We start from the raw sequence: 57,671 nt of genomic DNA on the forward strand, positions 1-57,671 counted from the left end.
ATGACCACATTATCGCCTTTTCTTTCCCATGTAAAATCGGTTGATCTTAATCCTAGTTTTTCACGGATATCGACACCTTTTAATTCCTTGCCATTAATATTCACCTTGGAGACTCTTTTTCCTGCTGTTCGTTCTGTTACACTTCCGATTGCTGGACCTTCCGGCAATGACACGCCCAGCTTCGCTTCAAAATCGGGCACTGCTATGACCAGTTGATCTGTAAACTCTGGTGATTTCTGATCCCATGGGCTCTCAACACTTTTTAAGTAGGGAATGGCATTTGTCCATACAGACTCTGAATTTTCGGTAAAGCCATTGCTCGTTGAAAAGAATTGTGCCTGTATAGGATTCCCTTCATAAGTAAGGATCTGACCTGCTGTAGCACGAACAGCTTCAGTCACCTTCTTAATATTAGAGTCATAATCTTCTTTCCACTGCTTCTTTAGCTCTTCTTTATTTTTATATACCTGATGATCGACCGTATCATACACTTGTGCATCTCCAGGAATATTCAGATCTTGATCCTTCATTAGATGCTGAACAATATAGGTTCTTGCTGTCAGCGCCTGTGCTTTTAAAGCTTCATCTTCAAACTCTGCAGGCATCTCAGCTGATACGACTCCAACTAAATAATCTTCCATTGCCAGGTTTTCAACCTTTTTTGTCGCTGTTCGGAACACAGCCACTTCAATGGCAGGTTCAGTGCCTGCTGGTTCAGCCACTGTTTCCTCCAGTTCTTCATCCAGCTTTCCTGTCTCTTCATTATTTGAAAATGGAATAACCAGAAGAGACGGAACAATGATCGTGACGGCAAAGAGAATCGACGCTAGTAGAATGAATGGTTTGATTTTTGTCATATGTAAGCCTCCGTAGTTTCAGTCTCATTCCATTCATATGGGATTGGACAAGCTAATATGACAAGTATTCGAAGAAATTTTGGGTGGCTGTTTCTGCCACTGTTTTAAGAGTTCAGCATAACTATTATAGCTAGAGAGCATTTGGTCACTGACAAGAATGAATTTAGCTGCCCAAATAAGCAACGGTACAATTATACATAAATAAAAAAACCGCATACCGTTCTGTCCTTACAGACAATTCGGTGTTGCGGTTTTTCAATATATTCCAGTTGATTAAGCGTTTAAATCTGTTACAAACTTTTCAGCTTGCTGCTCTTCAACTTCCGTAATACGTTCAATATCTGCACCTAACGCAGCCAGTTTTTCATGGAAGCTTACATATCCGCGATCAAGATGCTTTAGTTCTGTAACGCGTGTAATTCCATCAGCAACAAGACCTGTTAAAATTAACGCAGCAGCAGCACGAAGATCCGTTGCAGCTACTTCTGCTCCCTGCAGATTAGAAGGACCATTCATGATAACCGAGCGGCCTTCAATTTTGATTTCCGCGTTCATGCGGCGGAATTCTTCCACATGCATAAAACGGTTTTCGAACACAGTTTCTGTGATCACACTAGTGCCGTTTGCATGAAGCAATAACGCCATCATTTGTGCTTGCATATCAGTCGGGAATCCAGGATGAGGCATTGTTTTAATATCTACTGCTTTCAGCTTTTCAGGTGCTAATACACGCACACCTTCTGCCTCTTCAATAAATACAACACCCATCTCTTCCATTTTTGCGATTAAGGATGTAGAATGCTCTGGAACTGCTCCTTTAATGAGTACATCTCCACCTGTAATCGCTGCAGCAACCATAAATGTTCCTGCTTCAATGCGATCTGGAATTATGTTGTGGTCTGCTCCGAAAAGCATTTCCACTCCCTCAATGCGGATCGTTCCTGTACCTGCGCCTCTAACTTTTGCTCCCATGCTGTTTAGGAAATTAGCAAGGTCTACAATTTCAGGTTCTTTTGCAACGTTCTCAATAACTGTTGTACCAGTTGCAAGTGTTGCTGCCATCATAATGTTTTCCGTTGCGCCTACGCTTGGGAAATCTAAATATATTTTTGCTCCGCGCAGACGGCCATCTGCTGCTTCTGCTTCAACAAATCCATTTCCAACCTTTACTGTCGCTCCCATTGCTTCGAAGCCCTTTAAATGCTGATCAATTGGGCGAGAGCCGATTGCACAGCCCCCTGGCAATGCCACTCGTGCACGGCCATTTCTAGCAAGAAGCGGTCCCATTACTAATGAAGACGCCCGCATTTTACGAACATATTCAAAAGGTGCTTCTTCTCTTAACTCTCTTGATGCATTAACGATTACTGTATTATTATCAAACTCCACTTCGGCGTTTAAATAGCGTAATACTTCATTAATTGTAAATACATCGGAGAGAGTAGGGACATCACGAATTATGCTTTTTCCATCACTTGCTAACAGTGTAGCAGCGATAACCGGCAAAACAGCATTTTTTGCGCCTTCAACTTTAACAGTTCCGCTTAGCCGATTCCCGCCGCGGACGATGATTTTTTCCAAAGTGTATTCCCCTCCGCGTCCATTATCTCTATATTAATATTCAATCGTAATGATGGGTGTGCCAATAACTATGGTTGTATTAGCGCCCATCCCTTCAGTTCTTAATCCAATTTGTACATTCATTTTCTGTCCGCCAGCTGCAACCGATTCATGGAACATCGGTGAACTAGCAGTTGTCGAAACAAAATTTTCTTCTTCTAACGTTTCAATTTCTTCTGCATCAAATACTTCTAGTAAATGACTTGCAGTATTTGACAAAGACCCATTAATCTTATCATTGAATTCGCCTTTCATACAAGAGAAAATTGTGGTATTTCCGCGAAATAAGTCGGAAAGTCTGCTTTTCAGCTTATTTTCAGCCAACTGCTCTGTATCGCTGTTCCATAAGCTGCCTTTCATCTCATATGTCAAGTAGGATTGGATCTCTCCGCCAGCTTCTGCAGACATCATTTTAATGCTTTCAGCTATGCCTTCATCATCTGTTTTTGAAGCAGTTGCTTCCCATTGATCAGACTCTGACTTTACTGTCCATTCCCAATCAGCATATGCCTTTTTTAGCTGATTTGTGTATCCTTCAGCTTGATCAAGTGTTTCAAAACTTTCCATTTTTTCTCTTGCATGTAAAGACCACTCAGATATGATAATATTCTCGTCTTCCATTACAGAAGCAAACTTTGATAGGTCAAGCTCTTCATATGCTACAATCGTCTTATTCCCAATCGTTAAGCCCATAAAACCAATTACGGTAATAATTGCTAATAAAATCGCTTTTTTATCTTTCATTTTGAATCTCCTCCCCTTAGTATCATTGTTACCAAGGAGAAGCACGACATACTTAAAAACTCTCGTCACTTTTTGACAATCATCCAATATGTACTCATCAAATTCAGAATGTACTCTGTCTTTTGTCCAACTTTGAAAAATGCTTCACAAGAGTATAAAAACGCGTAATATTTTTTCACAACAAGAGAATCATACTGAAAAATTGCATAAAAGAAAACATGCACGAAGACCTATATTTGAGATAAGCCTATTGTTTGTAAGATAAGAGGCAGCTGCTGTGACCATAATAAGTAGTCAAGGAAAAAATTACTAGCAGCAGAACCAATTATGATGGATAAAAGGATATACAGAACTCTTGCCTGTACAACCCGATTTGGCTTTAATAATTGGTCTAGACGAATAGCCTGCAATGCCCACCAGGCAAGGGCAATAAATACAAGATGTGACATGATGCTGATGAGCGCCTGCTGCCCAAAGTCTCCTGTAATCATCCTAACTCCTCCTCCAGTTTAAAGGCATCCATAATAGACACTCCAAATCCATCCTATCATTCGACGTATATTCAAGCTAGTAAGTTACACTTTATTTAAAAAAATTTTACATTCATCAATAACTTTCCTTAATGAATGCTTTTAACTGCATTTAAACTTGTATTATTCTTGCACCGAATTGAGCGGTCTGCTGTAAGCTTGCGCTTTATCTGTTCTTGCACTAGGGATTTGAGGCAAAAGTGGTTGTTATACATTGAGAGGTTTTTATAACGAATGGATACGGAGTAATGAGCTAAATCAGCAGTATACTAAAAAACACCTCACAGTTAGTTCTGTGAGGTGCCTTTAACATTCATTAAAAATGTCTCTCAGATACGTTAATTCGATTCATGGCACGCTGAAGAGCAAGTTCTGCTCTGCGGAAATCAATATTCTCACGCTTCTGTTGGTGAAGACGTTCTTCAGCTCGAAGTTTTGCACTTTTAGCTCGTTCTACATCGATTTCTTCAGACTGCTCAGCTGATTGCGCCAAGATCGTCACCTTTTCAGGCTTTACTTCAATGAATCCGCCACTAACAGCGACTAAATCCGTTTTTCCGCCGTTTTTTAGACGGACAGCTCCAATTTGTAACGGTGCTACCATTGGAATATGGCCAGGCAAGATCCCGAGCTCACCGCTTGCGGCCTTTGTACTCACCATTTCTACGTCTGATTCATACACCGGGCCGTCGGGAGTAACAATATTGACATTGATTGTCTTCATTTTTTACCCTCCTGGTCCAGATTTAGACCTCTACGCCCATTTTCTTTGCACTTTCGATCACTTCTTCAATTCTTCCTACAAGACGGAAAGCATCTTCTGGTAAGTGATCGTATTTGCCTTCAAGAATTTCCTTGAAGCCTTTTACAGTTTCTTTAACAGGTACATATGATCCCGGCTGGCCAGTAAACTGCTCAGCAACGTGGAAGTTTTGTGATAAGAAGAACTGGATACGGCGAGCACGTGCAACGACTAATTTATCATCGTCTGAAAGCTCGTCCATACCAAGAATCGCAATGATATCTTGAAGTTCTCTGTAACGCTGTAATGTTTGCTGTACTTGACGAGCAATAGAGTAATGCTCTTCCCCTACGATTTCAGGTGATAGAGCACGGGAAGTAGATGCCAACGGATCTACCGCTGGGTAAATTCCCATCTCAGAAAGCTTACGCTCAAGGTTTGTTGTTGCATCTAAGTGAGCAAATGTTGTAGCTGGAGCCGGATCCGTATAGTCATCGGCAGGTACGTAAATTGCTTGGATAGATGTAACAGAACCTACGTTAGTAGATGTGATACGCTCTTGTAGTTTACCCATTTCTGTAGCAAGTGTTGGCTGGTAACCTACCGCTGAAGGCATACGGCCTAATAGGGCAGAAACCTCAGAACCTGCTTGTGTGAAACGGAAGATGTTATCCATGAAGAAAAGAACGTCTTGTCCTTGATCATCACGGAAGAATTCAGCCATTGTCAGACCCGTTAGAGCAACACGCATACGTGCTCCAGGCGGCTCGTTCATTTGTCCGAATACCATCGCTGTTTTCTTGATAACACCAGAATCAGTCATTTCATGGTAAAGGTCATTACCTTCACGTGTACGCTCACCAACACCGGCAAATACAGAGATACCACCGTGCTCTTGTGCGATATTATTAATTAATTCCTGAATTAAAACGGTTTTACCTACTCCGGCACCACCGAATAGACCGATCTTACCACCCTTAATATAAGGTGCAAGCAAGTCTACAACTTTAATACCAGTTTCTAAAATTTCTACTTCAGTTGAAAGCTGTTCAAATTTAGGTGCTTCTCTGTGGATTGAGTCACGGCGAATATCGCCAGCAATGACAGGATCCAAGTCAATTGTTTCACCAAGTACGTTAAATACACGCCCAAGTGTAACATCACCTACAGGAACAGAGATTGCTGAACCAGTATCAACAACTTCGCTTCCTCTTGTTAGACCATCAGTTGAAGACATTGCGATTGTACGTACAGTATCGTCACCTAAATGAAGGGCAACTTCAAGGGTTAAGCTGATTCCAGCTCCAGACTCACTCGCTGAATTGGAAATAGTCAAAGCATTATAGATCTCAGGAAGCTGACCGCTTTCGAACTTAACGTCAACAACTGGACCCATAACCTGAAGAACGCGTCCTTTATTCATCTTTTTCCCTCCTACTAGAAAAGCGTAAGCGCCTTTATAGATGCTGAAGCTAATCATTAATTTAAATATACATCTATTTTATAATCTCTTATTCATAAAAAATGACGCGGGCAGCTGTAAAAAACGGCATGCTTTCAAACATAGAAGCCAGAGCAACATCTCCAGCTTCCCCGTTTCATTCGTCATCTCTTTATTCTAATGCAGCTGCTCCGCCAACGATTTCCGTAATTTCCTGGGTAATCGCTGCTTGTCGAGCACGGTTGTATACCAGACTAAGAGAGCTGATCAGATCACTTGCATTATCAGTTGCATTCTTCATAGCTGTCATCCGGGCAGCATGTTCGCTTGCTTTGCTGTCCAGCAGTGAGCCATAGATGAGGCTCTCAGCATATTGAGGAAGAAGCACTTCTAAGATCTCTTCAGCATTTGGTTCGAATTCATATGAAGTCAAAGTGCCAGTAGATGAGATATCTGTAAGCGGAAGAAGTTTTCTCTCCGTTACATCCTGCTGAATCGCGCTGACATAATGACTGTAGTATAAATTAAGTTCATCAAATGTTTCATCTAAGTACATTCCGACTGTTTTGCTGGTAATATCTTTAATTTCCGTAAATGACGGCTGATCAGATACTGCAACAATATCAAGAATCACATTCATGCCACGCTTCTTGAAGAAATCACGGCCAGTTCTGCCGATTGCGATGATCGCATATTCATCAGTTGATTTATGGCGTTTTTGGATTGTTTGATATACAGTTCGGATAATATTGCTATTGTATGCACCAGCTAAGCCACGATCAGATGTTATTACTAAATAACCAGTTTTCTTAACCGGCCGGCTAGTAAGCATCGGATGATTTGCATCCTGGCTGCCAAGTGCGATTGAGGCAGTAACCTCTTGAATCTTTTCCATGTAAGGAACAAATGACTTAGCATTCATTTCTGCACGGTTCATCTTAGCTGCAGATACCATCTGCATGGCTTTTGTTATTTGACTCGTCTTCTTTGTAGAAGTAATACGAGATTTTATATCGCGTAATGATGCCACAGGTTCTCACCACCCTCATTCAAAGTTTGTTGACTAAAATAGGAGCCTGATAGGATTTTAGGAGAGGCTTCCCTCTCCAATACTCGAAAGACTTCTATTATTCAGATACTGCGAACGTTTTCTTGAAATCATTGATCGCAGCAGCCATATCGTCATCAGAAGGAAGCTCTTTCGTTGTTACGATATGATCAAGCAACTCTTTTCGGTTGTGGTCTAACCATGTTAAATATTCATCTTCGAAGCGGAGGATATCATTTACAGGGATATCATCCAGGAAGCCGCGTGTAAGTGCATAAAGAATCGCAACTTGCTTTTCAACCTTTAAAGGTTTGTTCAAGTCTTGCTTCAACACTTCAACCGTACGAGCACCACGATTTAATTTTGCTTGTGTAGCTTTATCAAGATCAGATCCAAACTGAGCAAATGATTCAAGTTCACGGTAAGAAGCAAGGTCAAGACGCAGAGTACCTGCAACCTTTTTCATAGCTTTGATCTGTGCAGATCCACCTACACGTGATACAGAAAGACCTGCGTTAATCGCCGGACGAACACCGGAGAAGAAAAGGTCTGACTGAAGGAAGATTTGTCCATCAGTAATGGAAATAACGTTTGTAGGAATGTAAGCAGATACGTCACCTGCTTGTGTTTCAATAAATGGCAATGCTGTAATAGAACCTGCGCCCTTTGCATCGCTCAATTTAGCTGCACGCTCTAATAGACGGCTATGCAGGTAGAAAACATCCCCTGGATATGCTTCACGGCCCGGAGGACGACGCAATAATAGGGAAAGCTCACGATATGCAGATGCTTGCTTAGTTAAGTCATCATACACAACAAGCACATGCTTGCCGTTATACATGAACTCCTCAGCCATTGATACACCAGCATAAGGTGCTAAATATAGCAATGGTGCAGGCTGTGAAGCAGATGCAGTCACAACAATTGTATATTCTAAAGCACCATTTTTACGCAATGTTTCTACAGCGTTACGAACTGTAGATTCTTTTTGTCCAATCGCAACATAGATACATACCATATTTTGATCCGCCTGGTTCAAAATAGTATCAATTGCAACGGATGTTTTACCTGTTTGACGGTCACCGATAATAAGCTCACGCTGTCCGCGGCCAATTGGCACAAGAGCATCGATTGCTTTAATACCTGTCTGCAATGGTTCATGAACAGATTTACGATCCATAACACCAGGAGCCGGGCTTTCAATTGGACGTGATTTAGTTGTGTTGATTGGACCCATTCCATCAACAGGCTGTCCAAGAGGATTCACTACGCGGCCAATCAGTTCTTCACCAACCGGTACTTCCATGATGCGGCCTGTGCGGCGCACTTCGCCACCTTCACGGATTTCTGTGAATGGTCCTAAAATGATAATACCAACGTTATTTTCTTCCAGGTTTTGTGCCATACCCATAACGCCGTTTGAAAATTCAACAAGTTCTCCAGCCATGACATTGTCGAGGCCATGAACACGGGCAATACCATCTCCAACAGAGATTACAGTACCCACTTCACTTACTTGAATTTCCGACTGATAGTTTTCAATTTGCTTCTTTATCAGTGCACTGATTTCTTCAGCTTTGATGCTCATGAGTTTCACCCCTATCTACGAATCTTATCCTAACAATTGACGCTCAAGACGATCTAACTTACCGCGCAGGCTTCCATCGAAAATAGTATTCCCAATTCGAAGCTTAATACCGCCCAGCAGATTAGTGTCTATAATATTGTCAATACGAAGTGATGTTTTTCCAATCTTTGCTGCAAATGTTGCTGATAAAGCTTGTTTTTCAGCGTCAGTCAATGGTCTTGTTGTATAAACCTTTGCTTCAGCAATTCCTCTAGCTTCATTTGCAAGTCCGATAAATTGATCTGCCACTTCAGCAATAATATCCTCGCGGTGGCGTTCAATTAATATCATTAATGTATTTACAACGAAAGCGTTTAACGAAGCAAAAGCATCCTTTACAATCTCTTTCTTCTTTTGAATAGAAATTTTCGGAGATTGAAATAGCATTTGGAATTCTTCGCTATTTTGAATGACATCTTTTACTACGAGTAACTCTTGCTCCATGCTGTCGATCAGCTGGTGTTCTTTGGCAAGGTCAAAAAGAGCAATTGCATAGCGTTTTGAAACCGCAGCGCTCTTCATCGTTTTTCCCCTGCCTCTTTAATATATTCATCAATTAACTGCTGTTGGTCTTCTGCAGTTAATTCTTTTTCGATAACTTTAGACGCAATTAAAACGGAAAGTGATGCTACTTGATCACGAATTGCCGCTACAGCCTGTTCCTTCTGCTGTTCAATTTCGAGTGCAGCAGATTCTTTCAGGCGCTGTGCTTCTTTTTGTGCCAACTCAGTAATTTCCTGGCCTTGAATGTCTGCTTGTTTCTTTGCATTGTCAATTAATGTTTGTGCTTCTGTACGAGCTTCTGTTAATAACTGACGCTGTTCGTCCAGATACTTTTTCGCCTCAACTCTGCTAGTTTCAGCTGCTGTAATTTCGTTTGCAATGTATTCTTCACGCTGCTGCATCATGCCCATTAATGGACCCCATGCAAACTTTTTTATTAAAAATAGCAATATAATAAATGTGAAGATTGTAAAAATGATATCTCCACCGGTAAATACACCAGAAGATGCCCCTAAGGCAAAACCATTTAATAGCACGGACGAGTTCACTCCCTTCAGAAATCTTCATCTGGAATCTAAGATAGTATCCATATTTCGTTCGATAATTGATTCACTAATCCAAATATTAGGCATAAAGGAATGGCGAAGGTTCTTATCGATCGACTTCGCCATTTCTAATTTTATATACCGATTATTGACCCATTACCATAAACGCGATAACAACCGCCATGATTGGAATCGCCTCTACGAAAGCTACCCCGATGAACATTGTAGATTGAAGCATACCACGAGCTTCTGGCTGACGAGCGATTCCTTCCACTGTACGAGAAACGATCATACCGTTACCTAAACCTGCACCTAATGCTGCTAAACCAATTGCGATTGCTGCTGCTATTGCACCCATTTTGTATTTCCTCCTTGAATTGTATATAGTTTATTTTTGTTTTGTTCAATAAGCTGAACATATAATATATTAATGGTCATGATTTACTTTATGAGACATGTAGACCATTGCTAACAGAGTAAAGATAAATGCTTGGATAGAACCGATAAATACGGAGAATCCTTGCCATACTACCGTTAATGGAATTGCTAGTATGGTTCCCCACCAGGTTGAGTATGCGAGGGAAGTAGAGAGTAGAGAAAGTAAAATTTCACCCGCGTAAATATTTCCATATAAACGAAGACCTAGTGTTAATGTGTTTGAAAATTCTTCTACAAGCTTCAGCGGGAACATAAACGCCTTTGGCCTAAAGAAGTCTTTACCATATTCTTTTAACCCTTTCATTTTCACACCATAGTAGTGTGATAGCGCGATCACCATCGCCGCAAGGGTTAATGTTATGATTGGATCAGCGGTAGGTGATTTCCACCATAGTTCATGGTCGAGGACTACAGCGAATGGCAGACCTAACATATTGGAAACGAATATGAACATAATAAGTGTGATTCCTAACACATGGAATCTTCCACCTGTTTTCCAATCCATTGAACTGTTAATAATGTTTTTAACGAAGTCCATAACCCACTCAATGAAATTCTGCTTGCCCGTTGGTTTCATAGAAAGGTTGCGGGTACAGACGTACGCTATAATAAATACGATAATACTAGCTACAGTTATCATGAGTATATTAGATAAATTAAAATGCAAACCCATGATATCTACAGTAGGAGCACCATGATTCAAATTTTTCACCTCTCTCCCTTGCTGAGTGCTGATTGTAATGTCTGGATGGCAAAATCTATCATAATGACAATATAAGCTGTCATTAATCCTATAATTACACTGATAAAATGCACTTGATCAGGATATCTCGTGGCAATCAGCACTGCTAATGCAGCTACTGCCATTCTAGAGATCATTCCGATTGAATACACTTTTCGGCCAGTGGCAACCGCTTCTCCAAATTGATCTATTTTTCTGACCATTGACCATAAAATATACATACTCAAGGCTGTTCCAATGATTAAACCTAAGTATATATGCTGATGTGACGTGAATCCCCAGCCAAGAACATAGATCGCTAGAAGATAGAACATATACTTTCTTTGCCTAATAAACATTAATTTAAATTCTGGCATATCCCTTTTCTCCTGTCTGCCGTAGAGAACCATTTACCAACGGCCATATTCATCCTCTTATTAATAGTATGTATGGATTTCTTTTTAAAAGAGGGAGAAGTGCCTGCGCCAAAAACAACAAGAAAAGAGCAACAGAAAAAGCGTATTAATTGATCGGATTTATACAGCAGGTTCAAATTCTTCCCTTTCAAAACTACACGATTTTATGTATTAAAAACCAAATGCAAAGGGAGGTTTAAAACCTTAACAACATGCCAATATTGCTTTGTAAACCCTATCAATTATACCCTTTGTAAGCATACAATAGGGGCTTGTCAATGTCAATGCGTTTCAGGTCAAAAAGTTCACAACCTAAACCTGGAAAAATAAGAGTTCACATATTGTTCATATTTTTTCTTTTTTACCTCTTGAAAGCTTTTTACAGCTATGATTCTTATGTAAATTCTGTTTTAAAATGCAGTTTATAAGAGAAGGATTATTGAATAAAACTATTTAAAGAGAGGCTGCTGCTCTTTGGTTTCCAAAAAGAAATCCACTGTCCATTTGCTCTGGATAGTGGATTTCTATAAGATGTTAATTGCACAATGGTCAGTTTAGATTTTTGGACTCAGCCTTCTCGTTCTGCTGTGTTAATTCACCATGCGGGCCAACAACTAAATAGGTTTCAATCCAGTCCTCTTTGCCTGATTTTTTTGCAAATATCTTCGTTAAGTAAAGGCCAGTGGCCGGCAGCTTAGATTCTTCTATTTCCTCTTCCAGCTGTCCTTTCTTCACTTTCCGTTTCCAATCAAGAAAACCAATAAACCGAAGACTTTCCGGATCAAACAGAGCGATTCCGAATTCTTCTGCACCGCCAGGAAGATATGCTTCGTAGCGGTATACACCAGGTTTATCGCCTTTTCCAATTGCAAAGCCCATCACTCGTGGATAATTAGGTTCCTCTAGTACATATAAGTAAGGAATCTTAATCTTCTCTGCTCCGGCGTTTAACGTTAGGCTTCCATCATATATTTTTTCGGTAAGTTTTCTCGGGTCGGCTGACATTTTGATTTCAACTTTCTTTCTTTTACCTGGTGCGATTTGAAATGAAAGCGGCAGTTCCCACTGAATCCCTTCAACTTTGTGCGGAATGTTAAATGAATAGGTTTTTTCTGATCTGCCTGTATTCTCTATTTCAATAGATGTTGTATGCATATGCTGCTGATCGGCAAGCTTAAACTTCCCAAACTGCAGAGAACCCGGCATCACCAGCGACTCTGTTTTTAAGGCTTTTTCCAGCTGAATCCTTCCTGCACCTTGTTCGTAAGTTTTGTACGGAAGTCCCGTTTGATTCACAAGCTGTTTCGCCGTATTCATTAAAGCTGACTTAATCTGTTCAGGTCCCCAATCAGGGTGGGCCTGTTTTAAAAGTGCACATGCTCCTGCTACATGCGGCGCTGCCATACTTGTTCCCTGAAGCGGGAGATAACCGCCTGGGATAGTGCTTTTAATCGCTACTCCCGGAGCAACTACATCCGGCTTAATTTCCCATGTAGAAGTTACAGGGCCGCGCGAACTGAAATCAGCTAATAAATCTTTTTCTTCTATTATATTGGTCTGCGCTAACAAGGGTTTGTTTTTCAATTTTTTAATAAGACGGTTTCCATCTTTTTTTGAAAGCGAAGCTGCAGGAATATGATGTTTGCCTTCAAGATTTCCTTGGAAATGACCATTTGTATTGTTATAAATCACAACTGCTTCAGCGCCTGCTTCATACGCATTTTGACATTTTTCCGAAAAAGTCAGCTCGCCTCGTTCAATAAGCACGATTTTCCCTTTCACATTCTTTAAATCCCTTTTTGTGCCGATCCCACCGTCTGCAAGGGGATATGATTTATCAAGCTTCCATGCAGGAGAACCCTGCAATAGCTGCAGGCGCGTGTTTCTTCCTTCTACTTTTAGATACGGAATCATGAGAGAGGGAGTGGATGCACCTACAGAGATAGCTTTCGCAGCAGTACCTGGCGAACCGACACTCCAAATATTAGGACCCGAATTGCCTGATGATGCGACAGCTGTAATTCCTTCGTCAACCGCCTTATTTAATGCCATGCTAATCGGCAGGTCTGGCCCGTTAACATTGTTGCCTAGTGATAAATTTAATACATCGACCTTATCTTTAATGGCTTCTTCGACCGCTGCAATAACTTGCTCCGTTGTGCCGCTGCCTCCTGGCCCTAATGCACGATAGGCAATAATCGTTGCTTCTGGCGCAACCCCCTTTAATCTGCCGTTCGCAGCGATAATGCCTGCAACATGAGTTCCATGCAGAGTGAATTTTCCTCCAGCAGCCCTTGTTTCCATCGGATCATCATCCTCGTCAACAACATCATGACCGCCTCCATAATTCCTGGCCAGATCCGGATGATGATAATCAACACCTGTATCAATAATACCTACTTTCACTCCTTTCCCAGTTAACCGATGATCTGCTTCATCAAAATAACCACGGATTAAATCCCCGCCAATCAATTCAATATTATTTTCTGAGTGTACAGTATACGTGTTAACAGAAGAGATAAAGGAAACAGCTGCCTCCTCCTTCAATTCTTGAATTGCAGATGAATTCCCTTTAACAGAGATTGCGTTTAAGGCAATATGATAAGTACGGCGGACCTCAAGCCCTGCCTCAATGGCACGCTCTTTCACACTTTGAACATTTTGCCCGTCCTTTAGTACAATGATTGCTACCTCTTCACCGTCCTCCATACCAGGAATCGGCGGTGTCTCCAGTGGGGTGCTATATGCAGATAAGGGGAAAATAAGGATAAAAACAAGAAACAATAAAAGAAAATATCTCATAGCGATGCACCTCTTTTTACTGCTTAGCGTTTTCTTTTTGAGATGGGAGTATGCATCTTTTGCTGAAATGCCTGATTGGGTGGTGGGAACGTGTAAAAACGGTCCTATTAGGCTGCCTTTTTGATATCTTTAATTTAAGCAAATCCTTAAATTTCGTAAGAATTTACAAAAAAGCAGTCCAATTCAATAAGAATCAGACTGCTTCTGCTGCTTTACTAACCGAAGTGATACCACGGTAAGGCAAAGTTTATTTTATTGCGGATTATATTCTTCCGGACGGTTTTCCAGCTGTTTAAAATGATAGCGGATTGCCTCGCAAATACGATAAGAAGCATGTCCATCGCCATACGGATTGACAGCATGAGCCATTTTTTTGTATGCCTCTTCATCTGTCAATAGCTCCGTTGCCATCTCATAGATTGGCTGTTCTTCAATTCCTGCTAACTTTAATGTGCCTGCTTGGATTCCTTCTGGACGTTCTGTTGTATCACGAAGAACAAGAACCGGTACACCAAGAGAAGGAGCCTCCTCTTGAACACCGCCAGAATCTGTCAAAATTAAATAGGCACGGGAAGCAAAATTATGGAAATCAATCACATCAAGCGGTTCAATTAAGTGAATGCGATCATCATTCCCTAAAATTTCCCCGGCAATTTCCCGAACAGCCGGATTCATATGAACAGGATATACAACTTGAATATCTGACTGCTCGTCTACAAGCCGTTTAATCGCTTTAAACATATTGCGCATCGGCTCACCAAGATTTTCACGGCGGTGTGCAGTTAGTAATACAAGGCGATCAGATCCAACCTTGTCGAGCACTTCATGATGATATTCATCTTTAACTGTTGTTTTCAAAGCATCGATTGCGGTATTGCCAGTTACAAAAATGCTTTCTTCCTTTTTATTTTCACGAACTAAATTCTGTGACGACTGCAGAGTTGGAGAGAAATGCAGATCAGCCATCACACCTGTAAGCTGACGATTCATTTCTTCCGGGAATGGCGAGTACTTATTCCATGTCCGCAGTCCTGCTTCAACATGTCCTACAGGAATCTGATTGTAAAATGCAGCAAGTCCTGCAATAAATGTCGTTGTTGTATCACCATGCACCAGAACAATGTCAGGCTTAACTTCCTTCATAATAGCATCCAAGCCTTCCAACCCTCTTGTTGTAACATCAATTAGGGTTTGGCGATTCTTCATAATATTTAAATCATGGTCAGGTGTAATTCCAAAGATCGTCAGCACTTGGTCAAGCATTTCACGGTGCTGAGCCGTAACAGTAACAATAGATTCAAAGTGCTCAGGATATTTTTGCAGTTCAAGTACAAGCGGCGCCATCTTAATCGCTTCTGGTCTTGTTCCAAAAATCGTCATTACTTTTATTGGACTTTTCATGATCATCTTCTCCTCCCTTATTTTGTGCCAAATAAACGGTCGCCGGCATCGCCAAGACCTGGAACAATATAACCATGGTCATTTAACTTTTCATCAAGTGCAGCAATATAGATATCAACATCCGGATGTGCTTCCTTCACCGCTTCTACCCCTTCTGGAGCAGCAATTAAGCACATAAATTTAATATGTTTACCGCCGCGTTTTTTCAGGGAATTAATCGCTTCAATCGCAGATCCTCCTGTTGCAAGCATCGGATCCACAACGATAAAATCTCTTTCTTCCACATCACTTGGAAGCTTTGCATAATATTCAACCGGCATTAATGTTTCAGGATCACGGTAAAGTCCGATATGTCCAACCTTTGCAGCTGGGATCAGCTTCAGAATTCCATCTACCATTCCAATGCCCGCACGCAAAATCGGAATGATCCCCAATTTTTTACCGGAAAGCACTTTTGACTTCGTGGATTTTACTGGTGTTTCAATTTCGATTTCTTCCAAAGGCATGTCTCTCGTTATTTCAAATGCCATTAACGTCGCAACCTCATCAACAAGCTCCCTGAATTCTTTTGTACCCGTATTCTTTTCACGTATGTATGTTAGTTTATGCTGAATTAATGGATGATCAAATACATATACCTTTGCCATCGAAATCTCTCCTTTTTTGTTTAAAATGGTTCTGTTTGCACTTCGTCTAATTTTACAGAAAAATAAATACGAGGGCAACTATCAAAGCAAATTGTTAAGGAAGTGTCATGAAAGTAAGAATATAAGTGAAGGAAGACGCACAACTGATGTCTGTTTCTCAGCAGCAAATAAAATCCCGGCCAGATGAATCTGACCGGGATTTCGATTTATTTTCTATTATCTCTCAGGATAAAGTGTAAATTGGCTTGTTAAAGCTTCTACACGCTGCTTTGCTTCTGAAAGCTTTTCTTCATTTTCATGATTTTTCAGCGTTAATGCAATAATAGAAGCAATTTCATCCATTTCTTTTTCACCAAAACCGCGTGATGTAACAGCAGCCGTTCCAATACGAACACCGCTAGTGACAAACGGGCTTTGCGGATCAAATGGAATTGTGTTTTTATTGACGGTAATACCGATCTCATCCAAGACTTTTTCCGCTACTTTTCCAGTTAAATCTAAAGAGCGCAAATCAATAAGTAAAAGGTGATTATCAGTTCCGCCAGAAACTAGGTTAATTTCTTCTTTCGCAAGTGCCGCCGCAAGACGCTGAGCATTTTGAATAATGCTGCCCGCGTAGTCCTTGAAGCTGTCCTGCAGCGCCTCACCAAAGGCAACTGCTTTAGCAGCAATCACATGCATAAGCGGTCCGCCTTGAAGACCAGGGAAGATGGATTTATCAATCTTTTTAGCAAACTCTTCTTTGCAAAGAATCATGCCGCCGCGCGGTCCGCGTAATGTTTTATGTGTTGTTGTTGTGACAAAGTCAGCATAAGGCACTGGATTTTCGTGAAGGCCCGCAGCAACTAAACCTGCGATATGGGCCATGTCTACCATTAGATAAGCGCCCACTTCATCGGCAATTTCACGGAATCGCTTGAAGTGGATCGCACGAGGATATGCACTTGCACCCGCAACAATCAGCTTCGGCTTATGCTCACGCGCTTTTTCAAGGACATCATCATAGTTAATGTATTGCGTTTGCTCATCAACACCATATTCAACAAAGTTATATTGAATTCCACTGAAGTTTACTGGACTTCCATGTGTTAAATGTCCGCCATGTGAAAGATTCATACCAAGAACGGTATCACCATGCTGAAGTACTGTATAATAAACAGCCATGTTTGCCTGTGCACCAGAATGCGGCTGCACATTGGCATGCTCCGCTCCGAAAATTTGCTTCGCGCGATCACGGGCAAGATCCTCAGCTACATCCACATGCTCACAGCCGCCATAATATCGGCGTCCCGGGTAGCCTTCTGCGTATTTATTAGTCAGTACAGAGCCCTGTGCTTCCATTACGGCTTCGCTGACAAAGTTTTCGGACGCAATTAACTCAATTTTTGTTCTCTGTCTCTTAAGCTCATCTTGAATCGACTGAAAAACCTGCTCATCCTGCTGTGCTAAATGCTTCATTTATAATCCTCCCCTTGTCCAACAGCTTATTATCGCGTTCTTCACAAACAGACTTGTTCCTAAAAAGGCAAGTCATCCCGCCGTGAGGCCATGAAAACCTTGTTCTGCTTGTTAAAACGCGTCCTATGTACCAAAAATCTCTTTCATTTTAACATGTTTTTCTGTTTTAATCTTTAAAAAATACGAATCATTTCTGGGGCTATCGTCTATTCGGGGAGCAACCTGTTTTCCAGGAGGATGTGCCACTTATAAGATGATTGAAGCAATGATTGGGGCTGTTTCAAACATTGCGGCTGATGTGACTGTCTGCCCAAAGGGGCGCAGGCTAGATATTCGCCGTTAAATGGGGTTTTTCGCCGTTATTACGTTTTTTTCGCCGTTAAATGGGGTTTTTCGCCGTTAAATGGGGTTTTTCGCCGTTATTACATTTTTTTCGCTGTAATAGAAATATATTCGCCAACCAATCCTAACATCAACTCATAAAAAAACCTTTGCATACGCAAAGGTTAGCATGATTCATTTTCTGTCTTTTTTTCATAGACAGCTCGTACTCCGCCGATTAATTTAGGCCGTGTTGTTGCCAGTGTGACATGTGCTGCACCAACATTTTTCTGCGTGGTTCGAATAGGGACCGCTACATGTTTTAAATGCATGCCAATGAATGTGTCACCTATGTCAATGCCTGCATCAGCTTTTATATGTTCCACAACTACAGGGTCGTTCATTGAGCCGTAAGCATAGGTCGCCATGGCACCTCCAGCTGTTCGAACGGGAACGACGCTGACTTCTTCCCACCCTTTAAACTCAGCAGCCTGCCTCTCGATCACAAGTGCCCGGTTCAAGTGTTCACAGCATTGAAATGCCAGTGAAGCTCCCGTCTCACTGGTCAATTTCTGCAGTGAATGATAAATCATCTCTGCCACCTGCTCTGTTCCAGCCGTACCGATCCTGCTTCCAGCAACCTCACTTGTGCTGCAGCCGATGACAACCACACTTTTTTCATTTAGAGAAACTGTTTGTAAAAATTGCTCAATAATCTCATCGAGCTCTTTTTTCCATGTCTGCAATTCTTCCGCCATTGTCTTCACACTCCTGAGACAGGTAGATTATTTATTTTCATAAGCCGTAACTTTGCCTACGCGTGTTTCATGACGGCCGCCTTCAAAATCTGTACCAAGCCAGATGCTTGCGATTTCCCGTGCAAGACCAGGTCCGATCACACGCTCGCCCATTGCCAGCATATTACTGTCATTATGTGCCCGCGTCGCTTTTGCACTAAACGTATCGTGTACAAGCGCACAGCGAATGCCTTTCACCTTATTAGCTGCAATACTCATGCCAATGCCTGTCCCGCATATTAAGATGCCGCGGTCAAATTCTCCGCTGGCCACCTTTTCAGCAACTGGCAAAGCATAATCCGGATAGTCAACAGATGTATCACACTCACAGCCAAAATCTTCATACTGTATACCCATTTCATCCATTAAGTTTTTTATTTCTTCTCTAATGTTAATTCCGCCGTGATCTGATGCAATCGCTACCTTCATGTTAACAGCCTCCTCTATTTTCTACTCTTATTTTTACATAAAAGCGCTTAATTATAAAGTTTAGATTCGGGGCGTGGTTCAGGGTGCATATGGGGCGTTTTCGGGGCGTCACAGTGACGCCCCGAAACGCCCCGAAATGTGTCGAATCCCGCACCCAAACTCCCACTCCACAAAAAAAGAGCCCGCAGGCCCTTATGAAGTATGAAATCTGGTAATTGTGTTTTTAAGTTTCTCAGCTTGTGTTTTTAGTTCGTTGGCAAGGACTTCAACGTTTTCAATGACATTCGTTTGCTGTTGAGAAGAAGCCGCCACTTCTTCTGCACCGGCAGAGGTTTCTTCTGCGATGGCTGCAACTTCTTGGGATTGCTGAGATGTGTGATGAATGCTCTCCATCTGTTGGCCAACGAGTCCTGTAATTTCAGAAACAGATTCAGCCATTTCATTGACCGTTTTCGTCATTTCTTCGATCACTGCATTTGTTTCAGTACCTTTTTTCGCTTCCATATTCGCCGATTGAACTTGCTGACTGATTTGACTTACAACATTTTTTACTTCTTGCTGGATGTTTTTAATCAATTCGGAAATGCCCTGCACTGCCGTCGCACTTTCATCCGCAAGCTTGCGCACTTCATCCGCAACAACTGCAAAACCTTTCCCATGCTCGCCCGCACGCGCCGCCTCAATGGAAGCATTTAATGCAAGGAGATTGGTTTGAGCTGCAATATCGCCAACAAGCTTGATAATCTGTTCGACCTTGGAGGCATTGTCTTCTAATCTCTTAACCGTCTCTAATGACTGTTCATTTCCAGCTGCAAGCTTTTCAATTCCAGAGATCAAAGAATGAATCACCTTCTTGGAATCAACAAGGTCATCGATTAACTCCTTTGAAACGCTTTCAGAATCTATCGCTTTTTTCTGTACAATTTGGGCAATCTGTATAACACTCTCCACTGACTCAGCCGTTGACTGAATAGAAACTGCAGAATGATCGGCACCCGCTGAAATTTCTGCAATTGTTCTGGAAATGACCTCTGCCTGCTCTGCTGCTGCTGTTGATTCACGTGAAATAGAGATTACCTTATCATTGGTTTCTTGAAAATTCTCTTCTATTTTCTGAACCATATCCTTCAAGTTGTAGAGCATGTGATTAAAAGCTAATCCTAATGAACGGATTTCATCATCAGACTTAGATAGCTCCACTTCCGCATTGATATCGCCATGTGCTGCTTTTAAAGCCGTTTTTTCCAGCTTTTTCAGCGGGTTAATGAGAAATCCAGCTGCAAAATAAGCCAGAATACCAGACCAGATTGCACCGAGGCTCAGCGTAATAATCGTAAAAATAACTTGTCCAACTGGAACTAGATCTTTAATAAACGGATAAACCACATATAAAAACAAGGCGCTTGTCGTGTATGTAATAATGGCCAGAGTCATTATAAATACAACAAGCTTTTTGCGCAGACCAAACTTATACTTCGTTTTCTCTTCCATAACTTCCCCCTGCAAAGCCGATTTAGTTGCGTTCCTGCTTTTCCCAAGATTTCTCTACCTGATCAATAGCTTCTTTTAAATCATTGAAGGTGGCTCTGTAAATCTCAAGAGATCCTCCGTAAGGGTCAATAATATCTATTGCTGCATCCCCTGCAAATTCCTTCAGCGTAAAAACCTTTCCTTCAACCCCATTAAAACGGTCTAAAATGAGCCGCTTATGATCAGAAGTCATGGTAAACACATAATCGGACCACTGCAGAAGCTCAGCTGTTAATGGTGATGATTCATGGTTAAATGGAATGCCCTGCTCTTGCAGAACTTGCTGCGCATGCAGGGAGGCTTTGTTTCCAGCACCTGCATAAACACCAGCAGATTTCACCTGGAGCCCCGGAATCCCTTTGCATTTTAAAATGGCTTCAGCCATCGGGCTTCTACAAGTATTGCCTGTACAAACAAATAGTATATTCTTCATATTTGCTGCCCCCTCTATTACATTATAAGACAAAACACCTAAATCCCATAGACTAGATTGCAAAAAAAAGAGAGAAAAGTCACACCTTCTCCCCCAACTTTTTCTATATATTTTTACATAAACAGCAATTTAATACCAAAGGCAAGCAAGATCGCTCCACCTAGAGTTACACTGTATGAGCCCAGCCAGCCTTGCACTTTCCGGCCAATAAAAAGTCCGACCCATGTTAAAATAGCTGCTGCAGCGCCGAACATAGTTAAAACTACCGCTGTTTTAGCTCCGAATATTCCCAGCGATAAGCCGACTGAAAAACTATCCAGACTCACACTCACCGCGAATAATAGCAAGCCAAATCCTACAGGTGAAATTAAGCTGTTTTCTTCCTTTTTAAAGCTTGATAACACCATTTGAATTCCGAGTAAAATCAGCAACCCGCCGCCAATATAAGCGGCAATTTCCCCAAACTTGTCCGACAGGAACCTGCCGGTGATCATGCCTAGCATCGGCATGAGGACGTGGAACAGTCCCACGGTCAGTCCAATCTTCACAATTTGCCGCAAACGAAGCTTAAACATTCCCATTCCCAATCCTATTGAGAAGGCATCCATTCCCAGCGCGAATGCCATTAAGCCGATTGTGAGTAATTCGCCAAATATTTCTGTCATGTTGTATATCGCCCCCTTGGACTTGCTAATTCAAGATATGCAAGTCCAAAGTCATTTAGACGATGTTTTTCACAATGATCTTTTTTTCAAGCTACAGGAAACACAAAAACCGCCTCACACCGAGACGGCTAAAGAAATTAAATGGATATAATACGATATCCGGCCGCTTTAACTAGACGATTCATAATCGCCTGTCCAACTCCTTCATCCGGAAACATTTCACTTAGAATAAGGTCGAGATCCGCGCTGTTAAAATTCCTTAACGTATCATATAAGGAGCCAGCAACTGAATCCAGATTTTTTCTGCTTCCGCATGCAATAACCTTGTCTGCCTGATAAAAGTATTCGTTTTCCTCAGTTGTCAGGACACCAACCTTTAGTCCCTCCTGCTGCTTTTCAAATATAAGCCGCTGAATATCCTCCCGTTCTCCTTTAACCAGAACAAGTGCGGCATCTGGAGCATAATGGCGATACTTCATCCCAGGCGACTTTGGTTTTTGCCCGCTATCAAGCAATGCAGGATCTACCGTAATTTTCCCAATAACTTCTTCAATTTGCTGGGCAGTAATCCCGCCTGGACGCAATATGACTGGAATTTCTTCTGTACAATCCAGAACGGTAGATTCCAGCCCTACTCCCGTTGGCCCGCCATCAACAATTCCAGAAATTTTCCCCTGCAGGTCGTCCCACACATGTTCAGCGGTTGTAGGACTTGGCCTTCCGGAAGAATTGGCGCTAGGTGCGGCAATAGGAAGATTTGTTTTCTGTAATAAAGCAAGGGCTACTGGATGATCTGGCATGCGGATTCCCACTGTGGATAACCCAACCGTTGCCTTTTCAGACAGCACCCCCTCTTTCATTTTTAAGATAATTGTAAGCGGTCCTGGCCAATACGCCTTCATCAATTGCTTAGCCTTTTCAGGGATTTCCTCCACAAAGTCCGAAACCACCGCTTCATCCGCAATGTGGATAATAAGTGGATTATCCGCTGGCCTGCCTTTTGCTTCAAAAATTTTCGCTACCGCCTGGTCATTTAAAGCATTTGCGCCCAAGCCATATACCGTTTCTGTCGGGAATGCAACAACTTCATTATTTAATAAAAGATCTGCTGCCTGTGTTATTTGTGGGTAACCAGTTAAATTATCCACATTTTTATCCACTGACCATCTTTTTGTATCCATCTAAATTCACCTTCAATATTTCTTCTTATGAATGCCTATATTACTCACTTTTCTACGAATCACTTTTGAAAGTATAAAAGAAGTTAGAGGATAACTCAAGCTTTTATCCACAAATTGTGTATAAAAATGGCCTTTTTGTGTATAACTTTGTCATTTTATCCACATTTCATATGGAAAACTTCAAGAAATACGAGTTATCCACAGAAAGGATGTGTTTAACATGCTCTGATTCGTATAAGTCCGCAGGCAGCTTCGTGGAATCATGAGGCTGAAAGCCCATTAGCGTAAAGAAGAGGGCAGCACTTTGTTTGTTTGAAGCCATGTACAGCTCCGTTAATCCCTTATCTCTAGCCAACATTAAAATTTGTTCCAGTAATATAAACATATCCTTTTCAGTAGAGTTCGGGCTAAGCACCAGTGAGCGCAGCAAACCAACCTGCCCATGAGGCTCTATCCCTAATGATGCCTGAATCTGGCCCAACTCATTCTCACAAAGTAAAAAATAATCAATGGAATCTTTAATCCCTTCAGAACTTACCTTTGCATTCTGTAAAAATAATGATAACTTTTCAACATCCTCAATACCAGCACAACGAACTTCTGCCTTATTCATTCCTCTCACCCCATCTTCAATTAATGAACTTAATCTATGAATATGATTGATAGGAAGACAAATAGAACAGAAAATGATAGAAAAGATGAATATATATTATAATGACAAGCCTCGCTAGTATTAATGGACAGAAAAACACGGCAGCCACTCGTTGACTGCCGTGCTATGCTGGACGCATATCGATATCCTTTAGGAAATCAAATCTATTAATCGTTAGAGTTTCCGCCTTTGCGGCCGATCTCACGATAAAAGTCTTTATCATGATTTTCACTTGTTGCTTCCCCGCCTTTGCGGCCAATTTCCTGATAGAATTCTTTATCATGATTTTCACTTGTTGCTTCTCCGCCCTTGCTGCCAATTTCCTGATAGAATTCTTTGTCATGATTTTCGCTAGTTGCTTCTCCGCCTTTGCGGCCAATTTCCTGGTAGAAATCTTTATCGTGGTTATTGCTAGTTGCCTCTCCGCCTTTGCGGCCGATTTCTTGGTAGAATTCTTTATCGTGGTTATTGCTAGTTGCCTCTCCGCCTTTACGGCCTCTTTCCTCACGAGACATTTTACCGTTATTGTTGTTGTTGTTGTTAGCCATTGTATCCATCTCCTTTGTTGTTTGATGTTACATTCATATAAATATCCGATTTTGATAGATTGAAACACCTTAAAGAAAGTTACTATAATTTTCCTCTAGACTTTTAAAAGAAAAGACGCAGAGAAAAAAGTCATCACTGCGCCACAAATGCTTATCCAAAAATCTTATTCCAAATTTCCACTAGGAAAAACTTAACCTCTACCTCTTCTTCATCCTGTTCCCCTGCGTATATCGGTTCTTCCTGTTCTTTCTGTTCTTTCTGTTCTTTCTGTTCTTTCTGTTCTTTCTGTTCTTTCTTTTCTTCCTTTTCAACTGTTTGCTCCGTATTCACTTCTTCAGCAGAAGCCTTTTTCCCATCTTCCTCAAAACCTTCACCTACAGCTACTCCATTTGAAAAATCAAGGAAGCACAGGGGAGGAAACAGGACACACCACCAGTTTGCTCCATCGCCATCTCCAAGTGTGATTAAAATAGCCTCATATTCACCGGCTGGATATAAAAACTGACCATATAGCTTGGTAGGGAACTCTACCTTCCCAAACTCTGCTTTGACTGACTGCGGGACATTTTGTTCTTCTACCACACTCTCGGCAATTGCTTGGATCTCCGGCAGACGCGACTGAAGCAGTTTGCGAGATTCTTCAACAGATGTTAAATCAGACACCCATTCTGTAATTTTTTCATTGACCGCATCTCTGACCAATCTTTTCACATTTTGATCTGCTTCTGAATCACTATTAGCTAGAATCCGCAGTCGAATGGCTTCATTAGGAATCACTAATTCTTCATCAGCCGTTACCTCTGTTTGCGGTATATATAAACTAAAAATTGTTCCAATCGATAATAATAAAATGTATAAGTTCACAGTCCATTTTGTTTTCATTTCCGGCACCACCCTTTCGATATCCTCATTGTGGACAGATTCGGAAATTCTTAAACTAGTAAAATGGAAAAAAATTATTTGTTCTTTTTAAATAGAAAAACTGCTTAATAATAAGCAGTTTTAGGGAGTCATCTATTTTTGGTCGTCGTCGCTTTCAACGATGTGTTTTAGGATTGACAGTTTGTTATGCCAGAATTGTTCGTAATAAGAAAGCCATTGCTGGACCTCTGTCAGCGGCTCAGGGTGAAGTGTGTATATTTTTTCTCTTCCAATCCTTTTTCCGGTAACCAATTGTGCCTCTGACAGGATATGAAGATGTTTGGCAACCGCTGTGCGGCTAATCGGAAAGTGATCGGATATCTTTGAAATCGGCAGTTCCTCGTTAGCCAGCAGACGAAGCACTTCTCTTCTCGTAGGGTCTGCAATAGCCTGAAAGACATCATGTTTAACTGCTGACATTTACCCTTCAACAACCTTGCGAAGGTTTTGAACAATGCCAGCCCAGCCATGATCCATTCGATCTCGTATAACAGAACTTTTTTCATTCGGCTTTGGAAGAATTTCATCCGGAGCCTTCCATCCGCCATGGACAAGAGTGAATTCTGTTTGATTCCCTACCTCTTTTAATAGAAAGGTAACTACCCAACCATCTGTATCCCATGAAAAAGAAATTTTGTTAGGCTCATCAATTTCTAAAACTTTGCATGGTGATGGACCGAAAGGAGATTGAACATGAAACTCATAGCCCTCCTCAAGTTTAAAATCATTAGGCATAAACCATAATTCAATTCCTTTTGGAGTTGAAACTTTATCCCACACTTTCTGAATTGGCGCCTCAATCATCACTGTTTGTTTAATATCTTGTAAAGCTTCCATTGAAAGTCCTCCTTATATAGAACCATTTGGTTTCACTTTGTATGATATAACACCTTTTGGTTATATGTCAATGTATGTACCTTTAAGATTATTTCCTTGAATGATTGATTGTATGAGTGGATGTAAGGAGTTGGTTTGATGTGGTTTGGAGGGGTTGGATGGAGAGTGAGTGATTTGGGTTATGTTCATGGGTTTTTTGATCGGTTCCCGGATCATTTCAATAAATTGGATCGGTTTTCGGTCAAGCTCGCATTGGGACCTTGTTTAGGGATCTCTTTTGCATGGAGAAGTGCGGATTTTAGTTATTTCCAATGGTTTTTCGATCATTTCGTTTGGGTTTTCGGTCAAACTCGTATTTTGGTCTTCTTTAGAATGATTTTAGTGCATGGAAAGTGCGAATTTCGATTTTTTCTCTGCGTTTTTCGATCATTCGAACAGGTTTCCGCTCTTTTTATTGTGCTTTCCAATTCATTTTCTGTCTTTCCTATCAAAATTTTTAATTTTCCTATCAAACTAAACGGTTTTCCTATCAAATTTTCTGGTTTTCCTATCAAACTTTTCGTTTTTCCTATCAAAATATCAACTTTTCCTATCAAACTGTCTTTTTCCTCTTGAATTTCCGCATAGCGCGAGGAATCCACCCACACTTTATACAAAAAAACTACCCCCGCCCGGAGATAGTTTTTTACATTTCCGCAAAGACCATACGATCTTTGCCATTGATATCATATACAACTTGAATAGATGCTTTTGGAAAAGTATTCTGCAGCAGCTGCTTGACTGCTTCACTTTGTCCTGCTCCGACTTCGAAGCCCACAATGGCTGATGGATTTAAGACAGCGGGCAGCTGCTTTATGAGATCACGATAGATCGTCAGTCCATCTACGCCTGCAAACAAAGCCCGATGAGGTTCATGTGCTGTAACAACTTCGGACATCCAGCTTTTATCACTATCTGGAATATAAGGAGGGTTCGAAAGAATAACATCAAAGGTTCGGCCTGCCCTAATAAAAGGTTCAAGCAGATTCCCTTCGATGAATTCAATATCAGCATGAAGTTCCCCAGCATTATGTGCAGCCATTTGCAGTGTCGGTGCATATATATCTGTTGCTGTTACTCGAAGTTTGGGCATTTCAAGCTTTAAGGTTACGGCAATAGCTCCGCTGCCTGTGCCAATATCCGCCGCAGCGATCTCAGGCTGATTAAATTTGCGCTCTATCCTTTTAATCGCTTCTAAAACCAGTTCTTCTGTTTCCGGCCTTGGAATAAGTGTATCCTCATTCACTCGAAACATACGGCCATAAAAATACTCATATCCCATAATGTACTGAACCGGTCTTCCTTCACCATGAAGCACCACGGCGTTTTGGAATTGCGCAAGCTTCTCTTCCTCCAGTTCATCCTGAAGGGAAGCAAGCATTTGAGCATAATTCATCTCTAAGAAATGCCTCAGCAAAATGTCTCCCGCATTTTCGTCTCTTCCTTTATCCTTTAAAAAGGAAGAAGCCCAATTAAGGGCTTCAAACACTCGCATGCTATTACTCATTCGAAGCCGCTTCCAGCTTAGCGGATTGCTCTTCCATAATAAGTGTATCAATCACTTCATCAAGCTTTCCTTGCAGGATTTGATCCAGCTTTTGAATCGTTAAGCCGATGCGGTGATCGGTTACGCGGTTTTGCGGGAAATTGTACGTACGGATACGTTCTGAACGATCGCCTGTACCTACCGCAGATTTACGCTGCTGATCGTATTCCGCTTGAGCTTCTTGCTGGAATTTATCATAAACACGCGCGCGAAGAACTTTCATTGCTTTTTCTTTGTTTTTGATTTGTGATTTTTCATCCTGACACGATACAACAACACCAGTCGGCAAGTGAGTCAAACGGACAGCTGACATCGTTGTATTAACACTTTGCCCGCCTGGACCGCTTGATGCGAATGTATCCACACGGATATCCTTATCATGGATGTCGATTTCTACTTCTTCTGCCTCTGGAAGGACAGCAACGGTTGCTGTTGAAGTATGGATACGGCCGCCTGATTCTGTTTCAGGGACACGCTGTACCCGGTGTGCACCGTTTTCAAATTTAAGCTTTGAGAAAGCTCCGTTTCCGTTTATCATAAAAATGATTTCCTTGTAGCCGCCAACACCTGTTGAACTTGCTTCAATGACATCAATTTTCCAGCCTTGCACTTCTGCATAGCGGCTGTACATCCGGTATAGATCTCCAGCAAATAGAGCGGCTTCATCTCCGCCTGCTGCTCCGCGAATTTCCATGATGACGTTTTTATCGTCATTCGGATCCTTCGGTATTAAGAGAATTTTTAAGCGCGCTTGCAGCTCTTCAATGGTTTCTTCGAGCTCAGATAGCTCTTCCTTTACCATTTCACGCATGTCTGCATCCAGCTTTTCTTCCAGCATGGCTTTTGCATCCTGAAGCTGTTCTTTTACACTTTTGTACTCTCTATAAACTTCTACTGTTTCTTGAATGCCTGATTGTTCTTTAGAATATTCACGGAGCTTTTTCGGATCGTTGACGATTTCCGGATCACTTAAAAGCTCATTCAGCCGCTCATAGCGGTCTTCGACTGCTTGAAGACGATCAAACACAGTTCTTCACCTCAATTGTTATTAAGAAAAGTTACGCTTCATAGGAGTTGCTTGACTCCATAGGAAGATAAACTTTATGTAATTTTTTATTAAAAAATGCATGGCTGATATCTAGCTATCTTGAAACATTTACAACCAGCCAGCAGATCAAGCCGTATGGATAACATTCTAATTATAGTATAGCCGTATTCCACAGTCAAAATGAAATCAAAATAAGGTCTTGCTCCCTCTACCTATATCCCTTATAGTAAATGGAAAGAATGGGAAGTTTATTATACTTCATACGTTATACTCACCCTGCTGCTTCGTTAAAACAAGGTTTCCTGCTCTCTTATACTTTATCGCTGTAAATGGTTAAGGAGGTTTTACAATGAAGGCTATCCTGCTCGGAGTCTTGTCTGCTTTTTTCTTTGCTTTTACGTTTGTGCTGAACCGCTCAATGGAGATGTCAGGCGGCAGCTGGCTCTGGAGTGCATCGCTCCGCTACTTTTTTATGATTCCGCTTCTAATTATTATTGTTTCGTTTCGAGGGAAACTAAAACCCGTTTTTACTGAATTGAAGAATGCCCCGGGAAAATGGATGCTCTGGAGCACCATCGGCTTTGGACTGTTTTATGCACCCCTCTGTTTTGCGGCCGCCTACGGTCCTGGCTGGCTCATTGCAAGTACATGGCAAATTACAATTATTTCGGGTTCCCTGCTTGCACCACTATTTTATGAAAAATTCACAACACCCAATGGAACGATACAGGTGCAGGGCAAAATTCCCTATCGCGCCCTATCCATGAGTCTGATCATTTTGGCAGGTGTCGCTATTATGCAGTGGGATCACGCTTCAAGTATTTCTATTCAAGAAATGCTGCTATGCATAATTCCCATTGTAATAGCGTCGTTTGCATATCCGCTCGGAAATCGCAAAATGATGGAGGTCAGTGCGGACAGATTGAACGCCTATCAGCGCGTGCTTGGCATGACGATCGCAAGTTTACCGCTTTGGATCATTCTGGCGATTGTCGGCTTTGTCACATCTGGTGTGCCAAGCACTGCTCAATTAACGCAATCAGGTCTTGTCGCTCTTTTATCAGGAGTATTCGCAACGGTGTTATTTTTTGCAGCAACTGATCTTGTGAAAAATGATATGCAGAAGCTCGGTGCCGTTGAAGCCACGCAGTCAATGGAGGTCCTTTTCGCCCTTGCAGGTGAAATCCTCTTTTTATCTGCCGCCTTCCCAACACCGATTTCGCTTACCGGCCTGTTACTTGTTATGATTGGAATGGCTTTGCAAAGCTATGTATCTGTTTCAAAACCCTCTCTAAAAAAGAAAGCCGCTTGATCGGGCTATAAAGAAACGGCAGCTGCTGCTGCCGTTTTGTTTTTACCGCTCTTCATTTACTCGTACTTCTATGTCATAACGAGGCAGCGCCTTCACAAGTGCTTTATGCAATATTGCTTCCGCATCAATTTTTTCTTCCTGGTTCATCCTGTCATTGTGAAAAGCAGTTACCCACAGCTTTTCCCCATTAATCCACACCTGGTCCGTTTCAAAGCCAGCTATACGCACCGTTTCTTTCGCATGATTGATATCATCAGATTGATCAACTGCATTGCCGTCTAAATTTAAGAAGTTGGGATTTTGTTCGTCCATCGTATGCTCCCGTGTACGTTGGATTTGCTCGTCCCGCTCACTATTGGAATTCGAAAGAAACGTGGTTCCATTTGAAGTCTCGTTTTGACCATAAAGACTACGCGTATTTTGAACTTCGTTTTGGGTTCCATTTTGCGCACATCCTGCCATAAAAAATGCCGCAGAAAGCATAATAAAGAACAATCTCATGCTAACACCTCCTGTTATTAGGATATCCGCTGAGACGAACGTTTCTCAGTCCAAATATAGGAAGTAAAAAAAAGCTGTCTGGTAAAATCCAGACAGCTTAGCTTAAGATAATGTTTCTGTTTCAGTTGTATTCTTTAATGTATTAGGCGATTTCGGTACCTGATGGTGATGTCTGCAGCGAGGCTCGTACGCTTCAGATGCGCCAACAAGGATGATTGGGTCATCATATGAAGCTGGTTCACCGTTGATTAGCCGCTGTGTTCTGCTGGCTGGTGACCCGCAAACAGCACAGACAGCTTGAAGCTTCGTCACTAGCTCAGCAATAGCCATCAAGCGCGGCATAACTCCAAAAGGCTCGCCGCGGAAATCCTGGTCTAAACCTGCTGCAACCACACGATGTCCGCTATCAGCCAGATGCTGAATAACATTCACAATCTCATCATCAAAAAATTGAACTTCATCTATAGCAATCACTTCAATGTCAGAAGTGATATTTTGAAAAATTTCAGTGGAATGAGCAATCGGTTTTGCCATAACGGATGAGCCGTCATGTGACACAACAGCTTCCTCGCTATATCTGTTATCTATTTGCGGTTTGAAAACAGCAATCTTTTGCTTTGCAAACTGAGATCGTCTGACACGACTGATTAATTCCTCAGATTTACCAGAAAACATACTGCCGCAAATTACTTCCACCCACCCATGATGTTTCATTACATACACAAACGGCATCTCCTTCCTACAGCCTCATCTGCATGCAAAATGCTGCGATGACAAGGGGAAAATCAGGTTTATAAGTAGTATTATTGCAATAAAAAACAGGCAAGAGAGAAAACTTGCCTGTTTTTGTGTTGTTTATGTTTATTATTTCTTAATGCCGTATTTTTTATTGAAACGATCAACACGTCCGCCAGCTTCAGCGAATTTTTGACGTCCAGTATAGAATGGGTGGCACTCAGAGCAAGTTTCTACGCGGATTTCTTCTAATACAGAACCCGTTTCGAATTCATTACCGCATGCACATTTCACCATTGCTTTTTTGTAGTTAGGATGAATTCCTGATTTCATTCTTTTCATCTCCTTCCGCCCTGAATCATGCTGAGACAGAGTTATATGTTACGGATAAACCGTAAATTAAAAACGCACTGGAATTATTATAACAAGTACAAACATTTTTTGCAAATATCATTTTTCATCTATTGTCGAAACTTATATGATTTTAACATTTACATATAAAACAAATTTTATGACTGCGAACGCTTAGCCTTCATTTCTTCAGCAAGATTAGCATAAAATTCTTCATTTGATTTTGTCTGCTTTAGCTTGCGCAAGAATTTATCGGCAAAATCTGGTGAATCTGACATGGACTTGCGAATCGCCCAAAGCATATCAAGATGTTCCTTCTTAATAAGAAGCTCTTCTTTCCTTGTGCCTGAACGGCGAATATCAATTGCAGGGAAGATTCTTCTTTCAGCAAGAGCACGATCAAGATGCAGTTCCATATTTCCTGTACCTTTGAACTCCTCATAAATTACATCATCCATACGTGAGCCTGTGTCTACTAGCGCAGTTGCCAAGATCGTTAAGCTGCCGCCTTCTTCAATATTACGGGCAGCACCGAAAAAGCGTTTTGGACGATGGAAAGCAGCCGGATCAATACCGCCTGATAAGGTTCTTCCGCTTGGCGGAATAACCAGGTTATAAGCACGGGCAAGCCTTGTAATACTGTCCATAAGGATAACTACATCACGCTTATGCTCAACAAGACGCATTGCTCGCTCAAGCACCAGCTCCGCCACTTTGATATGATTTTCAGGAACTTCATCGAAGGTTGAGCTGACAACGTCACCTGCGACAGAACGTTCAATATCGGTTACCTCTTCCGGACGCTCGTCTATTAAAAGAACAATTAATTCTGCTTCCGGGTGGTTTGTTGTAATGCTATTGGCAATTTCCTTTAAAAGCATCGTTTTCCCAGCCTTAGGAGGGGCTACGATTAAGCCACGCTGTCCAAAACCGACTGGCGCCAAAAGGTCCATTATCCGTGTAGAAATATGCCTTGTTGTCGTTTCAAGGTTCATCAGACGATTTGGATATAATGGCGTCAAACCAGGAAAGTGAACACGTTCCTTAGCCGTTTCTGGATCATCATCATTAACAGCCTCAACTTGCAGTAAGCCAAAATAGCGTTCATTTTCTTTTGGAGGACGCACTTTTCCTGAAACTTTATCTCCGTTTCTTAAGTCAAATCGGCGGATTTGCGATGCAGAAATGTAGATATCCTCTGAGCTCGGGGAGTAATTAATTGGTCTTAAGAATCCAAAACCTTCCGATTGGATAATTTCCAGGATTCCTTCCATAAAGAAATAGCCTTCCTGCTCTGCTCTTGCTTTCAGAATGGCAAAAATAAGTTCTTTCTTTGATAATTTGCTATAATAAGAAACTTTATATTCGCGTGCAAGCTCATAAAGCTCCTTTAATTTCATATTTTCTAAACTCGATATATTTAATCCCATATCAAACAACACCACTCTTTTGAATTTTCAATCAATATCCCTATACGGTTTTATAAACTGAATCAATTTAAATAAGGAAAGATAAATAAGCATGAGGTTTCTAGAAGTTATTGAAGAATCCTTGATTTATGTTTGAGAGATCACCGCAGCACGGATTGTATTGAGGGGTCCCGTAAAACAATCTCTATTTTACCCTTTACGTTCAGTGTTAATCAACTGTATTTTTTTGTAATTATTATTGAAGGAATGGAAGGATTGGAGCTAAGCAGCGATCCAGCTAATGTTTAAAAACAGAGGCTACGCTTCTTTTTAAACTGTTCAGGTTTATTAGGTTAGAAAAAGCAGGGGAAACTGCATCTTTCCCAGTTCCCCAATATTGTGATATATGCAATTATCTCATAACAAGATTTGGTTTCTTTTTCAAGCTATGACGGCCTTCAATGAAGCGGACTGTTCCTGACTTTGCTCTCATAACAACAGAATGGGTAGAACCATATGAGCCTTTAAATTGAACCCCTCTAAGCAATTCGCCATCTGTTACACCTGTAGCAGCAAAAATGGCGTCATCTCCTTTTACGAGGTCTTCCATTAAAAGTACATTATTCACATCGAGACCCATTTTTAAACAGCGTGCTAATTCTGCATCATTTTGAGGAAGCAATTTCCCTTGAATCTCTCCGCCTAAGCTTTTCAGAGCCACTGCTGCTAAAACACCTTCTGGCGCTCCGCCTGATCCGAATAAAATATCAACACCTGTATGATCAAACGCAGTATTAATGGCTCCTGCCACATCTCCATCATTGATTAGCTTTATTCTTGCACCAGCTTCGCGAAGCTCGTTAATAATATGAGCATGACGCTCTCTGTTTAAAACGGTTGCCACAACATCCTCGATATCTTTATTTTTTGCCTTGGCAACAGCCTTTAAGTTATCTAAAACAGATGCATTTATATCAATTTGGCCAACCGCTTCAGGGCCAACTGCAATTTTATCCATATACATATCAGGTGCATGAAGCAAATTCCCATGATCTGCTACTGCTAAAACTGCAAGGGCATTCCAGCCACCAGAAGCGACAATATTTGTTCCTTCCAACGGATCGACTGCAACATCTACACGCGGACCATAGCCAGTTCCAAGCTTCTCACCAATATAAAGCATTGGGGCTTCATCCATTTCGCCCTCTCCAATGACAACCGTCCCCTTCATAGGTACAGTGTCAAAAACGTCTCTCATTGCAGATGTAGCAGCATCATCGGCTTCATCCTTTTTACCTCTGCCCATCCAGCGTGCTGAAGCAAGCGCAGCTCCTTCAGTTACTCGGACAAGTTCCATTGATAAGCTTCTTTCCATCCGTTGTTCCTCCCCAGATAACGACATTTCTCTCTATTATTTACGCATTATTTAATTGCTCAATCTCTTCTTTCGTCAGCTTCTCGCGCCAGATGGTCGCACCAAGTCCGCAAAGCTTGTCCACAAGATGACTATAACCGCGGTCAATATGCTCTAATCCGGTTACCTCTGTAACACCTTCAGCCATAAGTCCGGCTATGACAAGAGATGCACCCGCTCTAAGGTCACTTGCCTTCACTTTTGCTCCCTGCAGCTTAACTGTGCCATTTATGATGGCTGAACGTCCTTCTACCTTTATATTGGCATTCATTCTTCTTAGTTCATCAATATGCTTAAAACGAGCACCATAAATCGTATCTGTCACCATGCTTGTTCCTTCAGCAGCTGTTAAAAGTGATGTAAATGGCTGCTGGAGATCTGTTGGAAAACCGGGATATACAAGCGTTTTTATATCAACCGCTTTCATTTTCTCTGCCGGTCCCACAAAAACCTGATCATCATTTGCTTCAATCTGAACGCCCATTTCTCTGAGTTTTGCGATCAAAGATTCTAAGTGATGAGGAATCACATTGTCGATCAGCACACCATCTCCAGCTGCTGCACCCAGAATCATATAGGTACCTGCTTCAATACGGTCAGGAATAATAGTATGTCTGCAGCCATCAAGGCTATCAACACCATCGATGCGAATAACATCTGTTCCTGCTCCCTTAATTTTAGCACCCATATTGGTTAAAAGTGTGGCTACATCAATAATTTCAGGCTCTTTTGCTGCGTTTTCAATAATCGTTCTTCCCTTTGCACGAACGGCAGCAAGCATAATATTAATAGTCGCTCCTACACTTACTACGTCCAAATAGATTCTTGCACCGCGCAGTTCATCTGCCCGTAAATAGATCGCACCTTGCTCGTTGGTCACATGTGCACCTAATGCTTCAAATCCTTTGATATGCTGATCAATTGGGCGAGGACCGAGATGGCATCCTCCGGGCAAACCAATTACAGCCTTTTTAAAACGGCCGAGCATCGCACCCATTAAATAATAGGAAGCCCGTAATTTTTTTACCTTTCCATTTGGCAAAGGCATGGAAATCATTGAAGATGGATCAACAGTCATATCATTATTCTCGAAACTGACTACCCCGCCAATTTCTTCAAGAAGTCCTTTTAAAATCTGAACATCAGAAATATCCGGCAAACCTTCAATCGTCACAGGCGACTCTGCTAATATCGTTGCGGGTATTAAGGCGACGGCGCTGTTTTTTGCACCGCTGATTCTGACCGTCCCTTTTAATGGACTGCCGCCTGCAATCATAAGCTTTTCCATTATGATCTCCCTTCTTTTGCCTGGTATGTCAATGCAAGAGTTGCAATTGCAGTCTTTCCTGCGGACAGGCATGTCCTCGTCTAAACCATAATTTTGATAACACCATACTGAATCCGGTCTATCCTTACACTACAGTGTACACGAAAATTTACCAGTCATATACTGATATAAAAAAAGTGGTTATATTTTGAATAGTGAGTTAATTGTTATCTATTATTAAAAATTTTCTATGTCATCAAAATCAGCATTTTTAAGCTTTTGAGAAGGTTTTGTCCTTCCACTCAGAGTACTCACTTTCAGCAAAGCAAATGCTGACAACAACGATGAAAATATGAAAATCTTTTAAGACCGAGAATTCCAGTCTGCTAGAAAGGCTTCAATGCCTTTGTCTGTTAATGGATGTTTGAAAAGCTGCTGAATGACTTTGTATGGAATCGTGGCAATATGCGCTCCCCGCAAAGCCGCGTCCGTTACATGCTGAGGATGTCTAATAGAAGCTGCTATAATTTCAGTGTCAATATCATGGATGGCAAAAATCTCAGCAATGGTTGAAACTATATCAAGACCATTATGACCGATATCATCTAATCTTCCAAGGAATGGGGAAACATATGTAGCACCTGCTCTGGCAGCAAGCAATGCTTGATTAGCACTGAAAATAAGCGTAACGTTTGTTTTAATGCCTTCTTTTGTAAAAACATGGACTGCTTTTAGTCCTTCTGGTGTCATTGGTACTTTAATTGTAATATTTGGAGCAATGGCGGCAAGCTCTTTTCCTTCTCTAATCATTCCTTCTGCATCAAGAGCGATAACTTCGGCACTTACTGACCCGTCTACCAGTTCTGTAATTTCCTTTAAGCGATCATGAAAGGATACGTCTTTTTCTTTTGCAACCAGTGATGGGTTTGTTGTTACCCCTGCGATAATTCCTAGAGCGTGTGCTTCTTTAATTTCTTCCATATTAGCTGTATCAATGAAAAATTTCATTTTAATTCCTCCCTATTTTCGAACCGTACATTTTTATGAACAAAGATCGTTGAATGTCAAAAATCCAGTTTATCTCTTATGTATGTCAATGAAAGAAAACAATAATGATCCAAGAGGCTAAGAAAAAAGAACCAGGGGAATATATCTGTTCTAAACTAGTAAACATTAAGGAAGATTACCTTTTTATAATGAAGGGAAACCGCCTTTTGGTAAAGGCGGTTCCTTTTCACGTTCAATTATGCTTTTGCAGATGAACCAAATTCACGCATTTTGCCGATAACTGTTTCTTTAATCGCCTCACGTGCAGGTCCTAAGTATTTGCGTGGATCATATACTTCACTATCCGCTGCAAGTACTTCGCGAACGCGTTTTGCAGATGCAATTTGGTTTTCTGTATTTACGTTGATTTTTGCAGTACCTAGAGAAATTGATTTTTTGATATCGTTAGTTGGAATTCCAGTTCCGCCATGAAGTACAAGTGGCACACCAGTTAGGTTCCCAATCTCTTCCATCTCTACAAATCCTAGGTTTGGTTCACCCTTGTAAGGACCGTGAACAGAGCCTAATGCTGGAGCAAGGCAATCAATGCCTGTGCGTTTTACAAGCTCGTCACATTCTTTAGCGTCCGCATAGATAACGCCATCAGCAATGACATCATCTTCCTGTCCGCCTACAGTTCCAAGCTCAGCTTCTACAGAAACACCTTTTGAGTGAGCATATTCAACAACTTTAGTAGTTGTTTCGATGTTTTCCTCAAATGGGTGGTGAGAAGCATCAATCATAACAGATGTGAAACCAGCATCAATTGCTTCTTTACATTTGTCGAAGCTTGAACCGTGATCTAAATGAATGGCAACTGGGACAGTGATTTTATAATCTTCAAGAAGTCCTTCTACCATTTTTACAACTGTTTTGAAGCCGCCCATATAACGAGCTGCACCTTCTGATACCCCTAAGATAACAGGAGATTTTTCTTCTTCTGCTGCTTGAAGAATCGCTTGAGTAAACTCAAGGTTGTTTAAATTAAATTGACCTACTGCATAACCTTCTGCTTTTGCTTTATTCAGCATGTCAGTCATAGAAACTAAAGGCATTATACTTCCTCCTTAATAATGATCGCTTGTTGATACAGGTTGTCTGCATTTAAGTTTACCCTATCATGCTGCTGATTATGTAGCAGAGAACCTGAAGCGACCTATGGAATTCATTTGTATCATACCAAAATGGACAAGGAATTGCTATTAATCCATTGCAATTTTATAAACTGTCATAAAGCAAGCGCTACCATTGGAAAATCATGCTTATTGTGGGACAGGCAAGTGTTTTTTAACGGCTGCTCTAATGTCGTCAATATCAAATGGTTTGGCAAAATGTGTTAGTGCTCCTAGATCTTTTGCTTCTTGAATCATATCCAATTCGCCATATGCTGTCATAATAATGACGCGGATTTCTTTGTTATCGACGCGCATTCTTTTTAAAATTTCAATCCCATCCATCCCAGGGATCTTCATATCTAATAGGACCAGGTCCGGTGTATGCTTTGCGACAATATCAAGAGCTTGAACTCCATTGGCAGCCTGAAATGTTTCGTAGCCTTCTTTCTGCAATACTTCGTTCAGCAATATGCGGATGCCAAACTGGTCATCGACAATTAATATCTTCCCTTTCAAAATAGCCACCTCATTGATTATATTTTTTCGAAGAGCTTGTAAATACTATGTAAAAATGTAGCTTTTGCCCAGTCTCATCTTGTAAAATTCTCCTTACCCGATGATAATTCCTGCCTTATTCTTAATTTCGCGTTTTTAATTTCACCTTTTCCACTTGTTTTACTATAATTAAAATTCATACATGCTTAAGAAGGAGGAAATTCTTTTGTTAAAAATGTTTTCTACGCAGCTGACAGGTGTCTTTAACCGCCTGCAGGAAAAAGAATCTGAGACCATTGAAGACGGTGCACGGCTGCTGGCTCAAGCGGCTGCAGGAGCAGGTACCATCTATATATATAGCACAAACGAAATGAAGGCCATTGCTTATGAGGCGACAGAAGGGGCAGAGCCTTTGCAGAACGCAAAAATCTGGAATGAGGAGATGCCGCTTAGCGAGATTCATGATACTGATCGTTTCTTAATCGCAGCGCGCAGCGGAAATGATAAAGAAGCTCTAGAGCTTGGACGGGCGTTATCCGATCGGTATATTCCTTTTGTTGCGATTTGTGCTAATAGCCAAGATGATGCAGGAGAAACGCTTGAGGCTCTGGCAGATGTACACATATCGCTAAAGCTCACAAAAGGACTTCTGCCGGACGATGTTGGAAACCGTTTTGGTTATCCATCAGCTATTGCTGCTTTATTTGCCTATCATGGCATTAAATTTACTTTAGATGAAATCATGGCAGATTATTAATTTATTCATCCTATTAGAGAAAAAAGCGGAGAAAACACAATGTTTTCTCCGCTTTTTTAATATTATTCACCTTGTTTAAGTGACGCACCTATAAAGTCGCGGAAAAGCGGCTGCGGGCGTGTTGGTCTTGAGATGAATTCAGGGTGGAATTGTGAAGCAACAAACCAAGGGTGATCTTTTACTTCAATGATTTCTACAAGTCTTCCATCTGGACTAGTACCAGAGAAGACAAATCCTGCCTTTTCCATCTCTTGGCGATAATGATTGTTAAATTCATAACGGTGGCGATGACGTTCATAAACAACTTCATCCTGATATGCATCAAAAGCAAGCGTATCTTCCACAAGCTTACATGCCTGCAGACCTAGACGCAGTGTACCGCCAAGATCTTCAATATCCTTCTGTTCCGGCAATAAATCAATAATTGCGTGTTTTGTATCCGGGTTAATCTCAGCAGAGTGAGCTCCATCAAGTCCTAATACGTTACGGGCAAACTCAATGGATGCCAGCTGCATGCCAAGACAAATGCCTAAGAATGGCTTCTTTTGTTCACGGGCATATTGAATCGCAAGAATCTTCCCTTCAATTCCCCGATCTCCAAAACCGCCTGGCACCAAAATACCGTCAGCATCACTTAAAAGCTCAGAAACATTTTCAGGTGTTACATTCTCTGAGTTAATCCACTTTACATCAATATCTGCATCATGAGCATAACCTGCATGCTTTAATGCTTCAACAACGGAAATATACGCATCCTGCAGTTCAACATATTTTCCAACAAGTGCAATCTTTGTTTTCTTCGATAAATGCAGAACTTTATCAACCAATTGCTTCCATTCCGTCATATCTGCTTCCTTGCAATCAAGCTTAAGGTGCTGACAGACGATTTGATCAAGATTCTGTTCCTGCAATGCCAGTGGTACTGAATATAATGTTTCCGCATCCTGGCACTCAATAACTGCCTCTTTATCAATATCACAGAATAAAGCAAGCTTGTCCTTCATTTCTTGGGAAATTGGCATTTCTGTTCTGACAACTACTACATTCGGCTGAATACCAAGGCTTCTTAGTTCCTTAACACTATGCTGTGTAGGCTTTGTTTTCATTTCACCAGCAGCTTTAATATAAGGAACAAGCGTACAATGAATATACATCACGTTATCACGGCCGATATCGCTCTTAATTTGGCGAATCGCTTCAAGGAAAGGAAGAGACTCAATATCTCCTACCGTTCCGCCGATTTCAGTGATCACTACATCAGAATTTGTTTCATGACCAGCGCGGAACACCTTATCCTTAATTTCATTTGTAATATGCGGAATTACCTGTACAGTGCCGCCATTATAATCTCCACGTCTCTCTTTTCTGATTACAGTGGAATAAATTTTCCCTGTAGTAACAGAGCTGTACTTTGTTAAATTGATATCTACAAAACGCTCATAGTGTCCTAAATCCAGATCTGTTTCTGCTCCATCACCTGTTACATATACTTCGCCGTGCTGATACGGACTCATCGTTCCCGGGTCAACGTTAATGTATGGATCAAACTTTTGAATGGTAACGCTCATGCCTCTATTTTTTAATAAACGGCCAAGTGAAGCAGCTACAATTCCCTTTCCTAATGACGATACAACACCGCCTGTAACAAAAATATATTTTGTCATTTACTATTCCCCCTTCAATACAGTTTGTGCAATTTTTTCTTTCTTTAAGGCTGTTTTTGTAAACTTTGTTGCTTTTAGAGGGAGATGACTTTTATAGATTTTACTGCCCCGATCTGCATGTGTTTACGCGTGGTCATGTACCGCACTCATCTCCAGCCATACCTCAAAAATGAATTGGACACTTCCGCAGAAAAAACAAAAAGCGCTCCACTTACTATTTTTCAAGTAAGGGAGCGCTATAAGCGTATCATTTATCGTTCCTTTTTTAAGGAGCCCAAAAATGATTCTACAAGCCTTATATAAAAAAGTCAAGATTATAAATCCTCTTCGTCCTCATCTTCATCCAGGTCTTCGTCGAGGTCATCTTCATCGTCATCTTCATCAATTTCTTCAATTAGATCGTCGTCTTCTTCTTCAAATTCATCAAGATCATCATCAAGAAGATCATCGTCTTCATCGTCATCTTCATCAATATCATCGTAATCCTCAATGTCGTCATAATCGATTTCTTCTTCATCAAGCTCATCGTAATCTTCCAGTTCAAGATCATCATCAGCCGTTTTCTTCGCCTTTTTCTTCTTAGGCTTAATGACTGTAACAACTTCTTCTTCATACTGATCAACAGGATACCATGTACGAAGTCCCCAGCGATTATCCCCAAGGCCAATAAAGCGGCCATCAATATTCATATCAGTATAAAATTGTGAGATTTTCGCTCTCACTTGCTCATCCGTCATGTCTAAAAGATTCTTCACTTCATTCATAATATCATTGAATGCAGCAGGTTCTTTCTTTCCTTTTAAAATTTCATATGCGATTTCAATTAAAGACATTTCCTGCAAATCTTCTTTTGTGAATCCCTGTAAAGCCATCTTCGCACGTCCTTTCACTATGTAAGGCTTTATGCAAGCCGATTAATCATATCAGTAAACCCTTTTATCCACTGCATTTATAGGCAGTGAAGGCATATTCTTCATTATAAACAAATTTTAAGGGTTTATGCTAGTTATATCTTTTAGGATTATTCTTTTTTAGACGACAAAAAAACACAAATCAGCCAAAAGCAGTTACTTTAGCAGCGGCCAATTTGCATATGAAAAACAGATTCTGCAATAAGAGTACTTTCAAGTTTTGGCCTGCTGACCATTCGGCAGATTTACAGCGCATGAAAACACAAGACAGGGCAGGATAGGATTCATCTATTTCCGCCTGTCTCTTTCATTTGTTTATAGGCAAGCCGGCTAAAGTAGATCGCTAACATAAAAAATGGAATGGCGCCAAGCTGCCATCGATATAATAGATAAAAAAATATGATAAAACATGAAATCGCGCTAAACCAAATAATCCGTCTCAATTACTCACATCCTGAATATCAATATCTGTGAAGTTCAAGCCAGAATACAATCAAATTTATTATAAAGGATTTTGTATGCCATTGTATAATATTAATGTCAGAAAAGTCACTACTAAGTAGAAAAGGTCTGCGTTAGACTAGCGCAGACCTTTTGAATTTTTATAATATTTAAGCTAGTATGATACTGCCATTACTTGTGTGACTCAGGTATCTGGCTGAAACTCCACAGCCGCGGCACTTCCTTGGATCCCCTGAAAAAGCAGATCGGTCTGCAGCTGTATATATTGTTCTAAGCTATACATTTTTTGCAGTGTCCAACGGCGGAAAGCCCACATTTGTCCTTGAACGAAAATATTATGAGCGATCATTTTTACTTCTTCCATGGACAGCTCCAGTTCCCCATTCTCCACACAGAGCGTAACCACATGCTCAAACATAGCAACCATCTCAAGCTCTTTTTTCAAAACATATGGCAAGGCATCTTTAGATAAGGACTTCACTTCCTGATACATGACAAGTACTTCATCCTGCATTTCATCTACCACTTTGAAATAATCAGAAATTCCCTGCTTTAAACTTTCAATTGTCCCTTTTTTGGTATCCAGTCCTTCATACAGCCTCTCTCGCACTTGATCATATATGCTGTCGCAGACAAGATAGAGGACATCCTCTTTTGTGCGGATGTATTCATATAAAGTACCAATGCTAAACCCAGCCGCTTTCGCAATTTCCCGTGTTGTTGTCCGATGAAATCCTTTCTGGATAAAAAGAGTAACCGCCCCTTTAATCATCTGATCACGCCGTTTTTTAACGAGACGCTCATCTTTAACGGAAGCCTGCACTTGTCTTTTTTTCATTTTATCAACACCTTTTATTTCATCCATTGCTAATTAATTGTGCAGGATAAAATCTTGGCTGTACCACTACTTTTGTTAAATCTTAATAAATCCTGTTTCATAATTTTATCAGGATTGGGTGAGCATTCTTGAGATGACGAGGCGCTGGATTTCTTGAGTACCTTCGTAGATTTGGGTGATTTTGGCGTCGCGCATGTAGCGTTCTGCTGGATAGTCTTTGGTGTAGCCGTAGCCACCGAAGATTTGGACAGCATCTGTTGTCACTTTCATGGCCGTGTCTCCTGCAAACAGTTTGGACATCGCAGATTCTTTGCCATATGGAAGACCAGCGGATTCTAGCCATGCCGCCTGGTAGGTCAGCAGTCTAGCTGCCTCAATGCCTGTTGCCATGTCAGCCAGCTTAAAGCCGATGCCTTGCTGGGCCGCAATTGGCTTCCCGAATTGCTGGCGTTCCTTGGCGTAATCACTAGCCGCATCGAGCGCACCTTGAGCAATGCCAACCGCTTGTGCTGCTATGCCATTTCTTCCTCCGTCGAGGGTTTTCATCGCAATCTTAAAGCCTTCTCCCACATTTCCTAACACATTTTCAATAGGCACTTTGCAGTCCTCAAACATAATTTCAGTTGTCGGTGATGAGCGTATGCCTAATTTCTTCTCTTTTTTGCCCACAGAAAACCCTTCAAAGCCAGCTTCTACAATGAATGCGGTTGTTCCTCTTTGTTTTTCCTCAGGGCTGGTTAGTGCAAACACCACATAAATATCAGCAATTCCGCCATTCGTAATAAAGATCTTTGAACCATTTAGAACATAATGATCGCCTTCTAAACGGGCCGTCGTTTTCATGCCGCCTGCATCTGATCCGCTGCCAGGCTCTGTTAATCCGTAGGCGCCGATTTTTTCCCCAAGCGCCATAGGCTTTAAGTACTTTTGCTTTTGTTCTTCATTTCCAAATGTATAAATAGGCCAGCCTGCAAGCGACGTGTGCGCGGACAGTGTCACGCCAGTAGAGGCACATACTCGAGATAATTCCTCGACTGCAATACAGTAGGCTAAATAATCACTGCCAATGCCGCCATACTCTTCAGGCCAAGGAATTCCTGTTAATCCAAGCTCAGCCATCTTATCGAACAGCTCGCGATCAAAGCGCTCCTCTTCATCACGCTCAGCAGCGGTAGGAGCCACTTCATTGCGGGCAAAATCACGGACCATTTTCCGAATCATCTCATGCTCTTCTGATAATTTGAAATTCATTTTCTCCCCTGCCTTCTCCACTAAAGGTTTTTGCTGATCACAATCCGCTGAATCTCACTAGTACCTTCATATATTTCTGTTATTTTGGCATCCCGGAAATAACGCTCGACAGGATAGTCCTCTGTATAGCCATAGCCTCCAAAAACTTGGATGGCCTCTGTCGTCACTTCCATCGCTGTTTTTGATGAAAACAGCTTTGCCATGGACGCTTCTTTCCCGCATCTCTCTCCATGCTGGCGCATCTGTGCAGCACGATAGATTAATAGTTTAGATGCTTCAACACTCGTTGACATATCGGCGAGCTTGAAACCAATTCCCTGCTGTGCAGCAATGGTTTTGCCGAATTGCTGGCGTTCAGCGGCATATGCTATGGCAGCTTCCAAAGCTGCTTCTGCAATACCAAGCGATTGCGCAGCAATTCCAATACGGCCAGCATCGAGGTTGGCAAGAGCGATCTTAAATCCTTCTCCTTCTTGGCCGAGCAGGTTTTCCACTGGCACTTTCATATCTTCAAAGCTTATTTGAACAGTCCTTGAACCATGAAGCCCCATCTTTTTCTCATCTTTGCCAATCACAAAGCCAGGAGTATTTTTTTCAACAATAAAAGCCGAAATGCCCTTACTGCCGAGTGCAGGGTTAGTAGAAGCAAAAACAATATAAACATCCGCTTCGCCGCCGTTTGTTATAAAAACTTTCGAACCATTTACGATATAATGATCTCCGTTTCTAATGGCTTTTGATTTCAATGCCGCAGCATCAGAGCCTGCGTTTGGCTCTGTTAGGCAGAACGCACCTAAATATTGCCCGGATGCAAGCTTGGTGACATATTTCTGCTTTTGCTCTTCTGTTCCAAAATAAAGGATCGGGTTCGTTCCTACGGAAGTGTGCACAGATAAAATCACTCCTACCGTTGCGCTCACCTTAGAAATTTCATGAATCGCAGTAATGTATGAAACAAAATCCATTCCTGAACCGCCGTATTCTTCAGGAATAGGAATGCCCATTAGGCCTAACTCACCCATTTTATTAAGGATATCGCGAGGAAAGAAACCGCTCTCCATTTGCTCAACAAAAGGGGCAATTTCCTTTTGCGCAAAGTCACGTACCATCACCCTCATCATTTCCTGCTCTTCAGAGAATCTTAAATCCATCATTCGTTCCTCCCAGATGCTTACATTGAATTAATTGTATTCATAAAAGCCGCGTCCCGTTTTTTTGCCGAGCCAGCCTGCCTTCACGTATTTCCTCAGAAGTGGACACGGCCTGTATTTATCGTCACCAAAGCCTTCATGAAGCGTTTCCATAATATACAGGCACGTATCTAAGCCGATAAAGTCAGCAAGTGTGAGCGGTCCCATCGGATGATTCATGCCGAGCTTCATCACCTCATCAATGGCTTCTTTTTCAGCGACTCCCTCATACAGTGTAAAAATGGCTTCATTAATCATCGGCATAAGCACACGATTTGAAACGAACCCAGGAAAGTCATTGACTTCAACCGGCACTTTCTTCAGCCTGTGTGTTACGGCTTCAATCTCTTCATATACTTCGTCAGCTGTCGCCAATCCGCGGATAATTTCAACCAGTTTCATGACCGGAACCGGATTCATAAAATGCATGCCAATGACCTTTTCTGGGCGATTTGTACTGGCTGCGATTTCTGTAATCGGCAAAGAAGATGTATTGCTCGCTAATATGGCATGTGGTGGTGCCCATTCGTCCAGCTGTTTAAAAATTCGCGATTTAATCTCCATATTTTCAACAGCCGCTTCAATAATCAGGTCACATTCCTTGGCATCTGCAATATCCGTAGATACGGTAAGTTTGTTTAAAATGGTGTTCAATTCTTCTTCGGCCAGTTTTCCTTTGCTGACCTGACGAGATAAGTTCTTTTGTATTCCTGTCATGCCGCGGTCAAGGTGATCGTCGGTTAAATCATTTAAAATGACCTCGTAGCCAGCTGCAGCGCACACCTGTGCAATACCTGAGCCCATTTGCCCTGCACCAATGATCATAATTTTTTCAATCTTCATCATTACTCCCCCTTCTTTACGATTTTGGAACTTCAATCATGATGGCATCTCCTTGGCCGCCGCCGCTGCAAATGGCTGCGATTCCGATGCCGCCGCCCCTTCTCTGCAGTTCATGCAAAAGTGTTAAAATAATTCTCGTCCCGCTCGCACCAATCGGATGTCCAAGTGCAACTGCTCCGCCGTTAACATTGACTTTATTTTCATCCAAACCTGCGATCTTCTTGCTCGCCAAGGCTACAGCTGCAAAGGCTTCGTTAATTTCAAACAGATCAATATCTTCCAGACTATGACCTGTCTTTTGAAGCAATTGATTGATTACAAGACCTGGTGTTTGCGGAAAATCCTTTGCTTCAACAGCCAATGCTGTATGTCCAAGAATGTATGCGCCGATTTTTTTTCCTTCTTTTTGTGCTCTTTCCTCGCTCATGAGCACTAAAGCGGCTGCTCCGTCATTGACTCCCGGTGCATTTCCAGCAGTAATCGTGCCTCCGTGACCAAACGCAGATCCAAGCTTAGACAGCCGTTCAAGCGAAGTATCCTTTCGCGGCGATTCATCCTCTGACATCATAACTGGTTCGCCTTTACGCTGCGGAACCTCGACCGATATGATTTCCTCGCCAAGTTTTCCGGAAGCTATGGCTTCAATTGCCCGTTCGTGGCTTCTTAATGCCCACTGATCCTGCTCTTCACGGCTGATTTCCAATTCTTCCGCTGTACTATTTCCATACGTGCCCATATGTGCACCTGTAAAACTGCAGCTAAGTCCATCACTGATCATCGAATCCTGAACAGTTCCATCCCCCATTCGTAAACCCCATCTCGCTTTTGGCAGGAGATATGGCGCATTGCTCATGGACTCCATTCCGCCAGCTACAATGACCTCTTCATCTCCAGCACGAATGATCTGGTCGCCGAGTGTCACACTTCTCATACCTGATGCACACACCTTGTTAATCGTTTCCGTCTTTACATCCCAAGGCAATCCGGCTTTTCTGGCAGCCTGGCGGGAAGGAATCTGCCCCTGTCCTCCTTGAAGCACCGTTCCAAGAATCACCTCACCGACATCCGCTGGACTCACATCTGCCCTTATCAAAGCCTCCCTGATCGCAACGCCCCCTAAATCTGATGCTGTTAAACTGCTTAAACCTCCAGCAAACTTTCCAAAAGGTGTTCTGACTCCTGCTAAAATAACGGTTTTCCCCATGTTTGTTCGCTCCTTTTTTTATTTGATTTTGGCTGATTCATCGGAATCCACATAATGACTGAACGCTCACTCAATTTATAGCTGTAAAAAGGCTTCTGATAAAAAGGATGTTTATTGCCTTTTTGGGATGTTGATAGTTCATATTTTGAAAGCGCTTTATTTTTATTCTATTTTACCTTAAAAGTTATTAGAATTGAAATACTTGACTTAATATTCTTAAAATATTTATTTCATTAATTTCCAACTTAATAAAAAATGTAGCTAGACGTCTATGTCTAGCTACATTTTTTATTATTCACTCACACTAAGAAGCAAGCTCCTCTTTTTCACCGATCACAGCCTTCTCCAAAATCTCTGCTACATCATATGTGTGTACCTGTTCTTCTACTTCCTTCGCTTTTGTGCCGTCAGACAGCATCGTTAAGCAATAAGGACACCCTGAGCTAATGACTGAAGGGTTCACGGCTAGTGCTTGTTCGGTACGAGCAACGTTGACGCGATGGCCTGTTTCTTCTTCCATCCACATCAAACCTCCTCCGGCACCGCAGCACATGCCAGTATCACGATTTCTTTCCATTTCAATGAGCTTCACGCCAGGAATTGCCTTTAAGATCTCACGCGGCGGATCGTATACCTCGTTATAACGTCCTAAGTAGCAGGAATCATGGAAGGTAATGGTCTCATTCACCTCAAAGATTGGCTGCAGCCTTCCCTCTTCCACAAGTTTCGCCAGCAGTTCTGTATGGTGATAAACCTCTGCCTCTAAACCGAAATCCGGATATTCATTTTTAAAAATGTTATAGGCATGCGGATCAATTGTAACTATTTTTTTCACTTCGTTTTTCTCAAATTCCTCTATATTTTTCACTGCCATCTCTTGGAATAGAAACTCATTTCCAAGTCTTCTTGGTGTATCTCCAGAGTTCTTTTCCTTGTTGCCGAGAATGGCAAATTTGACGCCTGCTTCGTTTAAAAGCTTCGCAAATGATAGAGCAATCTTTTGACTGCGGTTATCATAAGACCCCATGGAGCCAACCCAGAATAAGTACTCAAACTCTTCGCCTGCTTTTTTCATTTCCTTGACTGTTGGCACATGTACATCCTCACGCGCTTCTCTCCAGTCTTCTTTTTCCTTGCGGTTTAACCCCCAAGGATTGCCCTGACGTTCAATATTCGTCATAGCCCGCTGTGCATCTGCGTCCATTTTTCCTTCAGTTAATACTAAATAACGTCTTAAATCGATGATCTTATCCACGTGCTCGTTCATTACCGGACATTGATCCTCACAGTTACGGCATGTAGTACATGCCCAGATTTCTTCCTCTGTAATCACCTCGCCAATTAAGCTCGGACTATATGCTAGGCCGGCAGCTGCTTCTTCTGCTCCTTGTCCTGCAGCAGCAAGTGCAAGCTGATTTCCTTTCGTATTCGAAAATGCAAATGTCGGCACCCATGGCTGCTTTTGAGTAACCGCTGCACCGTGATTTGTCAGATGATCACGCAGCTTCAGAATGAGATCCATCGGCGACAGCATTTTCCCTGTTCCAGTGGCCGGACACATATTGGTACAGCGTCCGCATTCTACACATGCATAGAAGTCAATCATCTGATGCTGTGTAAAATCTTCAATTTTCCCAACACCAAAGCTCTCTTGCGATTCATCTTCAAAATCAATTTTCTGCAGCTTCCCAGGATTTTCAATACGATTAAAATAAACATTGGCAGGACCAGCAATTAAATGCGCATGCTTTGATTGCGGCACATACACAAGGAATGCGAGCAAGAATAACAAGTGCACCCACCAGGCAGCATAGAAAACAGCAATGGAAGCTGTCTCACCTATCCATGAGAATGCGATGGCAAATAGTGATGCGATTGGTTCTGTCCAGACTGGATCATGTCCATGCCAGATTAAACTCATCCCATTGCCTAACAGCACTGAAAGCATTAATCCGCCAATAAAAATTAATACTAAGCCAGCTTTAAATCCTCTTTTTAAACGAACAAGTTTTTCAATGTATCTGCGGTAGAAAGCCCATACAACCGCAATTAGGATCATGAATGTCACGATCTCCTGGAAAAACGTAAAACCTGGATAAAGCGGACCAAGCGGCAAATGTGCACCAGGTTTAATTCCTTTTATAATGAAATCAATGGCTCCAAATTGGACAAGAATAAATCCATAAAAAAACATAACATGGATGATGCCGCTTTTCTTATCCTTCAGTAATTTCTTCTGACCAAACACATTGACCCAAACTTTGTTCATTCGCTCCTTAATATTGTTGTCAAACTCTACCTTCTTCCCAAGCTTGATATACTGTATCCTTGTTCTAATCACATACACAAACAACCCTATTGCGTAAGCGGTTACAAAAACAAATGCAATCAGATTGAGCCAAAGCAAACCGTTCATGATAATCTCCTTCCTATTTTCAGTTAAATATATAATTTTCTGAATTTATACTTAGTCCTATCATATATAATGAATGATCATTCAGTCAATGAATAAATGCAATTTTCTCGATAAAAATTCCTCTATGATATAAATGTCATTTGCGGAGATACTAAAGAGAAACGCTTAAGGAGCTGATGCTATTGACTATACTTCAAACGATTTTATTAGTTTGCCTCGTTTTAATCGTCTGGATCGTTATTGATTTTCAGCTCGGTAAAAAAGCACATAAAAAAAAGACGGAGATGTTCGATCCAATAACACGTGAAAGTGAAATTCAATTATTCACATCAGGGCTTGAACTCTACACTGATCTTTTTACAGGAATGCGAACAGCGAAACAACATATTCATGTGATGTTTTATATTGTAAAAGATGATGAAATCAGCAAGGAGTTTTTTAGCATTTTATGTGACAAAGCGAAAGAAGGAGTAGAGGTCAGAGTGTTGCTCGATTGGGTCGGCAGCTATCCTCTTCGCAAGAACATTATTCCAATGCTAAAAAGCCAAGGAATACAATTTTCATATGCTAACGCGCCAAAGCCTCCTTTCTTATTTTACTCTTCGCAATCCCGCAACCATCGTAAGATTACCGTTATCGATGGAAAGACAGGCTATATCGGCGGGTTTAATATTGGCAAGGAATACATGAACAACGATCCAAAGCTCTCACCTTGGCGTGATTATCATTTAAAAATCACAAATGAAGGTGTACAGGATCTGCAGCAAGGCTTTCTAAAGGATTGGCATAAAGCAACGAAAACAAATTTATTAAGTAATTCGATCTATTATCCGCAATTGTCTAAGGGACCAATCCGTCATCAGATCCTGCCGACAGATGGCGTTTATTTAGAAGGAAGTTTTTCGGCTTTAATCAGAAAGGCTCAATCTTCAATCATCATCGGCACACCTTATTTTATTCCAAGCAAAAGACTGATTGATGATCTTTGCCATGCTTTGAAGAGGGGCGTAGATATTCACATACTTGTGCCTAAAAAAACAGACCATCTGCTTGTTAAGGAAGCTTCTTTTCAGCACCTGCGAAAACTGATTAAAGAAGGTGCATATGTTTACGAGTATTTACATGGTTTTTACCATGCAAAAGTCATGGTCGTTGACGAGAGCATATGCGATATTGGAACAGCCAACCTGGACAAAAGAAGCTTATTTTTAAACGAAGAAATCAATTGCTATATTTTTGATGAAGCTTTTATTAAAATGGTTAAGGATGTTTTGAAGAAGGATATCTCGAACTCAAAACGGGTAACGTTAAAAGAACTAAATACGCTCAATCCAGCTACCCTATTTAAAGAAACAATCGCACGCAGTGTTGCCAGTTTCCTTTAAAGGAAGCGGAAGCCATGGTACACATGGCATAAGGTGTATAGAAAAAGCAGGTGTTTTACATGAAAATTAGATTTGGCTATGTATCAACAGCGATTAGCCTATGGGACTCCTCCCCTTCAAAGGCATTAACCTTTGCGCGCTATTCACAGCTCGGCAAGGAAGAACGAAAGGAAAAATTACTTTCCGTTACGGCAGCCAATTTAGCCAATACGAAACGGATGCTGCATTATAATATTGCTCATCAGCTGGAAATATACCGAATGTCCAGTTCGATTGTTCCGCTGGCTACACATCCTGAGGTAATGTGGGATTTTACCACGCCTTTTCGGGACAGCTGGTTAGAAATCGGACAGCTTGTCAAGGATCATCAATTGCGGGTCAGCTTTCACCCCAATCAGTTTACGCTTTTTACTTCTCCGCGCGAAGAAGTAACAGCCAATGCGGTCAAGGACATGGAATATCATTATCGGATGTTTGAAGCAATGGGACTGGCACAGCAGAGCTATATCAATATTCATATTGGCGGTTCTTATGGTGACAAAGAAAAAACGATTGATCGCTTTTATGAAAATCTGAAAGAGCTGCCGCTGCACATTAAGAAGCAGATGACGCTGGAAAACGATGATAAAACGTATAATACGGACGAAACTTTGCTAACCTGTGAAAGAGAAAGCGTTCCGTTTGTCTTTGATTATCATCATCACATGGCCAACCTTGGAGAATTGACGCTAGAAGAGTTCCTGCCGCGCACCTTTGCAACTTGGGAACATACCGGACAGCCTCCCAAAATCCATATTTCCTCCCCTAAAAATGAAAAAGCCTTCCGCTCCCATGCGGACTTTGTTGATGTTGAATTTTTAAAACCGCTGCTGAACGTTCTTCATAATTTGAATGTGGATGTTGATTTTATGATTGAAGCGAAAGCAAAAGATCAGGCTGTATTAAAGCTGATTGAGGATATCAGTAAAATTAGAGGGGTAAAAAGAATATCTGGCGGAGCAGTAGAATGGAAATAAAAGCGGCCCCCGGCCGCTTTTTCTATTTCATTAATTCCTGAAACCATGGCGCAATCACTTCAAACGCTTTAAAGCCTAAATAAATGCCCACAATCCCCATAATCCCCGGTAAAGCCGGCGGTGCTGGAATCGGCAGCTTTAATAGCGCAAAAAGAAATCCTACTAAAAAACCGGTAAGTGTAGCTAAAATGACAATTTTCATCGTAATCCTCCTCTAGTAACATCCATTTTTGATAGTATTTCCCTTAATGAAAATAATATATGGGGAGAATTTAGACAAGAGGAGTTGAAGGTGATTTGCGTAGTCACACGGTTGTAAAGAATTAAAACTAATTGCCAACCTTAGATATCAGTTGGGATTTCGGCGATTTTATTCTGGACTTTTTGTTTCTCGACATTAAGTGGGCTGTTACCGCTCAAATCTGCTGCCTTATTCATTAATTGGGCATGCTTTCGATCATTTCCCAGAGGTTTTCGATCATTCCCCAAAGTTATTCGGCCAATTTGGTTTGCTTTTCGGTCTTTTTGAACCAGTTTTCAGTCATTTACGCCGTTTTTTCGATCAATCCCCGGATTTTAGTGATTACAGAAGTTACTCCCTTTTGGTCTAGATCGTGTTCCTATCAAATATATGTGCTTTCCTATCAAATTTGAGCAATTTACCATCAAATTCTCCAGCTTTCCTATCAAAAATTATGATTTTCCTATCAAACAGAACGGTTTTCCTATCAAATCGCACATAAAAAAAGCCCCCTGCTCTCTCACAGGGGGACAAACTGTACTTACATTTTTTCCGGTGCAGAAACACCGATTAATGCAAGTGCATTTTTTAATGTGGTTTGGACTGCTTTAATAAGAGCCAGTCTAGCTTTTGTTCTTTCCGGCTGTTCAGCATCCAGTACTTTTTCAGCATTATAGAAGCTGTGGAACGTAGAAGCTAGGTCAAAAATATAGTTGGTGATTCTGTGCGGTGTGCGTCTTAACGCTGCCTCGGAAACGGCTTGCGGGAATTCACCGATCTTTTTCAATACGTCCATTTCTTTTTCCGCTTCAATTAATGAAAAGTCAGCTTGGTGATCGAATTCGAAACCTTGCTCACTGCCTTGACGCAGAATGCTTGAAATCCGTGCGTGAGCATATTGCGCATAGTACACTGGATTTTCATTTGATTGTGAAACAGCAAGATCCAAATCAAAATCAAGGTGCGTATCAGCACTTCTCATCGCAAAGAAGTAACGAGTTGCATCTAATCCAACTTCTTCTACCAGATCACGCATTGTAACAGCTTTACCTGTACGTTTGCTCATTTTCATTTTTTCGCCGTTTTTGTATAAATGAACAAGCTGAATGATTTCTACTTCCAGAGCATCTTTATCATAGCCTAATGCCTGGATCGCTGCTTTCATACGAGGGATATAGCCATGGTGGTCTGCTCCCCAAATATTAATCAGCTTTTCAAAACCGCGCTCGAGCTTGTCTTTGTGATAAGCAATATCTGGTGTTAAATACGTATAAGAGCCGTCATTTTTAATTAAAACGCGGTCTTTATCATCACCAAAAGTGGTAGAGCGGAACCATGTCGCACCGTCTTCTTCATAAATATGACCGTTCTGTTTTAGCGCATCAAGAGCAACATCAATTTTCCCATTATGGTATAAGGATGTTTCTGAATACCAGACATCAAATGGAACACGGAAATCTTCCAGGTCATTTTTCAACTTTTCCATTTCATATTTCAAGCCGTATGTGCGGAAGAAGTCAAAACGCTCTTTCTCATCTGCCTCAACATATTTGTGGCCATATTCTTCAGCAAGCTTTTTCCCAATGCCAACGATGTCTTCGCCGTGATATCCATCCGCAGGCATTTCTTTTTCTAAGCCTAGAGCCTGGAAATAACGTGCTTCAACAGATAGTGCCAGGTTGTTGATTTGGTTGCCGGCATCATTAATATAATACTCTCTTGATACTTCATAGCCTGCTTTTTGCAGGATGTTGCTTAGAGAGTCACCTACTGCTGCACCACGGGCATGTCCAAGATGCAGATCTCCTGTCGGGTTTGCAGAAACGAACTCGACTTGAACCTTCTGGCCATTGCCTGTTGCTGTTTCCCCATAGCTGCTTCCAGCTTCTAAAACGGTTGGAATGAGATTCGTTAGATAACTATTGTCCATGTAAAAGTTGATAAAACCAGGACCGGCAATCTCCATTTTTTTAATAGAAGCCTTCGATTGATCAAAGCTTTTGATTAGTTCTTCAGCGATCACACGCGGTGCTTTTTTGGCCACACGCGCAAGCTGCATTGCCATATTCGTGGAGTAATCCCCATGAGCTTTTTCCTTTGGTATTTCTAAAACAACAGCGGGAATCTGCTCTTTTTCTGCCAGACCTGCTTTCACAACCGCCGCTTCAATTTCTTCTTTTAGCTTGCTTTGAACTTGTTCGACTATATTCACTTTGCATCCTCCTCAAACGTAATCTTTAGATGATAAGTGCCTGTATTTGCACCTTGTGTTTTCAACTCATATAGAAGCTCAATCGAGCCTTGTTTTGTTGTTTCATTGTATGTATGGTCAAATCTCTTCGTTGTGGTTAACATCTCAAGAGTGCCATATGGCAGTTCATAACTGCCTCTCATTTTCTTGTTAAGCCGAAATGGCAAGCGCATTTTGACAGCACCGCTTCTTAAAATGACCCCATCTTGATCGCCCATTTTAATAATCGTTTTTGCCGTGCCAGCTTCAATGCTTTCATCGTATTGAAGAAAGTTCGCTTCTCCTTTTTGATGAAAACGACCAAAGGCTGTCAGATCAAAGGTTTGCTTCTCGCCACGGTCACGGATAACCGTCTTAACGTTTATTTTTACCGGCATTTGTTCTGCAGGAAGATTCGCCATTCTTGCACTTCCTTTGCTTATATTTCTTGGATAACCTTTTTAGTATAGTACAAAAAAGGCTCGTTCACCACCTTGAATTGCTACTAATAAAGCATTTTACCCTATTTTAATCCTTTTCATGAGAAATAAACTTGGGTCTTTAAAAAAAGAGCACAAAAAGAAATGTGACAAACTCCTCTAGTGTATATCCAAAACAAATTATTGGTTTAGCTGTAAAATCAAGTCCGTTCCACCTGCGCTGCGGACCCTCGCTTTCCGTGGGGAGGAAGCTGAGCCTCCTCGTCGCGATGCTCCTGCGGGGTCTCACCTTTTCCTCTATTGCCCACAGGAGTCGAGTGTCCTCCGCTCCATTTCACTCAAGTTTTTATAAAATGTATTCTAAAAGCAATAATAAAAAAACCGAATGATTAGAAAGGTTTCTTCTAATCATTCGGAAGTATTAATGGGTTGAACCCTTATGTCCCATTTTCATTTCTTATTTCTGAATCCACCCAAGAATCATCTCACGCAGGAGTTTGCTTGCTGTGTTTGCTGTTTGTTCTGAGTGGTCGTAAATTGGAGCTACTTCTACGAGGTCAGCACCGACAACGTTTACTTCAGAACGGGCAATTGCATGAATGGATGCGAGCAGTTCACGAGAGGTGATGCCGCCTGCATCAACTGTTCCTGTTCCAGGTGCGTGAGCTGGATCGAGCACGTCAATATCGATTGTTACGTATACCGGACGGCCAGCCAGCTTAGGCAGAATTTCTTTTAAAGGCTGTAGCACTTCGAATTTTGAAATGTGCATGCCAGCTTCTTTTGCCCATTGAAATTCCTCTTTCATGCCGGAACGGATGCCAAAGGAGTATACATTTGGAGGGCCGATTAACTGTGCTGCCTTTTTGATCGGTGTTGAGTGAGATAAAGGCTCGCCTTCATAATCATCGCGAAGGTCAGTATGAGCGTCCATGTGAATAATCGCCAGGTCAGGATATTTTTTATACATCGCTTTAATAACCGGCCATGAAACGAGATGCTCACCGCCGATTCCAAGTGGAAACTTGCCGTCTTTTAAAAGTCCATCGACATATTCCTCGATCATCTCAATGCTTTTTTGCGGATTTCCGAATGGAAGCGGAATATCGCCTGCATCAAAGTATTTTACTTCCTCTAGTTCACGGTCAAGGTATGCACTATATTCTTCAAGTCCAATTGATACCTCGCGTATGCGCGCTGGGCCAAAGCGTGAACCTGGGCGATAGCTTACTGTCCAATCCATCGGCATTCCGTATAATACGGCTTCGCTTTCCTCGTAATTCGGGTGACTTTTAATAAACACATTACCAGAATAAGCTTCATCAAAACGCATGTCTTTAATCCCTCGCTTTATGTATAAAAGCAGGCATGAGCCTGCTTCCTTCTATTATTTCACTAGATCTTGTACAAATTTAGGCAATACGAATGCAGCTTTATGAAGCTCCTTCGTGTAATATTTCGTTTCAATCTCATGGAAGCGCTCTTCGCTTACTTCTAATGGATCATGCTTTTTAGAACCGACTGTAAATGCCCACATTCCGCTTGGATATGTTGGAATGTTTGCTGTGTAAAGGCGTGTGATCGGGAAAATTTCTTTAACATCCTTTTGAACGTCGCGAATTAAATCTGCTTTGAACCAAGGATTATCTGATTGTGCAACAAAGATTCCGTCTTCTTTTAATGCCTTTGAAATACCTGCATAGAAGCCTTTTGTAAATAAGTTAACAGCTGGGCCAACAGGCTCAGTTGAATCAACCATGATGACATCATACTCATTTTCGCTATTGGCAATATGCATAAAGCCATCATCGACTTGAACATCCACACGAGGATCATCAAGCATGCCTGCAATTTCCGGCAGATACTTTTTAGAGTATTCGATTACTTTTCCATCGATATCAACAAGTGTAGCTTTTTTCACGCTTGGATGCTTAAGCACTTCACGAATTACGCCGCCGTCACCGCCGCCTACTACAAGAATGTTTTCAGGATTTGGATGTGTGAATAATGGAACATGCGCAACCATCTCATGGTAAACGAATTCATCTTTCACAGAAGTCATGACCATATCATCAAGTAAAAGCATGTTGCCCCATTCTTCTGTCTCTACCATATCTAGCTTTTGAAAATCTGTCTGTTCTGTATGTAAAGTGCGCTTAACTTTCATTGTAATACCAAAATGATCTGTTTGTTTCTCAGTAAACCAAAGACCCATTTTATTCAACCCTTTCTTATTAAAAAAGTATTTTCCTTCTAGTAGAAAACAAAGATTCAACCTTTATAGTTCCCTAAAGGCATAAATACAAACATCAGAAAAAGTATAGTTGATTCTAGCGAAAATGCAAGAGAAAAAAATCTTATGAGTGACTGTTTTGTCCTGTTTTACAAAACTATGCTTATTGATTGGAACGGAAGGGTGCGAGACTCCTGAGGGATAATTGGATAGGTTGAGTCCCGACAGGCGTGGGAGCGCGATGAGGCTAAGGCTTCCACCCGAAAAAAGCGAGTACCCTGGAGCGGAAATCTACCAACTCTTTTTCCTTTTCTTATAAACCTGAAAACAAACACTTTTATTTTAATGGTTAACCAGGAATAAGCATTATTTTTAACACATTCATGTTTAAAATAACAAAGTTATTTAAATACTAGTAGAAGTGGAAATTTATACAAAGATGAAAGCGGGGTGGC

The 57,671-nt window shown here is 41.4% G+C and carries 57 protein-coding genes (1 of these 57 only partly in view); 4 read left to right on the top strand and 53 right to left on the bottom strand.

Annotation, left to right across the window (positions count from 1 at the left end; translation table 11 throughout):
* The 30 genes from spoIID to prfA all read right to left on the bottom strand — a co-directional run.
* Positions 1–857, bottom strand: the 5' portion of a protein-coding gene (gene spoIID, locus J1899_RS20850) for a stage II sporulation protein D (RefSeq protein ID WP_214476476.1). It extends 163 nt beyond the left edge of the window; the window shows 857 of its 1,020 coding nt (coding positions 1–857); it begins with the start codon at positions 855–857; its stop codon lies off the left edge, out of view.
* A gap of 273 nt (positions 858–1,130) precedes the next feature.
* Positions 1,131–2,438 (bottom strand): UDP-N-acetylglucosamine 1-carboxyvinyltransferase, encoded by a 1,308-nt coding sequence (gene murA / locus J1899_RS20855; protein ID WP_066442362.1) that lies wholly within the window; start codon positions 2,436–2,438, stop codon positions 1,131–1,133.
* A 33-nt stretch (positions 2,439–2,471) separates the two neighbouring features.
* Complete coding sequence (locus tag J1899_RS20860; protein ID WP_214476478.1) at positions 2,472–3,221, bottom strand: YwmB family TATA-box binding protein; 750 nt, start codon at positions 3,219–3,221, stop codon at positions 2,472–2,474.
* Positions 3,222–3,451: 230 nt separating this feature from the next.
* Positions 3,452–3,712: a DUF1146 family protein gene (locus tag J1899_RS20865; protein WP_151573822.1), complete on the bottom strand. Its 261-nt coding sequence runs from the start codon at positions 3,710–3,712 to the stop codon at positions 3,452–3,454.
* Positions 3,713–4,067: 355 nt separating this feature from the next.
* Positions 4,068–4,475, bottom strand: a complete 408-nt coding sequence (locus J1899_RS20870; protein ID WP_066442359.1) for a F0F1 ATP synthase subunit epsilon — start codon at positions 4,473–4,475, stop codon at positions 4,068–4,070.
* Between the two features lie 22 nt (positions 4,476–4,497).
* On the bottom strand, positions 4,498–5,916 hold the full coding sequence (atpD, locus tag J1899_RS20875; RefSeq protein ID WP_066442358.1) for a F0F1 ATP synthase subunit beta: 1,419 nt from the start codon (positions 5,914–5,916) through the stop codon (positions 4,498–4,500).
* Positions 5,917–6,106: 190 nt separating this feature from the next.
* A complete protein-coding gene (locus J1899_RS20880; RefSeq protein ID WP_151573820.1) occupies positions 6,107–6,964 on the bottom strand; it encodes a F0F1 ATP synthase subunit gamma in 858 nt (285 codons plus the stop codon).
* Between the two features lie 97 nt (positions 6,965–7,061).
* Complete coding sequence (atpA, locus tag J1899_RS20885; RefSeq protein WP_214476480.1) at positions 7,062–8,570, bottom strand: F0F1 ATP synthase subunit alpha; 1,509 nt, start codon at positions 8,568–8,570, stop codon at positions 7,062–7,064.
* 24 nt (positions 8,571–8,594) lie between these two features.
* Positions 8,595–9,131: a F0F1 ATP synthase subunit delta gene (locus tag J1899_RS20890; protein ID WP_214476482.1), complete on the bottom strand. Its 537-nt coding sequence runs from the start codon at positions 9,129–9,131 to the stop codon at positions 8,595–8,597.
* Positions 9,128–9,649, bottom strand: coding sequence for a F0F1 ATP synthase subunit B (atpF, locus tag J1899_RS20895; protein ID WP_214476484.1), 522 nt, complete (start codon positions 9,647–9,649; stop codon positions 9,128–9,130). The genes J1899_RS20890 and atpF overlap by 4 nt, the downstream gene beginning before the upstream one ends.
* Before the next feature lie 154 nt (positions 9,650–9,803).
* Complete coding sequence (gene atpE, locus J1899_RS20900; RefSeq protein ID WP_066442353.1) at positions 9,804–10,016, bottom strand: F0F1 ATP synthase subunit C; 213 nt, start codon at positions 10,014–10,016, stop codon at positions 9,804–9,806.
* 69 nt (positions 10,017–10,085) lie between these two features.
* Positions 10,086–10,799, bottom strand: a complete 714-nt coding sequence (gene atpB, locus J1899_RS20905) for a F0F1 ATP synthase subunit A (RefSeq protein ID WP_066442352.1) — start codon at positions 10,797–10,799, stop codon at positions 10,086–10,088.
* Positions 10,800–10,804: 5 nt separating this feature from the next.
* Positions 10,805–11,194, bottom strand: a complete 390-nt coding sequence (locus tag J1899_RS20910) for an ATP synthase subunit I (RefSeq protein ID WP_066442351.1) — start codon at positions 11,192–11,194, stop codon at positions 10,805–10,807.
* Between the two features lie 588 nt (positions 11,195–11,782).
* Positions 11,783–14,035, bottom strand: coding sequence for a S8 family serine peptidase (locus tag J1899_RS20915; RefSeq protein ID WP_214476485.1), 2,253 nt, complete (start codon positions 14,033–14,035; stop codon positions 11,783–11,785).
* Between the two features lie 252 nt (positions 14,036–14,287).
* A complete protein-coding gene (gene wecB / locus J1899_RS20920; protein WP_214476487.1) occupies positions 14,288–15,436 on the bottom strand; it encodes a non-hydrolyzing UDP-N-acetylglucosamine 2-epimerase in 1,149 nt (382 codons plus the stop codon).
* Between the two features lie 17 nt (positions 15,437–15,453).
* Positions 15,454–16,083 (bottom strand): uracil phosphoribosyltransferase, encoded by a 630-nt coding sequence (gene upp / locus J1899_RS20925; RefSeq protein ID WP_066442348.1) that lies wholly within the window; start codon positions 16,081–16,083, stop codon positions 15,454–15,456.
* A 216-nt stretch (positions 16,084–16,299) separates the two neighbouring features.
* Entirely contained in the window at positions 16,300–17,541 is a 1,242-nt protein-coding gene (gene glyA, locus J1899_RS20930; protein ID WP_214476489.1) for a serine hydroxymethyltransferase, read from the bottom strand.
* 506 nt (positions 17,542–18,047) lie between these two features.
* Positions 18,048–18,620, bottom strand: a complete 573-nt coding sequence (locus tag J1899_RS20935; RefSeq protein ID WP_214476492.1) for a TIGR01440 family protein — start codon at positions 18,618–18,620, stop codon at positions 18,048–18,050.
* A gap of 27 nt (positions 18,621–18,647) precedes the next feature.
* The gene (rpiB, locus tag J1899_RS20940; RefSeq protein WP_066442345.1) at positions 18,648–19,088 is read right to left on the bottom strand and encodes a ribose 5-phosphate isomerase B; all 441 of its coding nucleotides are present in this window, start codon (positions 19,086–19,088) and stop codon (positions 18,648–18,650) included.
* Between the two features lie 192 nt (positions 19,089–19,280).
* Positions 19,281–20,579 (bottom strand): methyl-accepting chemotaxis protein, encoded by a 1,299-nt coding sequence (locus tag J1899_RS20945; protein ID WP_066442344.1) that lies wholly within the window; start codon positions 20,577–20,579, stop codon positions 19,281–19,283.
* A gap of 22 nt (positions 20,580–20,601) precedes the next feature.
* The gene (locus J1899_RS20950) at positions 20,602–21,051 is read right to left on the bottom strand and encodes a low molecular weight protein arginine phosphatase (protein WP_214476494.1); all 450 of its coding nucleotides are present in this window, start codon (positions 21,049–21,051) and stop codon (positions 20,602–20,604) included.
* 113 nt (positions 21,052–21,164) lie between these two features.
* Positions 21,165–21,716 carry a manganese efflux pump MntP gene (locus J1899_RS20955; protein ID WP_214476496.1) on the bottom strand — a complete coding sequence of 184 codons (552 nt, stop codon included), beginning with the start codon at positions 21,714–21,716 and terminating at the stop codon, positions 21,165–21,167.
* A 137-nt stretch (positions 21,717–21,853) separates the two neighbouring features.
* On the bottom strand, positions 21,854–22,897 hold the full coding sequence (locus J1899_RS20960) for an L-threonylcarbamoyladenylate synthase (protein ID WP_214476498.1): 1,044 nt from the start codon (positions 22,895–22,897) through the stop codon (positions 21,854–21,856).
* A 166-nt stretch (positions 22,898–23,063) separates the two neighbouring features.
* Positions 23,064–23,510: a GNAT family N-acetyltransferase gene (locus J1899_RS20965; RefSeq protein ID WP_214476500.1), complete on the bottom strand. Its 447-nt coding sequence runs from the start codon at positions 23,508–23,510 to the stop codon at positions 23,064–23,066.
* A gap of 206 nt (positions 23,511–23,716) precedes the next feature.
* Positions 23,717–24,097 (bottom strand): glucose starvation-inducible protein GsiB, encoded by a 381-nt coding sequence (gene gsiB, locus J1899_RS20970; protein WP_214476503.1) that lies wholly within the window; start codon positions 24,095–24,097, stop codon positions 23,717–23,719.
* A gap of 151 nt (positions 24,098–24,248) precedes the next feature.
* The gene (gene spoIIR / locus J1899_RS20975; RefSeq protein WP_214476505.1) at positions 24,249–24,980 is read right to left on the bottom strand and encodes a stage II sporulation protein R; all 732 of its coding nucleotides are present in this window, start codon (positions 24,978–24,980) and stop codon (positions 24,249–24,251) included.
* 132 nt (positions 24,981–25,112) lie between these two features.
* On the bottom strand, positions 25,113–25,439 hold the full coding sequence (locus tag J1899_RS20980) for an ArsR/SmtB family transcription factor (RefSeq protein WP_214476507.1): 327 nt from the start codon (positions 25,437–25,439) through the stop codon (positions 25,113–25,115).
* Complete coding sequence (locus J1899_RS20985) at positions 25,440–25,856, bottom strand: SRPBCC family protein (protein ID WP_066442322.1); 417 nt, start codon at positions 25,854–25,856, stop codon at positions 25,440–25,442.
* A gap of 685 nt (positions 25,857–26,541) precedes the next feature.
* Entirely contained in the window at positions 26,542–27,390 is an 849-nt protein-coding gene (gene prmC / locus J1899_RS20990; RefSeq protein ID WP_214478960.1) for a peptide chain release factor N(5)-glutamine methyltransferase, read from the bottom strand.
* 4 nt (positions 27,391–27,394) lie between these two features.
* Positions 27,395–28,468 carry a peptide chain release factor 1 gene (gene prfA, locus J1899_RS20995; RefSeq protein WP_066442319.1) on the bottom strand — a complete coding sequence of 358 codons (1,074 nt, stop codon included), beginning with the start codon at positions 28,466–28,468 and terminating at the stop codon, positions 27,395–27,397.
* A gap of 370 nt (positions 28,469–28,838) precedes the next feature.
* Between prfA and J1899_RS21000 the strand changes: the two genes are divergently transcribed.
* Entirely contained in the window at positions 28,839–29,801 is a 963-nt protein-coding gene (locus J1899_RS21000) for a DMT family transporter (RefSeq protein WP_214476509.1), read from the top strand.
* A 42-nt stretch (positions 29,802–29,843) separates the two neighbouring features.
* Here the strand turns inward: J1899_RS21000 and J1899_RS21005 are convergent, their stop codons facing one another.
* The 9 genes from J1899_RS21005 to J1899_RS21045 form a co-directional block, all read right to left on the bottom strand.
* A complete protein-coding gene (locus J1899_RS21005; protein WP_214476511.1) occupies positions 29,844–30,302 on the bottom strand; it encodes a hypothetical protein in 459 nt (152 codons plus the stop codon).
* Positions 30,303–30,404: 102 nt separating this feature from the next.
* Positions 30,405–31,025, bottom strand: coding sequence for a thymidine kinase (locus tag J1899_RS21010; RefSeq protein ID WP_066442313.1), 621 nt, complete (start codon positions 31,023–31,025; stop codon positions 30,405–30,407).
* A 141-nt stretch (positions 31,026–31,166) separates the two neighbouring features.
* Positions 31,167–31,370: a 50S ribosomal protein L31 gene (gene rpmE / locus J1899_RS21015; protein WP_214476514.1), complete on the bottom strand. Its 204-nt coding sequence runs from the start codon at positions 31,368–31,370 to the stop codon at positions 31,167–31,169.
* A gap of 176 nt (positions 31,371–31,546) precedes the next feature.
* Positions 31,547–32,818 carry a transcription termination factor Rho gene (rho, locus tag J1899_RS21020; protein ID WP_214476515.1) on the bottom strand — a complete coding sequence of 424 codons (1,272 nt, stop codon included), beginning with the start codon at positions 32,816–32,818 and terminating at the stop codon, positions 31,547–31,549.
* 391 nt (positions 32,819–33,209) lie between these two features.
* Positions 33,210–34,172: a class II fructose-bisphosphatase gene (glpX, locus tag J1899_RS21025; RefSeq protein ID WP_214476517.1), complete on the bottom strand. Its 963-nt coding sequence runs from the start codon at positions 34,170–34,172 to the stop codon at positions 33,210–33,212.
* Positions 34,173–34,212: 40 nt separating this feature from the next.
* Positions 34,213–35,499, bottom strand: a complete 1,287-nt coding sequence (locus J1899_RS21030) for a UDP-N-acetylglucosamine 1-carboxyvinyltransferase (RefSeq protein ID WP_214476519.1) — start codon at positions 35,497–35,499, stop codon at positions 34,213–34,215.
* Between the two features lie 342 nt (positions 35,500–35,841).
* Positions 35,842–36,486 (bottom strand): fructose-6-phosphate aldolase, encoded by a 645-nt coding sequence (gene fsa / locus J1899_RS21035; RefSeq protein WP_066442301.1) that lies wholly within the window; start codon positions 36,484–36,486, stop codon positions 35,842–35,844.
* A 236-nt stretch (positions 36,487–36,722) separates the two neighbouring features.
* Entirely contained in the window at positions 36,723–37,580 is an 858-nt protein-coding gene (locus J1899_RS21040) for a class II fructose-bisphosphate aldolase (protein ID WP_066442299.1), read from the bottom strand.
* Positions 37,581–37,787: 207 nt separating this feature from the next.
* Positions 37,788–38,156, bottom strand: a complete 369-nt coding sequence (locus J1899_RS21045) for a response regulator (RefSeq protein ID WP_214476521.1) — start codon at positions 38,154–38,156, stop codon at positions 37,788–37,790.
* Positions 38,157–38,370: 214 nt separating this feature from the next.
* On the opposite strand from J1899_RS21045, the gene J1899_RS21050 reads away from it, so the two are divergent.
* Positions 38,371–38,892 carry a DUF2529 family protein gene (locus J1899_RS21050; protein ID WP_343216749.1) on the top strand — a complete coding sequence of 174 codons (522 nt, stop codon included), beginning with the start codon at positions 38,371–38,373 and terminating at the stop codon, positions 38,890–38,892.
* Between the two features lie 62 nt (positions 38,893–38,954).
* Here J1899_RS21050 and pyrG read toward each other — a convergent pair whose 3' ends face one another.
* The 9 genes from pyrG to J1899_RS21095 form a co-directional block, all read right to left on the bottom strand.
* Positions 38,955–40,556, bottom strand: coding sequence for a CTP synthase (pyrG, locus tag J1899_RS21055; RefSeq protein WP_214476525.1), 1,602 nt, complete (start codon positions 40,554–40,556; stop codon positions 38,955–38,957).
* A gap of 314 nt (positions 40,557–40,870) precedes the next feature.
* Positions 40,871–41,428 (bottom strand): DNA-directed RNA polymerase subunit delta, encoded by a 558-nt coding sequence (gene rpoE / locus J1899_RS21060; protein WP_214476527.1) that lies wholly within the window; start codon positions 41,426–41,428, stop codon positions 40,871–40,873.
* A 323-nt stretch (positions 41,429–41,751) separates the two neighbouring features.
* Positions 41,752–41,910 (bottom strand): hypothetical protein, encoded by a 159-nt coding sequence (locus J1899_RS21065; RefSeq protein WP_156495665.1) that lies wholly within the window; start codon positions 41,908–41,910, stop codon positions 41,752–41,754.
* A 203-nt stretch (positions 41,911–42,113) separates the two neighbouring features.
* The gene (locus J1899_RS21070; RefSeq protein WP_066442287.1) at positions 42,114–42,767 is read right to left on the bottom strand and encodes a TetR/AcrR family transcriptional regulator; all 654 of its coding nucleotides are present in this window, start codon (positions 42,765–42,767) and stop codon (positions 42,114–42,116) included.
* Between the two features lie 108 nt (positions 42,768–42,875).
* Complete coding sequence (locus tag J1899_RS21075; protein ID WP_214476529.1) at positions 42,876–44,018, bottom strand: acyl-CoA dehydrogenase; 1,143 nt, start codon at positions 44,016–44,018, stop codon at positions 42,876–42,878.
* A gap of 20 nt (positions 44,019–44,038) precedes the next feature.
* On the bottom strand, positions 44,039–45,169 hold the full coding sequence (locus tag J1899_RS21080) for an acyl-CoA dehydrogenase (RefSeq protein ID WP_214478962.1): 1,131 nt from the start codon (positions 45,167–45,169) through the stop codon (positions 44,039–44,041).
* 30 nt (positions 45,170–45,199) lie between these two features.
* A complete protein-coding gene (locus tag J1899_RS21085) occupies positions 45,200–46,051 on the bottom strand; it encodes a 3-hydroxybutyryl-CoA dehydrogenase (RefSeq protein ID WP_214478964.1) in 852 nt (283 codons plus the stop codon).
* Positions 46,052–46,067: 16 nt separating this feature from the next.
* Positions 46,068–47,255, bottom strand: coding sequence for an acetyl-CoA C-acetyltransferase (locus J1899_RS21090; RefSeq protein ID WP_066442280.1), 1,188 nt, complete (start codon positions 47,253–47,255; stop codon positions 46,068–46,070).
* Between the two features lie 304 nt (positions 47,256–47,559).
* Positions 47,560–49,671 (bottom strand): 4Fe-4S dicluster domain-containing protein, encoded by a 2,112-nt coding sequence (locus tag J1899_RS21095; RefSeq protein ID WP_214476531.1) that lies wholly within the window; start codon positions 49,669–49,671, stop codon positions 47,560–47,562.
* A 176-nt stretch (positions 49,672–49,847) separates the two neighbouring features.
* Here J1899_RS21095 and cls point away from each other — a divergent pair, with 176 nt between their 5' ends.
* Together cls and uvsE are read left to right on the top strand one after the other, a co-directional pair.
* Positions 49,848–51,056 carry a cardiolipin synthase gene (gene cls / locus J1899_RS21100; RefSeq protein ID WP_214476533.1) on the top strand — a complete coding sequence of 403 codons (1,209 nt, stop codon included), beginning with the start codon at positions 49,848–49,850 and terminating at the stop codon, positions 51,054–51,056.
* Positions 51,057–51,115: 59 nt separating this feature from the next.
* Positions 51,116–52,072: a UV DNA damage repair endonuclease UvsE gene (gene uvsE / locus J1899_RS21105; RefSeq protein ID WP_214476535.1), complete on the top strand. Its 957-nt coding sequence runs from the start codon at positions 51,116–51,118 to the stop codon at positions 52,070–52,072.
* A gap of 22 nt (positions 52,073–52,094) precedes the next feature.
* Here the strand turns inward: uvsE and J1899_RS21110 are convergent, their stop codons facing one another.
* From J1899_RS21110 to speE, 5 genes are all read right to left on the bottom strand, one after another.
* On the bottom strand, positions 52,095–52,274 hold the full coding sequence (locus J1899_RS21110) for a XapX domain-containing protein (RefSeq protein WP_151573782.1): 180 nt from the start codon (positions 52,272–52,274) through the stop codon (positions 52,095–52,097).
* A gap of 580 nt (positions 52,275–52,854) precedes the next feature.
* Complete coding sequence (argS, locus tag J1899_RS21115) at positions 52,855–54,525, bottom strand: arginine--tRNA ligase (RefSeq protein WP_214476537.1); 1,671 nt, start codon at positions 54,523–54,525, stop codon at positions 52,855–52,857.
* Positions 54,522–54,965: a YwiB family protein gene (locus J1899_RS21120; RefSeq protein WP_214476538.1), complete on the bottom strand. Its 444-nt coding sequence runs from the start codon at positions 54,963–54,965 to the stop codon at positions 54,522–54,524. The genes argS and J1899_RS21120 overlap by 4 nt, the downstream gene beginning before the upstream one ends.
* A 475-nt stretch (positions 54,966–55,440) precedes the next feature.
* Positions 55,441–56,316 (bottom strand): agmatinase, encoded by an 876-nt coding sequence (gene speB / locus J1899_RS21125; RefSeq protein ID WP_214476540.1) that lies wholly within the window; start codon positions 56,314–56,316, stop codon positions 55,441–55,443.
* Between the two features lie 54 nt (positions 56,317–56,370).
* Complete coding sequence (speE, locus tag J1899_RS21130; protein WP_066442262.1) at positions 56,371–57,198, bottom strand: spermidine synthase; 828 nt, start codon at positions 57,196–57,198, stop codon at positions 56,371–56,373.
* Positions 57,199–57,671 lie beyond the last annotated feature (473 nt).

Origin of the sequence: Cytobacillus gottheilii, assembly GCF_018582665.1 — a bacterium.
GTDB classification, from domain to species: Bacteria; Bacillota; Bacilli; order Bacillales; family Cytobacillaceae; genus Cytobacillus; species Cytobacillus gottheilii.

Coding starts and splice junctions, on each gene's coding strand:
- rho (WP_214476515.1), bottom strand. CDS start 32,818: ATGGGATTAAATATATCGAGTTTAGAAAATATGAAATTAAAGGAGCTT.
- J1899_RS21005 (WP_214476511.1), bottom strand. CDS start 30,302: ATGAGATTGTTCTTTATTATGCTTTCTGCGGCATTTTTTATGGCAGGA.
- J1899_RS20910 (WP_066442351.1), bottom strand. CDS start 11,194: ATGCCAGAATTTAAATTAATGTTTATTAGGCAAAGAAAGTATATGTTC.
- atpE (WP_066442353.1), bottom strand. CDS start 10,016: ATGGGTGCAATAGCAGCAGCAATCGCAATTGGTTTAGCAGCATTAGGT.
- J1899_RS21040 (WP_066442299.1), bottom strand. CDS start 37,580: ATGCCTTTAGTTTCTATGACTGACATGCTGAATAAAGCAAAAGCAGAA.
- J1899_RS20950 (WP_214476494.1), bottom strand. CDS start 21,051: ATGAAGAATATACTATTTGTTTGTACAGGCAATACTTGTAGAAGCCCG.
- J1899_RS20860 (WP_214476478.1), bottom strand. CDS start 3,221: ATGAAAGATAAAAAAGCGATTTTATTAGCAATTATTACCGTAATTGGT.
- J1899_RS20945 (WP_066442344.1), bottom strand. CDS start 20,579: ATGGAAGAGAAAACGAAGTATAAGTTTGGTCTGCGCAAAAAGCTTGTT.
- J1899_RS21095 (WP_214476531.1), bottom strand. CDS start 49,671: ATGAACGGTTTGCTTTGGCTCAATCTGATTGCATTTGTTTTTGTAACC.
- rpiB (WP_066442345.1), bottom strand. CDS start 19,088: ATGAAGGTAGCGATTGCATCAGATCACGGCGGAATTAACATTAGAGAA.
- J1899_RS20890 (WP_214476482.1), bottom strand. CDS start 9,131: ATGAAGAGCGCTGCGGTTTCAAAACGCTATGCAATTGCTCTTTTTGAC.
- upp (WP_066442348.1), bottom strand. CDS start 16,083: ATGGCAAAGGTATATGTATTTGATCATCCATTAATTCAGCATAAACTA.
- atpD (WP_066442358.1), bottom strand. CDS start 5,916: ATGAATAAAGGACGCGTTCTTCAGGTTATGGGTCCAGTTGTTGACGTT.
- J1899_RS21080 (WP_214478962.1), bottom strand. CDS start 45,169: ATGGATTTAAGATTCTCTGAAGAGCAGGAAATGATGAGGGTGATGGTA.
- J1899_RS20865 (WP_151573822.1), bottom strand. CDS start 3,712: ATGATTACAGGAGACTTTGGGCAGCAGGCGCTCATCAGCATCATGTCA.
- spoIIR (WP_214476505.1), bottom strand. CDS start 24,980: ATGAAAACAAAATGGACTGTGAACTTATACATTTTATTATTATCGATT.
- speB (WP_214476540.1), bottom strand. CDS start 56,316: ATGCGTTTTGATGAAGCTTATTCTGGTAATGTGTTTATTAAAAGTCAC.
- J1899_RS21070 (WP_066442287.1), bottom strand. CDS start 42,767: ATGAAAAAAAGACAAGTGCAGGCTTCCGTTAAAGATGAGCGTCTCGTT.
- fsa (WP_066442301.1), bottom strand. CDS start 36,486: ATGAAATTTTTCATTGATACAGCTAATATGGAAGAAATTAAAGAAGCA.
- J1899_RS21110 (WP_151573782.1), bottom strand. CDS start 52,274: ATGAAAATTGTCATTTTAGCTACACTTACCGGTTTTTTAGTAGGATTT.
- J1899_RS21075 (WP_214476529.1), bottom strand. CDS start 44,018: ATGAATTTCAAATTATCAGAAGAGCATGAGATGATTCGGAAAATGGTC.
- J1899_RS20965 (WP_214476500.1), bottom strand. CDS start 23,510: ATGAATAAGGCAGAAGTTCGTTGTGCTGGTATTGAGGATGTTGAAAAG.
- J1899_RS20955 (WP_214476496.1), bottom strand. CDS start 21,716: ATGACAGAAATATTTGGCGAATTACTCACAATCGGCTTAATGGCATTC.
- J1899_RS21120 (WP_214476538.1), bottom strand. CDS start 54,965: ATGGCGAATCTTCCTGCAGAACAAATGCCGGTAAAAATAAACGTTAAG.
- gsiB (WP_214476503.1), bottom strand. CDS start 24,097: ATGGCTAACAACAACAACAACAATAACGGTAAAATGTCTCGTGAGGAA.
- prmC (WP_214478960.1), bottom strand. CDS start 27,390: ATGCGAGTGTTTGAAGCCCTTAATTGGGCTTCTTCCTTTTTAAAGGAT.
- J1899_RS20935 (WP_214476492.1), bottom strand. CDS start 18,620: ATGGCGGAAGAATTGCAGACATGGAAAAAAGAGCTCGATGAGATTATT.
- J1899_RS21050 (WP_343216749.1), top strand. CDS start 38,371: ATGTTTTCTACGCAGCTGACAGGTGTCTTTAACCGCCTGCAGGAAAAA.
- J1899_RS20915 (WP_214476485.1), bottom strand. CDS start 14,035: ATGAGATATTTTCTTTTATTGTTTCTTGTTTTTATCCTTATTTTCCCC.
- J1899_RS21090 (WP_066442280.1), bottom strand. CDS start 47,255: ATGGGGAAAACCGTTATTTTAGCAGGAGTCAGAACACCTTTTGGAAAG.
- J1899_RS21000 (WP_214476509.1), top strand. CDS start 28,839: ATGAAGGCTATCCTGCTCGGAGTCTTGTCTGCTTTTTTCTTTGCTTTT.
- cls (WP_214476533.1), top strand. CDS start 49,848: ATGCTATTGACTATACTTCAAACGATTTTATTAGTTTGCCTCGTTTTA.
- speE (WP_066442262.1), bottom strand. CDS start 57,198: ATGGGTCTTTGGTTTACTGAGAAACAAACAGATCATTTTGGTATTACA.
- J1899_RS20870 (WP_066442359.1), bottom strand. CDS start 4,475: ATGAAGACAATCAATGTCAATATTGTTACTCCCGACGGCCCGGTGTAT.
- J1899_RS20960 (WP_214476498.1), bottom strand. CDS start 22,897: ATGGATACAAAAAGATGGTCAGTGGATAAAAATGTGGATAATTTAACT.
- uvsE (WP_214476535.1), top strand. CDS start 51,116: ATGAAAATTAGATTTGGCTATGTATCAACAGCGATTAGCCTATGGGAC.
- J1899_RS20985 (WP_066442322.1), bottom strand. CDS start 25,856: ATGGAAGCTTTACAAGATATTAAACAAACAGTGATGATTGAGGCGCCA.
- rpoE (WP_214476527.1), bottom strand. CDS start 41,428: ATGGCTTTACAGGGATTCACAAAAGAAGATTTGCAGGAAATGTCTTTA.
- glpX (WP_214476517.1), bottom strand. CDS start 34,172: ATGGAAAGAAGCTTATCAATGGAACTTGTCCGAGTAACTGAAGGAGCT.
- J1899_RS20980 (WP_214476507.1), bottom strand. CDS start 25,439: ATGTCAGCAGTTAAACATGATGTCTTTCAGGCTATTGCAGACCCTACG.
- J1899_RS21085 (WP_214478964.1), bottom strand. CDS start 46,051: ATGAAGATTGAAAAAATTATGATCATTGGTGCAGGGCAAATGGGCTCA.
- pyrG (WP_214476525.1), bottom strand. CDS start 40,556: ATGACAAAATATATTTTTGTTACAGGCGGTGTTGTATCGTCATTAGGA.
- wecB (WP_214476487.1), bottom strand. CDS start 15,436: ATGAAAAGTCCAATAAAAGTAATGACGATTTTTGGAACAAGACCAGAA.
- atpA (WP_214476480.1), bottom strand. CDS start 8,570: ATGAGCATCAAAGCTGAAGAAATCAGTGCACTGATAAAGAAGCAAATT.
- J1899_RS21030 (WP_214476519.1), bottom strand. CDS start 35,499: ATGGAAAAGCTTATGATTGCAGGCGGCAGTCCATTAAAAGGGACGGTC.
- glyA (WP_214476489.1), bottom strand. CDS start 17,541: ATGAAGCATTTAGCACAGCAGGATGAGCAGGTTTTTCAGTCGATTCAA.
- rpmE (WP_214476514.1), bottom strand. CDS start 31,370: ATGAAATCAGGAATTCATCCTAACTACAAAAAAGCAATGGTGAAATGT.